The 57,671-nt window shown below is 52.3% G+C and carries 40 protein-coding genes (2 of these 40 running past the window's edge); 12 read left to right on the forward strand and 28 right to left on the reverse strand.

Annotated elements, in window-relative coordinates:
* Positions 1–353 carry the 3' end of a DNA repair exonuclease gene (locus P8N76_24175; GenBank protein ID MDG2384788.1) on the forward strand. It extends 985 nt beyond the left edge of the window, so the window shows 353 of its 1,338 coding nt (coding positions 986–1,338); its start codon lies beyond the left edge, outside the window; it ends in the stop codon at positions 351–353.
* Positions 350–3,889 (forward strand): AAA family ATPase, encoded by a 3,540-nt coding sequence (locus P8N76_24180; protein ID MDG2384789.1) that lies wholly within the window; start codon positions 350–352, stop codon positions 3,887–3,889. The genes P8N76_24175 and P8N76_24180 overlap by 4 nt, the downstream gene beginning before the upstream one ends.
* Before the next feature lie 138 nt (positions 3,890–4,027).
* On the opposite strand, the gene P8N76_24185 is transcribed toward P8N76_24180, so the two are convergent.
* Both P8N76_24185 and P8N76_24190 read right to left on the reverse strand, forming a co-directional pair.
* Positions 4,028–4,276, reverse strand: coding sequence for a hypothetical protein (locus tag P8N76_24185; protein MDG2384790.1), 249 nt, complete (start codon positions 4,274–4,276; stop codon positions 4,028–4,030).
* Positions 4,277–4,457: 181 nt separating this feature from the next.
* Positions 4,458–4,640, reverse strand: coding sequence for a hypothetical protein (locus P8N76_24190; protein MDG2384791.1), 183 nt, complete (start codon positions 4,638–4,640; stop codon positions 4,458–4,460).
* Between the two features lie 34 nt (positions 4,641–4,674).
* Between P8N76_24190 and P8N76_24195 the strand changes: the two genes are divergently transcribed.
* The gene (locus tag P8N76_24195) at positions 4,675–6,591 is read left to right on the forward strand and encodes a VCBS repeat-containing protein (GenBank protein ID MDG2384792.1); all 1,917 of its coding nucleotides are present in this window, start codon (positions 4,675–4,677) and stop codon (positions 6,589–6,591) included.
* A gap of 42 nt (positions 6,592–6,633) precedes the next feature.
* Positions 6,634–8,037, forward strand: a complete 1,404-nt coding sequence (locus P8N76_24200) for an ASPIC/UnbV domain-containing protein (GenBank protein MDG2384793.1) — start codon at positions 6,634–6,636, stop codon at positions 8,035–8,037.
* 124 nt (positions 8,038–8,161) lie between these two features.
* Here the strand turns inward: P8N76_24200 and P8N76_24205 are convergent, their stop codons facing one another.
* From P8N76_24205 to P8N76_24230, 6 genes are all read right to left on the reverse strand, one after another.
* Positions 8,162–8,836, reverse strand: a complete 675-nt coding sequence (locus tag P8N76_24205; GenBank protein ID MDG2384794.1) for a PEP-CTERM sorting domain-containing protein — start codon at positions 8,834–8,836, stop codon at positions 8,162–8,164.
* A gap of 553 nt (positions 8,837–9,389) precedes the next feature.
* A complete protein-coding gene (locus tag P8N76_24210) occupies positions 9,390–10,091 on the reverse strand; it encodes a hypothetical protein (protein MDG2384795.1) in 702 nt (233 codons plus the stop codon).
* 80 nt (positions 10,092–10,171) lie between these two features.
* Complete coding sequence (locus tag P8N76_24215) at positions 10,172–11,680, reverse strand: radical SAM protein (protein MDG2384796.1); 1,509 nt, start codon at positions 11,678–11,680, stop codon at positions 10,172–10,174.
* The gene (gene ispH / locus P8N76_24220) at positions 11,677–12,546 is read right to left on the reverse strand and encodes a 4-hydroxy-3-methylbut-2-enyl diphosphate reductase (GenBank protein ID MDG2384797.1); all 870 of its coding nucleotides are present in this window, start codon (positions 12,544–12,546) and stop codon (positions 11,677–11,679) included. The genes P8N76_24215 and ispH overlap by 4 nt, the downstream gene beginning before the upstream one ends.
* 65 nt (positions 12,547–12,611) lie before the next feature.
* On the reverse strand, positions 12,612–13,028 hold the full coding sequence (locus tag P8N76_24225; protein ID MDG2384798.1) for a transcriptional regulator: 417 nt from the start codon (positions 13,026–13,028) through the stop codon (positions 12,612–12,614).
* On the reverse strand, positions 13,015–13,629 hold the full coding sequence (locus P8N76_24230) for a hypothetical protein (GenBank protein MDG2384799.1): 615 nt from the start codon (positions 13,627–13,629) through the stop codon (positions 13,015–13,017). Before P8N76_24230 ends, P8N76_24225 begins: the two co-directional genes overlap by 14 nt.
* Positions 13,630–14,227: 598 nt before the next feature.
* On the opposite strand from P8N76_24230, the gene P8N76_24235 reads away from it, so the two are divergent.
* Positions 14,228–15,577 carry a PQQ-binding-like beta-propeller repeat protein gene (locus P8N76_24235; GenBank protein ID MDG2384800.1) on the forward strand — a complete coding sequence of 450 codons (1,350 nt, stop codon included), beginning with the start codon at positions 14,228–14,230 and terminating at the stop codon, positions 15,575–15,577.
* A 158-nt stretch (positions 15,578–15,735) separates the two neighbouring features.
* On the opposite strand, the gene P8N76_24240 is transcribed toward P8N76_24235, so the two are convergent.
* The 10 genes from P8N76_24240 to P8N76_24285 all read right to left on the reverse strand — a co-directional run bounded on the left by P8N76_24240 (position 15,736) and on the right by P8N76_24285 (position 33,323).
* On the reverse strand, positions 15,736–16,650 hold the full coding sequence (locus tag P8N76_24240; protein MDG2384801.1) for an aldo/keto reductase: 915 nt from the start codon (positions 16,648–16,650) through the stop codon (positions 15,736–15,738).
* Complete coding sequence (locus tag P8N76_24245) at positions 16,640–17,731, reverse strand: DSD1 family PLP-dependent enzyme (GenBank protein ID MDG2384802.1); 1,092 nt, start codon at positions 17,729–17,731, stop codon at positions 16,640–16,642. Before P8N76_24245 ends, P8N76_24240 begins: the two co-directional genes overlap by 11 nt.
* Positions 17,728–20,172 carry a sodium/solute symporter gene (locus tag P8N76_24250; protein MDG2384803.1) on the reverse strand — a complete coding sequence of 815 codons (2,445 nt, stop codon included), beginning with the start codon at positions 20,170–20,172 and terminating at the stop codon, positions 17,728–17,730. Before P8N76_24250 ends, P8N76_24245 begins: the two co-directional genes overlap by 4 nt.
* Positions 20,169–20,933, reverse strand: coding sequence for a phytanoyl-CoA dioxygenase family protein (locus tag P8N76_24255; protein ID MDG2384804.1), 765 nt, complete (start codon positions 20,931–20,933; stop codon positions 20,169–20,171). Before P8N76_24255 ends, P8N76_24250 begins: the two co-directional genes overlap by 4 nt.
* 45 nt (positions 20,934–20,978) lie before the next feature.
* On the reverse strand, positions 20,979–21,773 hold the full coding sequence (locus P8N76_24260; protein MDG2384805.1) for an aldolase/citrate lyase family protein: 795 nt from the start codon (positions 21,771–21,773) through the stop codon (positions 20,979–20,981).
* A gap of 188 nt (positions 21,774–21,961) precedes the next feature.
* Positions 21,962–24,382: an aminotransferase class III-fold pyridoxal phosphate-dependent enzyme gene (locus P8N76_24265; protein ID MDG2384806.1), complete on the reverse strand. Its 2,421-nt coding sequence runs from the start codon at positions 24,380–24,382 to the stop codon at positions 21,962–21,964.
* A gap of 184 nt (positions 24,383–24,566) precedes the next feature.
* Positions 24,567–26,999 carry a hypothetical protein gene (locus P8N76_24270; protein ID MDG2384807.1) on the reverse strand — a complete coding sequence of 811 codons (2,433 nt, stop codon included), beginning with the start codon at positions 26,997–26,999 and terminating at the stop codon, positions 24,567–24,569.
* Between the two features lie 43 nt (positions 27,000–27,042).
* Entirely contained in the window at positions 27,043–28,569 is a 1,527-nt protein-coding gene (locus P8N76_24275) for a hypothetical protein (GenBank protein ID MDG2384808.1), read from the reverse strand.
* 164 nt (positions 28,570–28,733) lie between these two features.
* Positions 28,734–32,636, reverse strand: coding sequence for an Ig-like domain-containing protein (locus P8N76_24280; GenBank protein ID MDG2384809.1), 3,903 nt, complete (start codon positions 32,634–32,636; stop codon positions 28,734–28,736).
* 492 nt (positions 32,637–33,128) lie between these two features.
* Positions 33,129–33,323, reverse strand: coding sequence for a hypothetical protein (locus P8N76_24285; protein MDG2384810.1), 195 nt, complete (start codon positions 33,321–33,323; stop codon positions 33,129–33,131).
* On the opposite strand from P8N76_24285, the gene P8N76_24290 reads away from it, so the two are divergent.
* On the forward strand, positions 33,322–33,609 hold the full coding sequence (locus P8N76_24290; GenBank protein MDG2384811.1) for a hypothetical protein: 288 nt from the start codon (positions 33,322–33,324) through the stop codon (positions 33,607–33,609). The genes P8N76_24285 and P8N76_24290 overlap by 2 nt on opposite strands.
* On the opposite strand, the gene P8N76_24295 is transcribed toward P8N76_24290, so the two are convergent.
* Positions 33,606–35,630, reverse strand: a complete 2,025-nt coding sequence (locus tag P8N76_24295) for an SUMF1/EgtB/PvdO family nonheme iron enzyme (protein ID MDG2384812.1) — start codon at positions 35,628–35,630, stop codon at positions 33,606–33,608. The two genes, P8N76_24290 and P8N76_24295, sit on opposite strands and share 4 nt — an antisense overlap.
* 666 nt (positions 35,631–36,296) lie before the next feature.
* On the opposite strand from P8N76_24295, the gene P8N76_24300 reads away from it, so the two are divergent.
* Positions 36,297–37,580, forward strand: a complete 1,284-nt coding sequence (locus tag P8N76_24300; GenBank protein MDG2384813.1) for a Gfo/Idh/MocA family oxidoreductase — start codon at positions 36,297–36,299, stop codon at positions 37,578–37,580.
* 49 nt (positions 37,581–37,629) lie between these two features.
* On the forward strand, positions 37,630–39,756 hold the full coding sequence (locus tag P8N76_24305) for a HEAT repeat domain-containing protein (protein ID MDG2384814.1): 2,127 nt from the start codon (positions 37,630–37,632) through the stop codon (positions 39,754–39,756).
* A gap of 119 nt (positions 39,757–39,875) precedes the next feature.
* Here P8N76_24305 and P8N76_24310 read toward each other — a convergent pair whose 3' ends face one another.
* The 3 genes from P8N76_24310 to P8N76_24320 all read right to left on the reverse strand — a co-directional run bounded on the left by P8N76_24310 (position 39,876) and on the right by P8N76_24320 (position 42,276).
* Positions 39,876–40,379: a GDYXXLXY domain-containing protein gene (locus tag P8N76_24310; protein MDG2384815.1), complete on the reverse strand. Its 504-nt coding sequence runs from the start codon at positions 40,377–40,379 to the stop codon at positions 39,876–39,878.
* A 196-nt stretch (positions 40,380–40,575) separates the two neighbouring features.
* Positions 40,576–41,307 carry a DUF4401 domain-containing protein gene (locus tag P8N76_24315; protein MDG2384816.1) on the reverse strand — a complete coding sequence of 244 codons (732 nt, stop codon included), beginning with the start codon at positions 41,305–41,307 and terminating at the stop codon, positions 40,576–40,578.
* A gap of 120 nt (positions 41,308–41,427) precedes the next feature.
* Positions 41,428–42,276, reverse strand: coding sequence for a DUF2157 domain-containing protein (locus P8N76_24320; GenBank protein ID MDG2384817.1), 849 nt, complete (start codon positions 42,274–42,276; stop codon positions 41,428–41,430).
* 501 nt (positions 42,277–42,777) lie between these two features.
* Here P8N76_24320 and P8N76_24325 point away from each other — a divergent pair.
* Both P8N76_24325 and P8N76_24330 read left to right on the forward strand, forming a co-directional pair.
* Positions 42,778–44,223 (forward strand): sulfatase, encoded by a 1,446-nt coding sequence (locus tag P8N76_24325; protein MDG2384818.1) that lies wholly within the window; start codon positions 42,778–42,780, stop codon positions 44,221–44,223.
* 544 nt (positions 44,224–44,767) lie between these two features.
* Positions 44,768–45,481, forward strand: a complete 714-nt coding sequence (locus P8N76_24330) for a cold shock domain-containing protein (GenBank protein MDG2384819.1) — start codon at positions 44,768–44,770, stop codon at positions 45,479–45,481.
* 42 nt (positions 45,482–45,523) lie between these two features.
* Here the strand turns inward: P8N76_24330 and glgX are convergent, their stop codons facing one another.
* Entirely contained in the window at positions 45,524–47,704 is a 2,181-nt protein-coding gene (glgX, locus tag P8N76_24335; protein ID MDG2384820.1) for a glycogen debranching protein GlgX, read from the reverse strand.
* A 578-nt stretch (positions 47,705–48,282) separates the two neighbouring features.
* On the opposite strand from glgX, the gene P8N76_24340 reads away from it, so the two are divergent.
* A complete protein-coding gene (locus P8N76_24340; protein ID MDG2384821.1) occupies positions 48,283–49,212 on the forward strand; it encodes a phytanoyl-CoA dioxygenase family protein in 930 nt (309 codons plus the stop codon).
* A 7-nt stretch (positions 49,213–49,219) separates the two neighbouring features.
* On the opposite strand, the gene P8N76_24345 is transcribed toward P8N76_24340, so the two are convergent.
* From P8N76_24345 to P8N76_24365, 5 genes are all read right to left on the reverse strand, one after another.
* Positions 49,220–50,704 carry a DUF1080 domain-containing protein gene (locus P8N76_24345; protein ID MDG2384822.1) on the reverse strand — a complete coding sequence of 495 codons (1,485 nt, stop codon included), beginning with the start codon at positions 50,702–50,704 and terminating at the stop codon, positions 49,220–49,222.
* A gap of 136 nt (positions 50,705–50,840) precedes the next feature.
* Positions 50,841–52,013 (reverse strand): lipid-A-disaccharide synthase, encoded by a 1,173-nt coding sequence (gene lpxB, locus P8N76_24350; GenBank protein MDG2384823.1) that lies wholly within the window; start codon positions 52,011–52,013, stop codon positions 50,841–50,843.
* 180 nt (positions 52,014–52,193) lie between these two features.
* Positions 52,194–52,685 carry a beta-hydroxyacyl-ACP dehydratase gene (locus P8N76_24355; GenBank protein MDG2384824.1) on the reverse strand — a complete coding sequence of 164 codons (492 nt, stop codon included), beginning with the start codon at positions 52,683–52,685 and terminating at the stop codon, positions 52,194–52,196.
* A gap of 316 nt (positions 52,686–53,001) precedes the next feature.
* A complete protein-coding gene (locus P8N76_24360; protein MDG2384825.1) occupies positions 53,002–54,897 on the reverse strand; it encodes a tetratricopeptide repeat protein in 1,896 nt (631 codons plus the stop codon).
* 540 nt (positions 54,898–55,437) lie between these two features.
* Entirely contained in the window at positions 55,438–56,730 is a 1,293-nt protein-coding gene (locus P8N76_24365) for a PQQ-like beta-propeller repeat protein (protein MDG2384826.1), read from the reverse strand.
* A gap of 822 nt (positions 56,731–57,552) precedes the next feature.
* On the opposite strand from P8N76_24365, the gene P8N76_24370 reads away from it, so the two are divergent.
* Positions 57,553–57,671, forward strand: partial view of a hypothetical protein gene (locus P8N76_24370; GenBank protein MDG2384827.1) — the beginning only. Its footprint extends 2,398 nt past the window's final position; 119 of the gene's 2,517 nt are visible here — the first part of the coding sequence; its start codon is at positions 57,553–57,555; the stop codon falls past the right edge of the window.

Consider the following 57,671-nt stretch of genomic DNA (forward strand, 5'->3'; position numbering starts at 1 on the left):
CTCGCAAGGATCACTGGACAAACGAAATCCGATCGTTGGCCATCGATGTTGGTAAGAGCGATGTGTGGATAGAGAAGATCAAGTTGCGCACCTCCGAACCCAACCGCAGGTCGGCGGAAACTGAAATCCCGGACGATGCGGTGGGAGAGCTCCGTGCCCTGTTCCAGCGGGCCCATTCCGAGCCCGACATTTTGGCGAAAATGCAATTTAATTTTTCGGATGTGATAAAAAAACTACCTGCCGAACTCAAAACGATTGCCCGCCCGGATGATCCCGGCTGGATCCAAGAAATCCTGCATGAGGCTGAACCGATGCTGTTTAGCCGTTTACTCGGAACGGGGAGTAAAGAATGAGATTCCTCACCGTTCAGCTGCAGGCTTTCGGTCCGTTCACGAACGCCCACCTGGATCTTTCTGGCGGAGATCATGGGCTGCATCTCGTCTACGGCTCGAATGAAGCGGGGAAAAGCTCTTCTCTCCGCGCTATCACCGACCTGCTCTATGGTATTCACTCACGAACCCCTGACAATTTCAAGCATCCTTATCCGCGTCTCCGAATCGCTGCCGAGCTACAACACAGCGACGGCACTGTCTTGAACCTTGTCCGGCGAAAAGCGAATAAGAACTCGCTTTTCCAAGGCGATGATTCGACACCGCTGCACGAAAACCAATTGGCTCGATTCCTAGGAAATGTCGATCGCGATCTATTCCACATGATGTTTGGCATTGACCACGAACGCCTGAGGCAGGGGGGCGAAGAGATTGTCAAGGGAGATGGACAGATCGGACAATTGCTGTTTGCCGCAGGAGCAGGCTTAGCCGATTTACAAGCGATCCAGAAATCCATTCATGACGAGATGGATTCCCTCTTAAAGAAAAGCGGCCGAAGCGGTGCGATCGCATCGAACATTAAAGAATTTAAAGCAGCGACAACACAAGTGAAGGAGGCGTTGGCTTCTGTCGACACCTGGAAACACCACGAAGAGAATCTTAGAGCGACCCAATCTCAAAGGGATTCTCTCGATCAAAGTATCGCGACGGACCAGGTAGAACAGAACCGTTTAACTCGGATTCGCGATTCGTTCCAGGCCATTGGACAGTTAAAAAAGGCGAAAGAAGATCTCGCCCAACTTGCCGAAGCACCTCTACTGCCCATCGACTTTGACCAAGCAAGCAATGGCCTTCTCATGCAATTGAGGACGGCAGAGCAACAGCAAACGGACGCAGAAACAACGCTTACGACACTCAATCACGAACTTTCGACATTAGTTGTCCCCACCCAATTACTCCAAGAATCCGATGTTGCCGAAGGCTTGCGAGATCGCCTGGGCGGATACCGGAAAGCGATGTCCGATCGCCCGTCGCTGAAGACCGCACGACAACTGGCTGAGAGCGAAGCCACCGAAATCTTACGCGAACTCGGCCGTGCTCCCGACCTGTCCACGATTGAAGACCTACGGATTCCGACCGACAAAACGGTGCGTATCCAAAATTTGGGCAATCAACAGGAAGGGCTTATCGCACATGTGGATTCAACTCGGCGCGAAGGCGAGACAATCCGTTGTGAAATGCAGCGAATCGAGAAACGACTCTCCCAGATTGAAATCCCGAATCATGTGACCGACTTGCAGACGATGGTCAGAGATTTCCAAAACGAGGGAGATCTGGAAGCACAATTCGATCGCGCAACCCTTGAGTTTCGTGAACTCCAAGATCAAGCGACTGTGGCACTGAAACAATTAGGACTGTGGTCGGGAAACCTTGAGGAACTCGAAAAACTCCCCGTACCGAGCCTGGCGACAATCGAACGCTCTTCCGAGCAACTCAAGGACCAAAACGGACAACTCGCCACATTGGGCCACGAACGCAACAAAAAAAACACAAGAAGAGACCAACTCTCAGCTCAATTAAAACAACTTGAAATGGGGCAACCCGTCCCCACTGAGAAAGAATTGCAAGACGCCAGACAACTGCGCGAACAAGGCTGGAAACTACTACTTGCGAAATGGGAGGCAAACAATCAGCCCAGCAGTGACATCGCGGCATTCATGGACCTCTTTAACCACCCGACAAATATTACGGACGCCTATCGACGCAGTGTTGAAGAGGCGGATCGAGTCGCAGACCAATTAAGATTGGACGCCGACCGAGTGGCCACAAAAGCCAAAATCCAAGCTGATATGGAGCAACTTCTCTCAGAGACCGAGCAACTCGAAAATCATCTCAGCCAGAAAGAACGGGAACTGGCGAAGTCAGAGGAAGATTGGCATGAACTCTGGCAACCAATCGGTATTGCGCCGCTCTCCCCACTCGAAATGCGAGACTGGCTCCGTAATCAACAACTTCTCGTCCACACAGCTACCGAGACACGTACCAAGCAGAGCCAGCTTACGGAGCTACGCAGCCAAATCGACTGCATGACTACCCAATTAGCCGCTGTGGTTTCAAAGGTCGATCCCAGTCGATCAAACAGCTACAGCTCGCTGCGAGAAGTCTTGAACCTAGCATCCGGTCGATGCGAGGAGATCCAACGGTCTAGGAACCTGCTCGAACAACTCACAACGGAACTCGAATCGCATCGAAAACTGCTCGCAGATGCCGAATCACGATTCCGCAATGCTGAACACCAGCTGACCGAATGGCAACTGCTCTGGTCATCGGAGATGAGCAGCCTCGGACTCGATAACGACGCAATGCCTTCTCAGGCAAATAGCGTGCTCTCAAATATCAATCGTCTTTTTCAAAAATATCAGGATGCGGATCAATACCGAGTCCGACTTGAAGGAATCGATCGTGATGCCAAGGATTTCGACACCGATGTGCTAACGTTGGTGGGACGCACCGCACCTGAACTCGTTAACAAGGAGGTCGAGGAAGCTGTGGGAATGCTTTCAATTCGACTTAAGGAAGCGCGCGCTAAAAGCGAACAATACAGCTCGCTCGAACAACAGCGAAACAAACAACAGGAAAAGCTACAGAACACGGCCAATCGAATCTCTGAATTCAAAGCATCCTTAGATGAAATGTGTCGACAAGCTGGCTGTAAATCATACGAACATCTGTCCAACGCAGCCATCCGATCCAGACAACGCCGAGATCTCGAACAAGCCGTCAACAAACTTGAAGATCTGATCAGTGGTCAAAGCGGCGGCGCAACCTTCGAACAATTCCTAGCAGAAGCGGAAGCATGTGATATCGATTCCCTCCAGCCGAAAATCATTGATCTCGACAAACGACTGGAACAAACCGGACTCAACCGCGACGCCGTTATTGCCGAAATTGAAGCCGAAAGGATTGCCTTAAAAAGCTTCGATGGAGGCTCGCGTGCCGCTATTAATGCGGCGACCAGAGAAAGCATTGCTGCGAGACTTGAGAGCCAAGTGGAAGAACTAGCCAAGCTGAGAATTTGTGCAGCAATTTTAAATTCAGCGATTGAGGAACATCGCAAGAAACATCAAGGGCCAGTCCTTAGTCGAGCCAGTGAGATTTTCCGGCATACAACATTAAAGGCATTTCGAGAGCTTCGCGCTGATTTCAGTGACACGGGCGAGCCTGTTCTGACCGGCGTTCGAGACGTCAATGACCAGGGAGTATCCGTTTCAGGCATGAGCGACGGGACCTGCGACCAACTCTATCTGGCCCTTCGAATAGCCAGTTTAGAAAGCTGGCTCGACCGACACGAACCTATCCCCTTTATCGTCGATGATGTATTGTTGAATTTCGACGATGAACGTGCAGCAGCGAGCCTGCAAGTCCTCGCCGAACTATCACAACGCACCCAGGTCGTCTTCTTCACACATCACCAGCATTTAGTCGATCTGTCAAAGCAGACTGTCCCTGCAGAACAACTGTTCATCACAACCATCAACAACGAACCTGCCGACGATTGAAATCTTCTCGCTGGCATACTCACGTCATGCCATACTCACGTCATGGCTCTTTCCCCACGCCGTGATGAGATGAAGTGGGATCCAACCAGTCGTTCGATTGGTTTGCGACAGCCTGCACAACATTCATCTCAACGAGGGTCAACCGGACACCATAATTTTCAACGCCACATAAGGGACCAAATTGAACACCAGAACCAACAGTTTGTACTGTGAGATCCACTGCAAATACAACGACAACATTTGATCTTCACTGACGTGTAACATTCGGGCGTGTAACTTCGACAAGGGCTGCGAAATCGTCATGATTGCCAACCCCCAAACAAGAATCACGAGTCCATTGACTACCGTACACCAGCCGAAAAAAGCCACTAACTGCTCGACGGTCATAATTTTTCTCCCTACGAATACGACCCTACAACTAAAAACTCACCAGTGGACAATCGCACAGCGACATCCTTTTTTTAGGTCGCTTGTACAACTCTTGCCATCACAGACTGAAGCGGTTCACCTGACATTTGGCCTCCTTTTGTTCTAGCGCATGGTTTCCAGGAATTCGCTGGACGCGGGCCTATTCCCCCCAGATCCAATCGCTTGTCAGGTTAAAAAGACCGTACCGACGAAAATAAATCGCGTAAAACAACATGTGATTGACATTTTTTGGTGATGAGACTCCCCCCCAATCAGTTCCAAGTACAATTAAAAATAGGCGATACTTGGCTTGTCCAACTTCATCTAATTGCACCTCTACCATTCCAAGCTCGCGGCAACTCCCAATTGCCAACCCTATGACGCAATCAACATCTGAATCAAACGAACGCAGACCCATTGGCACCAAGCTACTTGCCCTCCTTGGCATTTGTCTACTGGGCTATTGGGTGTACACCATTCTACCTCGTGATCCGGGCGCAGAGGACGCGGCAATTCGCAAGCGATTTGCCGCTGACAGTGAACAGCATGCTCCCGCGGGTCACTCGACGTATACCTTGCCAAAATCCAACACTTTGACCACGCTCGACCAACACATCAAGCTGCTGGATCCGAATGCAGCCGGTTGGACGAGTGAGGTCGTCACGAAGGAAATTGGCAAACGCCTAGCGATCGTCAAACAACATCTCCAAACCGGAGGACCGAACGACAGCTCGCTTGCCAATATCACGGCGGAGCCCTTTATCGGGACCGTGTTTTCCAGAAATGCTCTCCTTCGTGTTCCCATCGACGAACCGTTCAGCATTCATCGCCTGCCCGACAACTTCGATCAATTTACAACCACGGACACGCTCGCCAAACAATTCTCTCTCTTGCTGAATACAAGCGAAAGAGGAACGGTCGACCGCTGCAGCTTTAAGGTCACGCACATTCAGCTCCAAGACTCCGGCGCATCTGCCCGCATTCGATTTGAACTCGTGCGGAAGCTAGCAGACTCGATCGAACAACTCACGTTTCATTGCGATAGTTTTTGGGAACAAAATGCAAACGAGGTACAGCTACTCGCACTGCGTCTAACCGACTTCGAAATCGCCACACTGGCAACGGCCGACCAAACACTATTCGCAGATGTCACACCCTCAACCATGAGCCAAGGCTCAGCCGAGGTGCTCCAAGCTTTTGCGACCCAATCGCTCCGCAGCATGGACCATTGGTGCGATCGCTTGAGCGCGATCGATGATATGAGCCTCTATGGTCATCATGGCCTCGCAATTGGAGACGTTAATCAAGATGGTCTAGAAGATCTTTTCCTCTGCGACGGAGGTGGCTTGCCGAATCGGCTTTTCCTTCAGATGCCGGACGGAACCACGAAAGACATCTCCCGAAAGGCGGGCGTGGACTGGCTTGAGTCAACCCAATCTGCACTCCTGATCGATCTGGACAACGACAGTGACCCGGACTTAGTGACCGCCACTGTCGCGGGTCTGATCATCGCCGCTAATGACGGAGAAGGCGTCTTCACCATCCGATCGGCAATTCCCAATCTACCCGAGACGCAATCTTTGTCGAGCGCTGACTACGACAATGATGGTGACTTGGATCTGTATCTGACAACTTATGGCCCGGGCCAATCAAAACAAGGAGAGCGCGGCTTCGAGGCAGCAGCCCCGATTCCCTACCATGACGCTAATAATGGCGGGCGTAATCTGCTCTTGCAAAACCAGGGCGATTTTCAATTCACTGATGTGACACAAGCGATCGGATTGGACACCAACAACCAGCGATTCAGCTTCGCCGCCTCGTGGGAAGACTTCGACCAGGACGGCGACATGGACCTTTACGTCGCCAATGACTTTGGTCGTAACAACCTTTATCAGAATCAAGGAGGAAAGTTTCGCGACATTGCCGCTGAAGCAGGCGTAGAAGACATGGCAGGGGGCATGAGCGTCGACTGGGGCGATGCCAATCAAGATGGCCGTATGGACCTCTATATCGGCAACATGTTTTCCGCAGCTGGCAATCGAATCACCTACCAACGCCAGTTTGTTGACCGACACAGCGCTGACAGTTCGGCTGGAATTCAACGCATGGCTCGCGGAAACACGCTATTCACGGCCAACTCAGATGGCACCTTCCGCGACGTAAGTGTAATGGCGGGCGTCACCATGGGGCGATGGGCTTGGGGATCAAAATTTGCCGACTTAAACAATGACGGCCGACAGGATCTGGTGGTCGCCAATGGTTATATTTCAAATCAAAAAGCAGACGATTTGTGAAGTTTTTACTGGCGGCAGGTCGTGTCGCCTTCGCCCGCTAACATGCGAACTACCAATGCGGTCCGCAGTTACGCAGACTCCTGGAGAGCAACACTCAAACTCGTCCGCTCAGGTTTCTCTTGGAGCGGCAACGAACGCAACTGCGTTTTCCTGAATGGCACCGATTCATCCCTGATGGATGAAGCTCGTTTTTCTAATGCGTCTGCAATCTCCGGATTGGATTTCCCCGATGATGGTCGTGCCATTGCGGTCGTCGATTGGGACCAGGATGGGGATCTTGATCTGTGGTTACGAAATCGCACCGCTCCGCGCCTGCGTTTAATGCTTAATTCGACAGACAAACTTGCGCCCTCAGCCAACCACTTGTCGCTTCGATTGATTGGTACCAGCTCAAATCGCGACGCTGTTGGAGCGCGAGTGCAACTGACAATTCAGCAAGCCAATCGGACCTATTCCTTGCTGCGTTCCGTACGAGCAGGGGATGGATTCCTGTCTCAATCATCGAAACGAATTCATTTCGGCCTACCCAGAACGGCAACGATCGAACAACTCACAATCTTTTGGCCGGGAGCAGAGGCCGAAACAATTTCAGACGTAACGGCAGGTGGCTGCTACCAAATTACTCAGGGTGCAGGCAGTGCCCAAAAGCTGAATCCCCGCTCGACAATCGCTTTGTCTCCGCAAAAGCCGATTACACTAAAACCAACTGCAGCCGCCCGGATCGTGCTACCCGGTCGAATTCCCCTGCCACCCCTGCTGCTTGAAAGCATCTCGGAGACGAAACCGAGCAGGGATCAGCAAACCAAACAGCCCACACTTATCCTTTTCTGGACTCCCGAATGCAGCAATTGCCGTCAAGAGTTTAAAGAGCTTGCCCAACACGAGGCAGAGTTCCGAACAGCCGGGCTCGACATCCTAGCAGTCTGTCTCGATGGCCCCAAAACTGCCACCTACACGACAACCGTTCCCCACCAACGGAAAAGTAGTCGCTTCCTACAGGAAATCAATTTCCCATTTCCATCCGTTGAAGCATCCGCTGAATCCATTGACCTCCTGAACGATTTCCAAAACGCCTTATTTAGCCGCTTTCCAAATTTTGTCGTTCCGCTATGCCTCATGGTAGATAAAAACGGGCACCTTATCAGTATCTATCGAGGAGCGTTCCCAATTACAACCTTCTTGCAAGATGCAAAACTTGTCGATCTCTCCGACCACGAACTGAGGACATTGTCAGCCCCACTTCTGGGAACCTGGATTACCCAACCAGCCACACGAGCTCAATTCGCCGACTTCGTTGCCGCCAAATTACTGGCCCGACAGCCGCACACTGCCGCCTACTATTATCAGTTTGCCGCCGAGGTCGAAACAAATCCCGAATCCAAAAACCAGCGTCGCGAACGAGCCCAGCGACTTCGGCAACTGATAGACGGCAGCCAAGAACGCTAAGAAAAGGCGATTCATCGCAGTTTGGACCTAGCGACCATCCCCTTGGCTCGCGAATGGGATCACAAAAAAAACTACCCGCATTACTGCGGGTAGTTTTCGTATTTTCGCGTTGCACATCAGAGAACTAACGTCGTCGACGTCGAAGCGGCAAGAGGCACAGGCCCGACAAAACGATTAGCAAGACGGAAGATGGCTCTGGAACGATATTAATCGAAAAAGCGTACGAGCGAGGAAGATTGGTGTGTCCAAGACCATCAACCGTACCACCGACAACCGGGGGGCTCAAATTGCCATCGTTGTTGTTGTCGTGATCCATCAAGCCGCCACTGTTGAGATTGGTGTAAATCGGGTTTTGTTCGCCGATTCCCGTGGGGTTGACGATTCCGCCAAAGACTTCCTTGGCCGTGTCAAGGACGAACGAGTCGCCACCAAAAGGCAGGGTCACATTCAGGTCCAAACCTGCGTCGTCGATATCCACTTGGTCACCCACAGCAACGATTTCGTAAGAATGCTCGCCGTTGGAGATCGCAAGATACGGGATCACGCTTCCAGTCTGGCCGGCGCGGTAACTCCAAACACTTCCGGAATAGGTTCCGGGTTGGAGCAGTGTGTTGTAGGAAATGTCAACGTTTTGACGAGATTGATCGTTGTCGCCGTTTGTCGGCGTATCAACCTGGACGTTTGCGCCGGGCTCATCGACGACAAATGGTCCGGGCCCTACAACCTCGGCACTCACAGAAGTCGCCAACACGGCAACCATCGCACAGACCGCACCAAAACGCTTTAAATTCAACACCATCTTTCTTTCCTTTCGATATGACAACGGCGAAAACACCGTCTTTAGGATCTACGAAAAAAGGACGTAATCCTCACCCTCGCCCGTGCAAGAGTGGGGAACACGTCCTCTATCGTTTCTCACTAGCGTTCTCGCCGTTATCTCGAAAGGATTCTTATAGGAAACTTCTGTGCTCAGATCATAGGCGTAACTAGTCAGCGCATCAAGAAAGAAAAGGGGAAACCGAGAACTTTTTTGCTCGACATGTTTTATTTCATTAACCACGTCAGCAAATCGCGATGTTTCGCCACCCGATCACCGTGGAAACGTTCAAGAAGTTAAACACAGAAAAGCGAATGCTCAAAACGGACCGCCCCCGTTGCCCCCGTCCGTCGTTTCTCAGCGAACGTCAGCCTGATCATTCCGTTCCCTCACCCCAGATCTGTTCTTCAAGACCCAGACCAGTCTTCACCCAGAACGTCCGATCTTCGCAAGCTAGGATGATCGCTGGAGTGCGAAGGTAGAAGTTTTCATGCGGTGAGCAGTCAGTATTTGACTCAAGCCGGCGATTCTCTCACTACCGCGTCGTCAACCGTCCTTGGGCGCGAATTGACGTAGCCGGATTCACGGAAACCTGTGTTCTCGTCAATCCGATGGCCATCAACACAAAGCCCAGGCTGAACAGGCCCCAAGCGAAATCACCGGGAGTATAACGCGTCAATTCATCCAATCCTCCCTCGACCAGCACGCCGATTGCAGGCTGCAGAAAGGAAGCAAGACCAAGCCCCGCCCCCAACACAAACACCAGAACCCCCTTGGGCCTGAGACTTGGACTGCTCGGTGAACGAAGCGTCCAGAAGCCCCAAGCGGCAAAGAGTATCGCAATCAGCGCGGGACAGATCCAAGGTCCCAACCAGACGCTGGGAATAAGAAATAGCACGTCCCATTCGAGCCAGGATTGAGGCCAATCCATCAACACCTTCAACCAGAAGTAATAGAACAGATCCCAAACCCCGAATACAAAAACGAATGCGGCGAAGGTTCGTGTCTTCGTGGAGCGATCAGCCAGCAGGGCTACGGTCAGGATCATCACGACGGTAGCCGCTTCGCGACTCAACTCTAACACGGTGTCGTAGGAATTGAGGAATTGCAGAGGAAAGATTTCCAACGGATTTGCAGCGTAATATAACTGCCGCATGTAAACCACAACCGCAGCTTCCAGCAAGCCCATGGCCGCGGCAAACACCGTCAAAATCACAAGCGTTGATTTCTGATTCATTCGATTGAAGCCCCTTATAAACACTTGACATCTGCCCACCGGCAGCGGTTACGCGGATCTCTCTCCACCCAAGACGTCTGCTAGACACCCGCAGAAATGACTGCAGGTCCGCGACGCACCCTATCCGAATCCGTCAGAAGCCGTTTTCGAAACGCAACATGCCTTCGTCGTGTGACCTCGACGAGGGGTCTCCAGACAGTTGACGTCATTCGATTCTTGATCAAAAAATGCCAAAACAGATTCGAACGTTTATAGAGATAGGACATGGCAAGATACGGCGGCACACTGCTCCAGTCATCGGGGCGCCGTCGCCAGATGGAAGCATGCGAAAAAATGCGGTCGTAACATCGTTCATAACCGGACGCCAACTGTTCAACAGACATTCGTTTCGGTCGAAAGACAACATGCGCCGTATCGTACAAATCCCAACTTTTATGCAGCAAACGCTGCTCTGACTCCATCTGCTCAAAAAGGGGCGTGCCAGGGTAGGGCGTCATAATATGAAAGGTGGCACACTCAAGCCGATTGCCTTCAACCCAGTCCATCGTCCGATCAAAGACGTCGGGCCCGTCATGATCGAATCCCAATACGAAGCTGCCATTCACTTGAATCCCATTGTCATGCAACAAGCTAACACGGCGTGCATAGTCCTCGGTCGAAGGGCTTTTCTTGCGGGCATCGTGGATATTCGAATCATTCAGAGATTCAAAGCCGACAAACACCCCAGTGCAACCTGCCAGTGCCATTTCACGGACGAGACTTGGGTCATCGGTCACGTCGATCGAAACCGCGGCACTCCAAATTTTTTCAAGCCGCCTCAGGGCCTGACAAAGCTCTCTCAAATATTCCGGCTTTGACCCAAGATTATTATCGGTAAAGACAGCGTAGGGTTGGTTGTCCGCCTCGAATTCGGAAACAATCTGTCCGACATCCCGCATCAGGTAGGGCATGTGAAGCCCCTTTGTCGACAAATAACAAAAATCGCAGCGACTATGACAACCACGCGTCGCAATCAAACTGGTCGTCGTCAAAAAGCTGCGCCGTGGCAACAATTCGCGACGAGGCGCCGGATCATCACGATAAGGATGCGTAAAAGCGGCTCGATAAACAGGACGCAACTTTCTCTGTTCGACGTCCTGCAGGATCTGCGCCCACAATTGAACGCCATCGCCAATGGCCAAGGAATCCGCGTGTGGGGCACATTCGTGCGGAGACGAAATAACATGCAGCCCCCCCAAAATGACCTTGGAACCTTGTTCGCGATACCAGCGGGCTAACTCAAAAGCCCGGTCGGCAAACGTCAGGTGAACCGTAATCCCAACCACCTCCGGAAGCGGTTCCGAGGGAGGCGGCCCCTGCAATAGATTCTCATCCCAATACTCCACCTTCCAATTGGCTGGCGTCGCACCCGCCACACTCGTCAACGCAAGCGTCGGCGTCAACACGTGCTTACCAAAACTCGCATGCGGGTCTTTGGGATAAAACGGATTGATCAGCAAAGCCCGTCGCGGCGACACAATTTTCGGCACCCGGCTGACATCCAACTTCGGAGGGTTACGCATCGCGTCAGGCAACCATCGAATTTTCATGCCAAGGATCCTTGCTCTTTCTGACTAGCAGCAATTTTTTCGAGCACCTGCTGCACACCGTCAACCGTTTCATCGAGCGTTGACGTACCTGCTGTCAGGCCGACCACCGCGACGTCATCAAACCACGCGAACTCTAATTCACTCGCATCCTCAACGTGGACCACGGGCGTTAGCTTCTCATGACACAATTCCACTAGTCGCCGAGTATTATTCGAATTGTGGCCGCCGACAACAACCATCGCATCCACCTGCTGCAATAACTCAGCCATCGCTCGCTGCCTGCGTTTCGTGGGGTCACAAACCGTATCGATAAAGCGAATATTCGCAAGGGGATTGTGAAGTTGAATGTGCGTACAGACCTCGGTCACCGTATCCGACGGCATGGTTGTTTGACAAACAATCCCGAGACTCTCACTCGGATAGCTTCTAACCTGTTTGGCAGATTCAATTACGTCAAATGAATCCAGATCCTCCACGACCCCCTGAACTTCCACATGCCCGGCCTTTCCAATCAACAAAATATGACGCCCCTCCGCCTGCAACTCCAAGGCGGCTTTGTGTACTTGAACCACAAGAGGGCAGGTCGTATCGATCACCTCTTTACCAGCATCCGCTAATCGCTGTCGCTCTACCTGGCTAATCCCATGCGCGGTAATTAAAACGCGGGGAGTCTGAATTGTCTCATGCCGTTTATCTTCCGGTGTCTGGCGAAACCCAGCCTTCGATAGGCGTTCGTTGACTTTTCGATTGTGCACAAGCTCGCCGTGAATTGTGACTTGGCTCGGTTCCGAGACCCCGTTAGTAATTTGCAACGCATCCCTCACCCCAAAACACATCCCTAACGCCGCCGCTCGAATGATCTTCATGATTCCGTAGACTCTCAGCCAACAGCTTTACAACGCAAAGTGAAAAAACAAAAAAAGAGAAGGGCTCATGCAGGCGACCACCCACCGGAAAAACGCGGATCGTCAGTCGAAGATTGCTTTTCCGAATGAGCATCTGCAACCACTCTTTGAAGTACTTGCAAATAATCGCCAAAACGTTGGCGGCCCAACTTGGTCAGTCGATACAAAGTTTGCGGACGGGCCCCCGAAGTTCCCTTCCAAGTCTCGACCAACCCAGCTTCATTCAGCACGGCCAAATGCCTGCTCAGATTTCCATCGGTCAACGAACAAAGCTGCTTCAGATCGTTGAACAACAAACCTCCCGCGTGAGAGGCAAGCGATGCCAAAATGCCCAGCCGAGCCTTTTCATGCATGACCCGATCAAGACCCTCGTAGCAAAAAAGTCCTTCCCTGGAGGAAGCTTCATTTTGATTTGTGCGATTTGCTTTCCTAGCTGGCGACATAATATCGTTCCAACGTCCAATACAAAATGAAAGCGGCAATCAATTGGCCACCGCCAAAACTGACTGCCATCAGCCAAGGCGACAGAGCAAGCGTCTCTTGCCCCCAAATCAAACAGCCACAACCACAGGCCACATAGTACAATCCAACCCAAAATGCCTGCCCAGGCAGTAATCGATACGAGGCAAATACACCAAGACCAAAGATGAAGGCCCACAAGCCGGGTAACATCCAACCAACCTCGGGAGCCGACTGATAAACACAGCCTGTCAGTAACCCCCCCACAACGATCGCCGGCATGAATTGCCCCACCGCCAACCGAGTCATTTCTCTCGCTAATCCAGGGCCTGCACGGTAGGCTCGGAAACACATCTCCACGACCCCAACCGCCGCACTCACCAGGGCCACACTGAGCCAAAGGGCGAGATAACTCCCCAAATCCCGCTCTGGAAACGGTACCCAACGAGACTGAAACCAGGCTGCCAACATTCCCAAAACGCCGGACATGCCCACCGTTGCCGAACGATAGCCACGAAACACTTCCGCTCGAGCCATCTGCTGATGAATGTCGGAAATCTGACTTAATGCTTCACGAAGCTCCATCGTGACCGATCTTCTCCGGGTCCCGCGCTGCCTGACTTTACATCACAAAGTACCTGACTTTCCATGGTTTGTCAAACGCAATTGCGACCCACACCGGATTTAACCCAAGGCAATGGCGATCCATCGCTCAATGAGTACGACTGGACGCCGACCGTGATCGTTTGCGTGACAACGCCTCCCGATCACCCAAGCAACAGTGCGTGTCCACGGTCGATCCAACTTTGGAGCAACCATCGCGACCGCGCAGCTGTGGGTCGATCAAATTTGCAAGCATGACACTTAAGAGCGAGGAGCCGCCGGTAGACAACGAAGGGTCGGCCGACGAATAAACGATGCAATCGTCGACCAGGGAAAGGACTGCAACGATTTGCCGTCGCCTCACGGACCGTCTATCCAACCGTGCTTGAACAGCAGCACGATTCCCTCTCTGCACACCTGCATGGAAGTAACTTTCATGACTGAGTGGCTGGCTCACTGAATAGCTAACATGCTAAAATAGGCTCCGCTGCTTGACGCGCGCAAGCTGATTCTTGTCGTCTTGCCTTAAAAACGGTAGCCCCCCCCGAATGCTGGAAATCCGAACATGGGAAATGAATGAATGAGGAACATTGCTACTGCATTTAGCATCATGCTAAGCATCTCCGCGGCGCTCCAGGGCGCTGAATCGGGTGAACGTTCCCGCACCAATTGGCCGCAGTGGCGAGGCCCAATCCACAATGGAGTCGCACCGTTGGGCGATCCTCCGATTCGCTGGAGTAAGACCGAGAATCTGCAATGGAAGAGTCCGATTGCGGGGCGCGGCCACTCGACGCCTATCATCTGGGACGACCAAATTTTCCTGGTCACCGCGATTCCGATCAAGAAATCTTTGTCACCATCGTATAGAGTGCCCGCCGGCACACCGCGAATCTCTGAGCACGACGCAGTGATCACTAAGTGGACACCTCAGGCCCTGGTGCTCATCTGCCTTGATCGTCAGACGGGTCAAGAACGCTGGCAGCGCACTACGCAAGAAGTCATGCCACATCAAGGATATCACTGGAAAGGAAGTTTTGCTTCGGCATCTCCTGTTACCAATGGGCAACACGTCTACGTTTCCTTTGGTTCGTACGGTTTATTTTGTTTTGACATGAAAGGTCAGCTTGCCTGGAAGAGGCAGCTTGGACCACAGGCGATGGAAGACTCACTCGGCGAGGGAAGTTCACCTGCGTTATTTGGAAATACGCTAGTCATTGTCGTCGACCACGAACTGCAGTCATTCATTCTTGCCATCGATTCAAGGACGGGAAAAACGCTTTGGAAACAAAAACGCAATGAAGTGTCGAATTGGAGTACACCGCGAATCTTCGAACATGCGGGAATCGATCAAGTGATCGTCAATGGTGAATACGTACGCAGCTACGACCTGGCCAATGGCAACTTACTCTGGCAGTGCGGGGGGCAAAGTGAAGGTGCGATTCCGATCCCAGCCGTGGGCCACGGAATGGTTTTCGCCACCAGCGGTTATGCGAAAGACACCTTCCATGCGATTCGCTTAGGAAGGCAGGGAGATTTAACAGATAGCGAGCACGTGATTTGGTCACTTAACCGAGGAACACCTTATGTTCCTTCCCCAATGCTGTGGAAAAATGAAATTTATCTGCTTGAAGATCGAAGTTTTTTCTCCTGCCTCCATGCAACAGACGGAACACAACATTACCTGAAACACCGTCTCCCGGGGGTACTGAATTTCAGCGCATCGCCTGTCGGCGCGGCGGACCGCATTTATTTACTAAGCGAAGAAGGGACGACCGTCGTGCTCAAACGTGGCATCGATCCCGAGGTGCTAAGCATCAACCAGATCGATGAAACCTTCTATGCTTCGCCAGCGATTGTGGGAGACTCCATTTTCTTACGCGGAGACAAACATCTCTACCGATTTTCCAAATCGGCGTCCCAGCCACGCTAAAACCACTGGCTGTGCGTTCACCAACGGGTTGTCGATGGGCAAATCTTTCTTGCGATCTCGCCCGACCCGTGACCACTCCCAATGCTTGCATGCCCAACACCATTAACTTCTGACCGGTGAAAGCAGGCCGACCAGGGAGGTTACCACACCCAGAGCCATCACCATCTGCGGGGTTCCAGCAACTCCACCGGTAGATCGGCAAAAGCTCGGCTCAACTCCGCGCGCAGATCAGCGGGCATCGAGCGACTCGCTCGATCGAGATTATCATCCAGCTGCTCAAGACTCTCGACTCCAACCACTGCAAAATCAACTCCATCCACCCCGAGCACGAAGGGCAGGGCGACATCCATCGGCGTCGTGTCCCAATGGTCCAGCATCGTTTGCAATTGCTGCAACGGTACCGCCAACGGCCTAACTTTGTCGGGCACATCCATCGGGCGCATGGAGAGCACACCTTGCAAAAGTGTACTTCGCGCGAAAACCGTATCATTTCGGTCTGCACTTTCCTGGAGCAGACCGGCGTGTTGCGCACGCTGATCGAAAAGATTCAAGGGCAATTGGATGGCCAGCGGAGGCGGATGGCCTAATGCATGCTGAAATTCCTGCTCATCATAAACACTCACCCCAATGCGATGGGTCACCCCGCGTTCGACCTGTGCATTCATTGCATCCCACAATGCAGCACCGTATCGATTTACCATGCGGGCATCATGAATCAACCAACCGGCAAGTTTCTCAACACCTAAGCGACACAAGGTTTGATCAATCTCTTGGGTGACCCACTGCCGCAACCCTGTATCGGGCAAATCGGTCGGCGGATTCCCTAACTTGGAGACGATTTTGACTTGGTCCCGATGATGACAATTGGTCAAGAACTCGCCGATGCGTCCCTCTGCATCTCCGTAACTTCCGGCGGTATCCCAGCAGAGAACACCTCGTTCCAGGGCGCCACTCAACAAGCGATGGCACTGAGCATCATCCGGTCTTCCCAGCTGATTAGCAATCCCATAATCCATGCCTAACTGCGCAGTACCAAGGCAGAGGCGTGACAGCCCGTCTGAGTTATCGAACAATAGGTATCTCCAACTCCAAGCGTCCTTGTCGAAATCCGTAAAAGCACGAGTGCAACATATTCGTCAAGTCGGCGTAACCCGGAATCAGCTCAATCCGTTCACCAATCGCCAGGGGGTCGGCTGCCGTACTGACCGCCAAGACTCCGTGTTCTGCCGACAGACTTTCGACTTGGAGGCCATCACGTCCGACCACTTGGGGAGTACAGATTTCGATATTCATTGCTTTACGCCCCGCATCAATCACCGCCCGTTGTTCGGTGGGCACACTGTTCACGGTCGCAAGAATAGTGAGTGAGTTTTCCAGCTGTTGAATCTGACACTGATCACGATAAAAGGCGTCCATGAAAATCGCGCCGCCCGATTGCAGCTCCGTGATTCCCGGCTGCCGCAGCGTGATCGGATAGGATCCCGTTCCGCCACCAGAAACAATGGGACAGCTCAATCCCACCTGTTCGAGCTGGGCCCGAACCCGAGCAACACGTTCGAATACAGCCTGAATTGCTCGCTCTTTTTCCACCAGATCCTTAATTGTCAGCAGATGGCCTTCGTAGGCCATCAGCCCCACAAATTCGAGGCCAGGGAGATCAACGATGTGCTGCGATAGTCGCTTAACATCCTCGCTGTCTTCCACCCCCACACGCTGCATTCCAATTTCCAATTCAACCAAAACTCGCACACTTCGCTTCGCATCTGCCAACGCTCGTGAAATGGGAATCGCCTGGTCCATGTGATCGATGCAGATCATGACATCAGATTTTTCGGCCAGTTGAACCAGGCGTCTGATTTTCGGAGCACCGGCAATCAGATTGGCAATCAGCAGATCATCAATGTCGGCATCGGCCATAATCTCCGCTTCGCGCAACGTCGCACACGTCAAGCCACACGCGCCCGCCTCCACCAACCATTTGCCAATGATTGGAGACTTGTGACACTTTGCATGGGGTCGCCACTGGACTCCACGGCGCTCACATTCACCCACCAGACGTTGCACATTGGAGTCCAAGCGATCCAAGTCCAAACAGAGGGCCGGCGTCGCTAACTCTGCTTTTGTACAACCAATCAGATTGGGCTGACCACTCATGATTCTGTCACCTCCTGGGTTCCCACCCGACGCTTTCCACAAATTAGACTGGCCAAGGTTCCGACTATGACAGAGACCAAGAACGAGCTGGGAATAATCCAGAGAAAACTAATTCCCTGCACACCAAACAGATCCTTCCAGAAAGCGATCGAAATGGCCGTAACGATCCCAGCAACAGAACCAATCCAAGTGCCAACCGTATTGGCTTTTTTAACAAAGATGGCCATGAAGAACAGATAAAACAGGGGTGCGGTAAACAGATTCGCCACCTTGTAAACCACCTCAAACATATTGCCCTTCACATTACCAATCTGCGAACTGAGCAACACTACAATCACGCCGACCCCAACGGATGTCCAACGAACAAGCTTCACATGCTCGTCACCCCCAAACTCCCGCTTACGAAAACGACGAACAAAGTCTTCGCTGACAACGGCGGCCGATGAATTTACACCCGACGACAAACTGGACATCGCTGCCGCTAACAATCCTGCAATCACGAGCCCACTCATTCCGAGTGGCAATCCAACCACGACGAATCGGGGAAACAGCTTGTCGGCGTTGGCGTAGACCGTTTGGCCATCCGCCATTCGATCGGGATTGGCGGAAAAGAATGCCAACAGAGCGAGCCCCATCAACCCCAAAAAAACAATCACAAAAAAGTCAGCGGAGAGCGACACGGCCAACGTTCGTCGAGCCGCACGAACGTCCTTGGTCGCCAGGTAGCGTTGAATGGCCATTTGATCCGATCCGGCCGTGCAAACATACCAGGCAAAGGTACCCAGCATTGCATTCGCGAGAGTTGCCCGCGTTTCCGGATTGAAATCGAACCACAACTTGAGAGCCGGCCAGTGCGTTGGCCACTGACTTGGCAACCAGGCCGTTACCCCCCCCAAGGAATAGGTAATCAGAAACAGCGAGGCCAAAGCGCCGGTAAAAAGAATAAACGTTTGCATTACGTCCGTCATCACCACGGCTCGCAGGCCCCCCAGAGAGGTGTACACCACGGTGACCACACCCAGTACAACGGCGACGTAAGGCGTTGCCTGCTCGCTGAAGCCAGCGGCCGGAATCAAGACAATGGCCGTTGTCCAATAAATAATGGCTGCCATCCACAGAAAACGCAGTGACAAAAACAAGACGGAACCAAGCAAACGCACGCTTACCCCAAAACGCAACTCAAGAATTTCGTAAGCACTCGTGACCCGGAGTTTGACCAAGTAGGGAATCAAGAACCATCCAACCACAAAAAACACGAACGGATAGGAGGCATAGCCCAGCAGGATCACGGGCCCGTTCTTAATCATCTCACCGGGCCAAGCCAAATACGAGAGCGTGCTTAACATCGTGGCAAAAAGAGAAAGACCCACCATCCATGCACTCATGTTCCGCCCGCCAAGCAGATAGTCTCCAGCGGATGCCGTCCGTCTGGCATAATAAATCCCAATGGCCAACATTACGACGCCATAAAGTGCCACGACACACCAATCAAAGGTTGGCATCCGCGCAATCGTTCGGCGCTGTATTCTGCAGACTGCATGAGCCGCGCTCGACTTGACATCAGGGTGGACTTTGTCGTCGGCCAGCAAGCGAGCCAACGCCGGCTTCCAAGCATCTCCCAAATCGGCGGCGAGGCGAGTTACCTCGTATTGCTCGGCGACTTCCCCCCGCGCAAGCAAAGCGAGCAAATCCTGTTCGAGCGATGTTTGCCCTTTCGCCTTATCCGATGAATGCCGCCAAGCGGCCGTCATGAGATAGATACGAGCTGAAGAGTCGTCTGCTTCATTCTGCCAGGCACGTTCGAGTGCTGATCTGGCTTCGGGGGAGATTGTTGCCTGATGGCGAAACACATAAGCCGCTGTTTGCCTCGCAATCGATTCGTCGTGGGAGAGCAATTCAATTAAACGGGATTCAGCTTCCGTTGCGCCACTGTTGAGCAGCGCCCACCAGGCGTACGCTTGCCCGGAAATCGGCCCAGATTTTGCGAATCTTTCCAACTCGATTCGAACCGGGTCAGCCTCTGGATAAGCAACTCCTAGTTTTGCCAGCGACTCAACCGCATGGATCCGATCGACTCCCGTTTCATCCAGTAGGGCGGCTTCAATCGTTTGAAGATGCTCTCTAAAAACAGCCCGATCATGTTGGTCCAGTTGCGCCAAGACTCGCCAAATACCGATACGATATTCAGGTTCCTCCCCATGCAGCCGCAATTCTTCCGCGAATTCTTCGCGTACTCCATCACGATAGTCCAACGAGACGAGGAATTCTGCGGCATGAACTTTCACCCACCGCTGCTGCGTGCCGAGCGAATCTCGTAATTGCCTGGTGGCATCTATTCTCAGATGCTTGTCGTTATCGGAGATATCCGATTGACTTCCTGTGCACCCCGCAGCCCAACAGATGCTCCCAATTGCGAAGAAGAGCAGGCCTCGAGCACTCATATCTTACCCTTTGCTCGCCAATCCGATGCCAAGTTCTTCTGGTATTGATCACGTCTCGCTTGATCAATCTTCGCCTCTGCCGAAAAATAAACGAATCCGAGCGCCCGCCGGGTTCGCGCCGAGCGATTTGCATCCGCACGGTGAATTGCCATCGCATCATGAATAATCAGATCGCCAGGCATTACGCAAGCGGCGACCTCGCTTCGCAGATCCTCCTCTCGACCATAATCCACGATCCCTTGGCTAAAACCCAGCACCGCGGTCCGTCCATGGCTTCGCATCTCACCACGATGAGAACCGCGCACATAATAGAGACAACCGTTCTCTTGATCCACTGGATCGAGGGCCATCCAAATCGTCAGCGCTTTACATGGATCAAGATGAAAATAATAACCGTCTTGATGGGGCGGCGTCGCATCACCAACAATCGGCAGCTTATTGAAGTAAGCAGCATCATGCGGAATTACTTTTGTGCCACAAAGCCGTTGTGCAAGGTCGGACAGGCGTCCCTCTACCAAAAGTCGCCGAAAGTACCCATCATGCTTGTCCATGCGGGGCAGCATACGAATCAACTGCCGAGAATCTACATCCTCGAAAAATGCATCCATGGTGGGCAACCCAGGAACAACTTCGTCGATGTAACGCTGCAGATTATCCGACAGAAGTTGAATATCCACACCCCCAAAGAAACGCGGAATAACAACGAACCCGTCAGCCAGATACTGGGATTCAATTCGGCGGATATCGTCGGGCCAGGGCATAATATTTTCAATTGATAAACTCGGTACGGACACGGAGCTCGCAGATCAAGCCAGTTTGTTATCGAATGTAAAACCGAGGCGACCATAGGCGGCCTGCATCGCTTCATGAGCCAGCTTAACCGATACAATATCAGCTCCTGAAGTAATAAACCGTGCTCCCATCTCAAGAAACGTCTGTGCCTCTTCGGGGGATCCAGCCGGTCGGCCCCAATCTTTTCCGAATTGGCCTGCGGCTTCGGCAATTCGCTTCATCGCATCCATTAGCTTGGGGTGTGAAAAGTCATCCGGCACTCCAAGCTGAAGACTCAGGTCAGCCGGCCCCATCATCAAAATATCAATTCCGTCAACCTGCGCGATTTCCTCAACGTTTTCAAGCGCGTCGGCCGTCTCGATCTGCATGATCACCACCGTCTGTTCATTCGCCGCCTGCGTATATTCGGTCATCGTTTTGGAAAGAAAGGGTACATCGGCGTTAGCCCCATCGAAGCCGCGACGTCCCATCGGTGGAAATTTACACCAGCGAACAACCTCAGCCGCTTCCGTAGCCGTATCGCACTGCGGATACATGATTGCATTCGCACCGACTTCCAACATGCGCGCCATACGTACAAACTCACCCTTCGCCGGGCGTGCCACGATATCAGATGCTCCCACACGGGTGGCTGCCATCAACTGCGTGGCTCTCTCAAGACTCACACCGTGATGTTCCATATCGAGCCAGATTCCGTCGAACCCCATCAAACTCGTCATTTCGAAGAGTGCCGGATCGGCAAAATGAAGGCAGGTAATCAAGATGGGCTCCTTACGAGCCAGCTTGGTTCTAATTCGACTTGGTCGCATCGTTTGAATTCCGTTACTAAGTTTTTTGAAAGGGAGCCCCATCGTAACAAAACCCAGCAGCCGACTCGACCATCGAACTCACTTTTCATCATCGAGTGTCTGAATTCTGATTCTGGCCGCCCTCGCATCACAACGCCGAGAGGCTTTGCCGTCAAACAATCCGCAGCGATCGTTGTCCAGCTGATCGATTAATCCACAAGTCTCTGAAAGCCCGAATGCTTTACGGGTCCGTCTAATCGCTCCAGAACATCACCGCTCGCTACGGCCATTGCTAATTCAGCAAACACGTCATCTAGCGAATTTAGGTAGAGATCAACGATGTGTTCATTGTGCGCGAGGGTGACGGAACAGACGCCCGCCACCAAAAATCCTCGCTCTAACATGCGGGTCGTCATCAGCGTCAGGAGCTCAGCATTTTCAGAACAATCGAACGCCAGCGTACACGAGGCGGGTCGCCCTTCGATCTTGATCGCTAGCCGATGTTTTTTCGCCAGCTTTTCCCAGCCTTGTATCACCTGAGAACCGATCCTGGCCAAGTGTGCGGGCACATCGATTCGCTGCATCTTGCGAATACAGGCCAGCGCGGCTGCCGGCCCAATCCCCTCCGTCCAATACGTACTAGAAATGAACGAGTCCTGACAGCCTTGCATCTTACTGGCACGTCCCAGGATGGCGCCCATCGCAAACCCATTACTCATGCCCTTGGCAAAGACGGCCAGGTCGGGTTCCACGCCAAACTTTAAATGAGCTCCTCCCAAACACAATCGCCAACCAGATGAAATTTCATCAAAGACAAGCACACTATCTTGCTCATCAACTCGCTCTCGAATTTCTTCCAGAAAACCAGCAGCCGGATCGATTCCACGTGTAGGCTCCATCACAACGGCGGCTAAATCATCACCGCATTGGTTAATTGCCTGATGAAATTGATCGAGGTTATTGTACTCAAACACAACAACCGTGCCGGCCAATTCACGTGGCACCCCAATGGGGGCGAGTCCAGGCAACAGGTGCTTGTCAAGTTGGTAGTCCGCCGCTCCGGCGACACCATCTCCTAGGTTCGCTGCCAGATACCAATCATGCCAACCATGGTATCCGCAGACTGCAACCTTACTCCGTCCGGTGGCAGCCCTTGCGATTCGCACTGCGACCGCCACTGCATCGCCCCCCGACCGAGTAAACCTCGCTTGATCCGCCCAGGGATGAATCTCGGTTAACAGCCTAGCTAATGCTACTTCATCCGCTGTTTGCTGAGTCGCCATGCTGCCAAGATGAACCCGACGTATGACTGCCGCATTTACGTCGGGATCGGAAAACCCCAGGATGGTTGAAAGGATTCCGCAATGTGACATATCGATGAATCGTCGCCCGTCTGCGTCAATCACTTCGCAACCAATCGCTTGCTCGTAATAGGGAGGCCATTTCCCAGGCGCAAACATTTCCGGCCGCTTGGATAACAACTGTGTGCCACCGGGCATCAAGCTCTTTGCCTGAGCATAAAGTGCTTGACCACTATCGCCATTATTTTTTTTATTCGGCTCCCCAAGCCCGGCTTCCGGCCGGCAATCAAGACTCAACAGCTGACGAGCATTTCCCGCAAAAATGGCTTCGATATCTTTTTCGCACAGCTTCATGGTTCGACACGCTTGCTTCAATGCGAGCAACGATTCAATCCCAACCAGTTGTGGTGTGGACGTTGGACTGTTTCCCCACTGAGCGTTGTAATCGTGGAGCCAAAAAAATCCATCACCAATTGAAACACACCGACCACGCAACTCAGACACGGGAAAGTCACTGCCATACATCAAACGAGTTGTTCCAAAGGTCGACAGAATTGCTTCCAACGCAGCAGATTCGCACACCGCTGAAGTATCAAACCAAACGTTCGGCAGGCCCCTTAAGCTATCCACGGCAGCCACCGTATGGTTGGCATTAAACCCTCGCGCTGCATGAGCGAGGACTAATTGTGCGCGAGGATATTTGACACAGTGATCACGGATGTATTCCTGGTTTCGCCGATCACTCAATGCACTCGGCAACACCATGTGCATCATGATCGTAAGCGAATGTTTCTGGGCTAACCGCCAGGCCCATTCCGGCAGAAATTCGCCTTGCTCTGCATGAAATGTATCGCTCCGTTTCGCAAACACATGATACACCTTGAATCCGACCCAGCCATGCTTCAGAAGTTCAGCTTCCACGTGAGCCGGATCATCATTGGGTCGTATGAGCATCAACCCGCGACTACCCGTTTCGCCCTGCAATGTTTCAGACAAGAACTGATTCGCCGCACCGCAGTCGACACCAGGAACCGGGAACGGAAAATAAAGTCCGTCAACAATCACTCGATCACCCATCCATTGACGCATGCATGAGACGAGCGTCTGATGTCTGATCAGGGGCGAACCATGAAATTCGGTGTCAGAAGCAACTGGGACTAAATGGCGAAGATCGTAAAGATGAGCATGCACATCAAACGCAGCCGCCGGCACAAATCCGCTCAACTGCCGATCAAACAGCTCACGATCCGACGCGAAATACTCAACCCGATTGACGTCGGCTGCCTGCAGAACACCGGATTGTTTTGAGGGTTGGGAATCGTCGTTCATGGGCTCGTCAAGGGTTCTTGGCCTGTGGCTCCGCAGTCAACAAGGCCCGTTACCCCAGTAACCGTGCCTTAATTCGAATTCAATTGACTGTTCGACAACGAGCCGATCATGCTGTGCAGTTCCCTCCGTGAGTCAGAAACAACGACATTGTTTCATCCACCGAGTGCTGCGCGAGACAGGCAGGTCATTTCGCTTTGTACGAAGCGAATTGCATGGCGAAAAGGTCGGCATCTTTCAAGACAAAACGTACGCGGATGGGCTTCCCAGCTAAATCTCCCAGTTCCTTGCCAGATTTCCAAGAAATCGGAGCACTAATCCGATCTCCAATTCTTGGTTGGCAATCTTCGAGCGTAAAACCGGGAATCGGATTTCCTTCCTCGTCCTGCAATTCCACGATCACCGATCCAGCCGCACTGGTCGCATAATTAAGCAACAAACGTACGTTCTCTTGCTGACCAAAAATAAGTGGACGGGTCAGCATCTCGCCCTCATTGTAGCCCGTATGCACCGATGCGAAGCCGTCAGTACGCAACGTGAACCGCTGCAAATGGGAAGTAGGTTGCCCATAATTTTTCTGGAGATAAATCGATATTTCGTCCTCGCTGGTCGGCACAATCCCCAAGGCTGGATAATTGGTACGCGAGACCCAGTTCTGCAATCCTAAGCCAGGACGAATGAAGGACTCCATAAACGTGCGATCATATTGACTGCCACCCCTTGAACTGAGCAGCACCGCATCCGAGCAATCTCCGAAATAATTTTTATTGACGTTTATCTGCTCGGCTTCTGAGGCCGAAATCACCTGGCGTCCCGGCATAAAGCGGGCTGCGACTCCCAAATAGAGATGAGGCGCACGAAAATAAGGTGTCGTCTGATTCGTGTAGAGATGCTCCAAGGGAGTATCTCCGAACGACATCCGTACAGGATCTGTCCAGTGAATGAAATCCTTGGAAGTCGTGCGACTGACCGTTCGAAAACCACCGTATCCCGTCCCCGTCCACGTCCGAAAATAGCAAACATATTGGTGTTCGGATTGTGAATAAAACGAGACGTTCTGTGAATCGAACAGACCTTGAGTGAAAACCGGATCGGATTGAATCCTTTTCCACCGCAGGCCATCAGAGGAAACAAACCCAATCAAACCGGCAGACGTTCCCCCCAAAGCCTTATAACGTTGATCGGCGGGCGCATCAGGGTTTTGATCCAGAAACGGTGAAAAATTATGTGAAGCTGGAGTCTGGCCGGCCAGAACCACATTATTTTGGCGACTCCCTTCAATTTCGTAGAGCCCTAAGTTCGGCTTGTGCCAATCAATACCATCTTCACTTTCGGCATAACAAGTGACCTCACGATTCGTTCCATCGCGTCCAGCTGACGGTAAACCTCGATAATACATGCGAAACCGATCGGCATCCTTGATGACCGTGGTGTAACCACAAAAAGCACCCTCCCAGGGCCGATCAAACGATAAGACTGACTCTGCAGCGCGGGGTGCGTGGAGTCGGAGTTCGGCATTCTCCAAGGCGTGGATCAAATGACGATCGACGAATGGCTCCAATCGATTTCCAATTTCAATAGGTGCAGATTCATCGAAGCGAATTTTTGCAAGATAAATGTTGGTTTTGCCCTCATGACTGGCATAGTAGCTGACCCAAAGCTGATCGTCGTGCCAAACCAAGCCGGGATAACTGGTATCACCTCCGGATGGTAATTTGATCAAGGGATTCATCGTTCCTTTAGCGGGATCAATTATCACCAATTCCGTGCGGGCTCCGCCGTCATACAATCTGCCAGCGCCAATCCAGTGGCCGGAGGGAATCTGCAGAAAATTCGGACCGCCAAATCGTACTTTCAAGTCAACCCACGACCATTTGTCGTAGGGAGCTGGCGCAACGCCCAGATAAGCCGAATTCTGCTCACCGTCACGTCGATGCAAACAGTACGCTGTTCCATATTTTGTAAATCGTATCCGTGCTTCCGTTGGCCAACCGCCTTCCGCGAGCAATGAATCAGTGACTACCTCATAGTTCAATCCATCCTTGGTTTTGAGCAGTGCACTCTCCGCACGATTATCCGGTGTTCCATACGAAACGCCGTAAGCCGTGTCTCCGTGCCAGGTCACTCGCCAGAGCCAACGACCGAGGGGCAAAACAATTTCAGGCTCGGTAAAGGCCTCGCCGTCTTCCGAGAAACTAACGAATGTACCGGTACGTCGCTGACCATCGGCGACTTTCTGCGCGCCTCCAAGCACCATTAACCGATTGTCCGGCGTAACAGACAATGCCGCGTCACGTAAATCGTAATCTTTCAGAGCGAGCAAGCCGGCGGAGCCCCATTGATCCCCATCGGCCGAGGTGATGATCCGCAACTTGCCGATGTCGCCAGCATGACCTTGCCCTTCACGAAACGCACAGTAGAACCGGTCGTTCCACCGCACGAGGTCGGTAAACGCATTATGGGGCGCACGATCCCAAATCTTTTTCGTTTCGACCACATCCAATTGAACGTCGGCCGCCGCGACGCAGGCGACGCAGGCGACGCAGAACACAAGCAAGATCAACGAAAACGTCGAGCCCAATCGGCACAACCGCTTGGGCGATAAAGGTCCATGCAACATGTTATTTTTTCCTATGGATCGCCTTTTGTTAAAGGTGAATTCATCAATCATCCTGAATGGTAATTGCAAATATCTTTGCATTCGTCAGATGAATTCGTATCTGATAACCTTCGCTTGGTAGATCAGCCAAGCGGCTTTTTCTCCAGCGAACCGGATGTTTAAGGTTGTCATCTGCCAGAGGCATTGACTGATCTTTGGTATAACCCGACACCCGATAGCCACTTGAATCCAACAGTTCGATTTGAATTTCCCCACCGCGCGCATCCGCATTCACACTAATTCGCATCTCGGGGGACAACCGGATTGGCTTGAGCGTAATCTGGCCTTGCTTTCCTCTCGGCTGAATGGCAACAAAACGATCACGTGGAAGTGTAAACAGTCCGATGCCACTCTTACTCCGCTCAACATCCGCTGTCCAACTCGGATACGCGCCGTAATAGAAGCGAATCTCGTCTGGAAGAATCACCGGCGTGCTGTTGGTCCACAGACAGCCCGCATCGAATGTTTCCCCATCACCCGTAACAGGCAAAAAAGACCGGCTACTATACGAACGGCGCCATTCGATCCCATCGCGGCTTGTCGCCAATTCCGCTGGCATATTTCCGGTACCACCACGATCAAACCCACCAAAATCCAAACGCTGAAGCAAACCGAAATAAACGCCAGCATGCAGAAAAACCGGAGCCCCATGCAACTGACCACTATCATCATCCGAGGCAGTTAGCACCAAGGTAGGCGGCGTCCAATCAACAAAATTTTCTGATTCGGTTCTCACAACCGCTCGCTTCCAGAATCGATCGCCACTGGGCGCATCAATCCAGGTTTTCGAATAAATGACGTAGCGGTCTCGTTTTGAGTCAAACATCACGTCGATTACATCACTAATCGCCGGCCGAGGTTGGGGTAACCCTTCGGATTCACGGACCAACGGCGGGGGCCCAGGTTCGCCGTAGGCGCCCTGCAGCAACGGTGGAGCGATATATTTTTCCCAATGAATTCCATCGGCTGAAAAAGCGACGCATAGCCCCGGAACATCCCGTCCCTTCACATTCACAAAATCCCAATAGGCCAACTTATAGCGTCGTAAGGCGTTGGGCTCGTTCGCATCGTACAAAACCGATGCGCCGTAATTCACGCTCCGCAGGCCATTCCCCACAAGCACAATATTCGTTGCCTCGTCACCATTAAAATCAAACAACCCCAAGGCTGGTTTTTGCCAATTGACACCATCAGCAGACGTAGCATAGCAAAGGACTACTCGCCGCGAAGCCTGCTTGGCTCGTCCCCCGGCGTAAGCCTGATACCAAGCTTGATACCGGCCCGTCACGGGATTGTGATGAACGCTGCAATACCCGATAGCAAGTTCCCACGGTTTGGTCTCCGTCAGAATTGCTGATTTTGCGTGACGTGTTGGCTGTTGCAAAATACGTTGCGTACCAGAGCGGTAGAGCACGTCATGATCGTCAACAAAAAGAATCGTGTGATCGGTTGCCTGTGCCACGGCAACAAGCGAGTACAACAAGACCAACGAATTCACAATAGGGCAGCCGATAGCACGAATGTTTAACATCGCAATTCACCATTCCACACAGACCCGCTACATACCGATCTACGGGACTTGTATTCATGCAACCAATCCAAGCACGCCGCAGACTTCCTTTGCAAATGAGCCTCGCGCTCCAAGTGCAAACTCTTGTGAAAAGCATTCTAGCGACTCAGGAGGGGGGTTCGCCATCAGTCATCATCGAAAATAGCGTCGATCGCAGCAGCCAGCTGAGCCTGCATCCGGGCGACAGCCAAGTAGCTGCCTTGTTGAAAAGCAAATACTAAGTCGCTCGAATCGAATTCACCGTCTCCATTCCAGTCACCCGTTTCATAGCTGGAATTGAGCGTCATCCCATCTTGATATTCTCCTGCCTGAAAAACGACGACTAAATCGGCCGAGTTAAACAGGCCATCATGATTTGAGTCACCCGCGATCGGGCGGATCATGATTTCACCAGGACTTCCTCCCGAAACGGTACTTTCTCGCCAGCCAGACGGCTGATTCCAAAGGTCGAGATCATGAATCGACGGGCTCACGAATTCCAGTGTTTTACCTCCCCCATCGGTCGCATCAAACCATTGGTCGGAATAGGTAACCTGCTGCAGTAGGTCGCCGCCCGCATGCAAGCTAATCGTTTCACCACCATTACTAAGCTTCCCTTCCCACTGTCCGGCGACAGGAAGGCGATCTCCATAACGAACTCGAAAAGCATCCAGATCTTCGACGATCAAGATCGTCTGCTGAGGTGCCAACATAGCAATTTCACTCTGCGCAAAATCGAATTGAACACCTTCCAAACTCCCTTCACGGTTCGCAAGTTCAAGTGTCACATCGCTTAAATCGATCGTCGCCTCACCAATATTCACCAATTCGAGAAACTCGAATTCTTGGGCATTTGCGATCCCGGCAACTTTTTCGGCGTTGGTCACCGGTGCGGGATTGAAATTAATCTCGGAAACCCGCAGATTGGCAGTGGTCGCGGCCACCCCCACGGTGAAGCGAACCTCATTCAAAGCAGACCATTGACCCTCTAAAAGGATCCGCGACTTGACCGTCACGTGGCCTGCAAGCGGAATTGGCGACGCATAGAGGTTACCGTCCAACCGTGGGTCCGTTCCATCTAACGTATAAAAAAGCTGGCCAGCTTCATTCGGATTCTTGATTACTAGCTCAAAGCCATCACTGATCGTACCGCCATGTTGACTAAAAACAGGAGCTGCATGTTCCGGATAGAGTCCGAGCGATTTAAATTGATCGAGCACAAGATCTGATCGGACGGGAAACCATTTTCCCAACAAACGATCACGAACTTTTTGAAATTGCTCGTGGGGCGTGTATTGAATTCGTCGCAAATCGCCCCAGCGGGTCGCTTCCGCGATCAAAGCTTGTTCGATTTCACCTGTCAGCTCCATCCAACGAGCGGCTGGAACATTCCGCTCTGGATGATCTGGATTCCAATCGGTGTTTTGCGGATCAACGTACAGAACTCCTCCCTCGAAGAAAGCTCGCTGAAGGTGGTCGGCAAACAGCAACCGAAAATCGTCATTCGTACGCAAAGCGTGATAGAACTTCGTTGGAGAATCGCTGTCACGTCGGTGAGGCCTGGTGCGATTGCTGCGCACGTGCGGTTTCATCCCGTGCTCGTTGTCCCACATAAAAAACTTAAAGCCCGTGCTATCAGCCGTCCGATCTCGCCCCATGTAAAAGTTGCCGGGCCAATCATTTGCCGCCGCATAGGCTCCAACAATCACATAGTCAATCAGACTTGGAACATCGATCAACACGGGGTAATCAGGATTCCTCGTGCCGTCCGGGTTGTTCCCCTGGATGCGTTGGTAGTCAGCCGTGTCAGAGAAATCAAGGTAACCGGCCGAAAAATCACGTGGGTCTTTCTGAATCGCAGTCAATAAATCATGGTAGGCATCGGGAGTTCCATCGATGATTTCCTCATGGTTCTTGACGATATCATAGTCGTCACTGCTGCCACCAAGATACGACTGGGCAAACGAACCATCCGGACGTTCCGTCGGATTATACAATCCCCAATAAAGTCCATTGATGTACAGATGAACCCAGTTGCCGTGCGGCTGGACTTGCCCCATCGCCAGCAAGGTCTCTCTTGCCCATTGGTCTCGAACGAACTGGCCCAGCCGATTGTCACCCGTATCGTACACCCAAGCGTCTTGCGAGTTCGATCGTAGTACGAGCGTATTAAACGACTCGGCCGCCCTATTTCCAAAGAGAGGATAATCTAACTGAGATGCTCCATAGTCGTCACGAAAGACAAGCCTCAAGGAATGCTTTGGATTACGGCTTGGATTACGAGAGGTATAGCCCTGAATTCTAATTCCCGCATCGATCTGAAATCCCGTTTCCTGCTGACTCGGATCGATATATTCCACCGAGACAGGTCGTTCCCAACGCTCACCGCGTCCCTCGGTGTTTGCGTAAATCCCATCCTGTTTTCCGAACATGCCATCGATCGATGTGACAAGAGACATGGAGGGCAAAGCGAGTAGCGAATTCTTGATAACATCTCGAGCCTGATCGACCGTGAAGCTTTCGTTGCCGGCGATCGCCGCAAGATCTTCGGGATCTTGATCCATTCCCCAGTCCGTGAACGTGTTGCCCCAGGTCGCGGGAAATCCATCGGGAGGTGTACTGTTTTGTGCCAACACGTCATCAAGAAAAAAATAGGTGTGCGTCACCACTTGAGAAGGAACCAAATCATGCCGAAAGGCGGCGACCCGCAGTGTTGTCGTCTGGGCAAGATTTAATGGTGAATCATAATCGAGCCCGTTCGTCTCCGACGGATCCGTGCCGTCAAGCGTGTAGCGAATTCGAGCCTCAGGTGTTGCGGTAGTAAGTTCGAGGAAGAAGGGTTGCTCAAAGAAACCACGCTCGACACTCAAGCGAGCTTCTTCGGTAAACCCGTCGCGAGGGTCGACATTCGCCCGACCAGGGCTGGGCTCCACAAAGTAAGCGCCTGCGGTATCAGTCATCGCAGAAAGGCCATAACTGACATCCGTCTGCTGGCGCGGATAACCCTCCGCAAATTCGAAGAGTGGAATTCCATCTGCGCGGTTCAGCGATAAATACTCTCCCTTGCTGGAGAGCTGAAAATTCACATGCAGATATCCCAGCTCATCCAATGCCGAATCCCGTACATCCTCACCGGATGCGAAAATAAGCAAATACCCATTGGGCTCAATCACGACATTAGCTGGCATCGCCCACTTGGTCGGGTTTTGTTCATCATCGGTCAGGTGAAGTCCGGATAAATCAACAGGTTGAGAGTGCCGATTGTGTAACTCGATCCAATCGGGTGTCGACTCATCACCTTCAAATTTCGCGTTGTCAGCAGGACGCACGCGGGTGCTTAGCGTGGTCGCATTTGATGCCATTATTTCGCTAATCACAATCGGCTGAGATGCAGTCTGAATCGCAACGAGCGTCGTCTCCCCCCGCCCAGATCCGTCAGTTGCATAGTAGGAAAACGAATCTTCCCCCTCGAATCCATCCGCCGGGACGTAAATGAAAGAACCATCCGGATTCAGATGGACTGTCCCGTGATTGCTGGCGGCAACCAACTCGGCAGTAATTCCGTCTCCGTCCGCATCGTGATCATTCGCCAGCACACCGGCTTCGTTGGAAATACGAAGCGTTTCCCCCGTTAACGTCAGGTAACTCTCCGGAAGGGATACGGGTAAGTCATTCGCCGGTTCCACATTGAAAAAAACGAGTGCCTGAAAAGACCGCTCGGAAGCATCGATCGCCGTATAACTTGCAAAATCAAGACCACTGAAATCAGCCGGCGGGATGTAGCGGAAAGCCCCATCAGACTCCAACTGCCAGTTTCCACGAGGAGAATTCCCGATCTCGGCAAACAATTGATCGCCATCCTCATCGGTGTCATTTGCCAAGACCCCTTGAGACGTCTCGACAACAAGCGCAACATCTTCCATCACTTGATAGGTATCAGGCACTGCATGAGGTCGCGTCAATAACCTGCGGGACTCAAGCGGTTCGATGTGCAAAGCAATCTTTCGTCGAGAACGTCGACGTCTTCGATCACGTTTTTCATAAAACACTTGCAGGCCTCGCAAACTAGATTTCGCGTCATTGCAAATCAACCGATGAGACTGGAATCACGTCGAGGCATCAGAAGTATCTGCTCCTGAAACTAGCGCCTTCGGATCAATCGGACGGGCACGTAAACACACCCAACACGTTCCCTTGCGAAACAACCGATTGTTAATCAATCTCCAAAATGGAGCGATTGATTATCATCTGGCCACCGCGAAAACGCAACGTAAAACCATCACGACACTGCGATTTGAACGGCTATTCCTCCAACCGAAACCGCATCACAAATTCACCGAATAGAAGAACGCTCACTCCATTCCAGCGAAGGCCAAGGGCTTCAAACAGATGAGTCTCGAAAGACTTTCAAAATACTACTCAGACGGTAGCAGTGACGATTGCCCCAGTGATACAAAAATCGTCTTGATCTCGGCACTCAATTCTCTATCAACGCGATAAAGTCCACTCTCTGACCCGATAGGCCATTCATCTTCCGAGGATTATTCTTCCCATAGATAAAGTTGCTTGGGCGGTTGGGCAAAAGCCATTTGTTGCTCAAGATCTGACAGAAAGGGATAGGCATCATTGATCAATGATTTCGAAGAATGCAAATCAAACAAGGTCTTTTGACCGGGCATCCCCACAGGCTGCCGAGGCACATCGCTCCATCCGACTAAATCTGGCGTCTCTTCCATGAACCGTCTACCCTTCAAAACTCTGGAACGCAGTTGGATGAGTCGTTTCGATCTCAACTGCGCAACAATCAACAAATTAAGAGATCAGCCATCACCAAATCGTCCGTCTCCGCATTCTTTTAATCACACACCGTTTTCCGATGCCAATGGATACTTCTCCTTTACAGGATCGTCGCTCCACAAGCAACGTGACAGCGGGAATGGTAAAAACACCGCCAAGCAGCTGCCAGCAAAGCAACTGCCAGCAACCCTGTCATCCGATCAGCCATTTGCGGAGGCAAATTAATTCGGCACAAGCCGAACCACGCGAAACCCAATCCTCGCATCTTCGATATGAGGATGACTGTAAAAGTGGCCCGCCGATTGCTTGTTATTCCCCAAATACCACGCCGCTGATCGGAGTGCACGATGAAGCTGGCCGACTGGAGATTCCGTCCACTCCCACACCCGATTGGCAAACCCAGTCATCCCCCAGGGACTCAGTAAATCAGGTTGGGGCCGATCAATGCGGGGTCGATTTGATGGGTTCCGTGCAAAATGCAGATAGGAACCCGCTCCATCAGGCTGCAACGCATAGTAGGCCGCTTTGTACCATTCATTTTCCGTCGGCAAGGTGTATTTGGCTCCGATCTGACGATTCCCAACGCGCTTCACTCCTGCCAATTGGTAAGCACCATCCTCAGTTGTGCCGACTCCCTGTTCGCCGGTTGGCCTACCATGATGGAGCCAATTGCAATATCGAACGGCATCCAACCAGGAGACATAGCTCACCGGGATCGGCAATTGCCCCAGCATGACCTGATATTGATAGCTGGATTGATTCTTCACTCTGCGAATTGCTCCAGCAGCGGTTTCCATGCGGGGATGGTACAAACCAGCCGGATCCTCGCGAGCCACCGCATTGAGAAAGCGGGCGTAGTCAACATGCGAAACCTCATGGATTGATATCTGAAAGGGCTGATCCACCGCACCAAACCGGCCCTGGCCGTGCAAATCGCGATCTGGCTCATTGCCGGGCGCCCCCACGGTTACCATTTGGTGAGGCTGTTTGGTGGGCGCGGGAACAATCCAGTTTCCGTGTTTCGGCTCCGTCGGTTGGGGCAACAGGGGACGCTGCTCGTTCATCGCAGCAAAGCCATCAGGCAAAGGAAAGGTTGCAGTCCAGTAACTGGCCTGATCCGCCGGCACTTTTCCAAAGAATTTCCATTCGGCAAATTCAAGAATTCGTGCCCAATCAGTCCGCTCCGTCGAGTGTCGGCCGCGGCGAAAATGGATCGCGTTATTTCCTGACGCTCCAAGAAGTTCGAAGGCAGGCTGCGCAGCAACCGTCGTGACCAGACTGCCAAGCGGATTGGCAAACTCATCATCAATCGATTCGGTACACAGAAGACAACGTGGCGCCACAAGTGCTTTGAGAAAATGCTGATCAAATGGCAAACGTTCTTCCTGCTTCCCAAACCACCGGATCCGCTCGTGATACCAGTGAGGCTTGTCATTTTGAGCGAGGGCCTCGGCGCCTGGGCCGAGCAGGCGGTAGCAACCGGCACCTCCAGATCCGGACTGGTGGGGGACGACAAGTCGGATGCGCTCATCCAACGCCCCAGTCAGCAATGCCATCTTTCCACCCCGTGAATGTCCGGTAATAGCAATCCGGCCCATGTCGATATCATCTCGAGTTTCAAGATAATCAATCAGTCGCATACCACACCAAGCCCAAACGGCGAGCGTGGCCCAGTCATGATTCGGATAGGCAGCCTGTGCCACTCCCACCAGCCGATCTCGATCAGGATCGAGGTCATGACGCGCGTATTCAACAAAGATGTAGCCTTTTTCCAAGAACATTGGCACATCTTTCCGCTGGCCGATTCTGTCCTCCTCGCGAATGATTACCGGTCTGCGGCCATTTTGTTTTGGCAAATAGAATACGGCACGAAAGCGCAATGGCTTGACCTTGTCAATTTCGAGCGTCACGAACTCAACATCTCCTAACCCACTTTCGTGGGGACGCCGTCTTGATTCGACCACCGAAACTTTTTCCGGACGCGCCGGCATGTTGCCATATTGATAATACAGCAGCATGGACTTCAACTCTTCGCGTCGTCGCTTCCAGTCGGCAGGCGACTCAACCGGTCGACCGTCCGCGAAGGTCAACAAGTCAGGCAAGGTGGTCACGCTGGGTAACGCATGCAACGAGTTCGGAGGTGTCCAATCGATCGGCAAAGCCGACTGGCCCAGCGACCGCTGGGAAGTCAGCAGAAGAGCCATGATGACCAACAACGCAGCGAAACTACACCGATGTAAAACCATTTTTTTTCACCTGTTCTGGCACCCTTCACAGTACCACCCCTTGACGGAGTGGCTCCTCAGGCTGTCAGCGTTCAAGTCAGGTTAGTTGCCGCCGCACGCGTTGATTGATAAAGAAAATCCAATACCATGCGCTGAGCTCTTTCATTCGATCGAAAGGCGTCAAAACATCCTCTGCCGTTGTAACACAGCCAGTTCGTTTGAGCCAAACGAAGCTCGGCTCGCAGCCGTTTTTTCGTCGACAATCGCCACTGTTCGGTTGACGTTTTAAAAAGTGGATAGGAAAGCAACACAAATCTCGGCGTTTCCTGGCAAATTAAGACTCTCCAGGCATCTACTCATCACGTCCGGCTGTTTCATCTTTCGGGCATCGTCGGCCAGCGAGCCCGGCCACCCATTCCCCCATGATGGCGTGTTCCTAGCCGCAAAAATATGTCATTGACGATTTACCAGGCCGTGGGCGTCGCGAATACCAACGCATATTTTCGTCGAACTTTTACCCTAAAGCCGACCAGGGTGAATCGAAAGAAATAATAAAATGCCGGATTTGGTGACCCGACTACAAATGAAACAACGTCCAGATTCCTATATAATTCCAATCGTATTCGCCGGACGCAAAGCAAGAATTACACGGCCATCGTTTTGGAAAAACTCGAAAGGAACCATCCCGTGTCCAAACGCTTTCAACTATCTCGTCGTCGTTTTATGAAGACAGCAGCAAGTGCAAGTACAGCTTTTGCTCTACCCAACATCGTGCCCGGATCCGCCTTGGGCATGAACGGTATCGTGGCCCCGAGTGAACGGATCGTGATGGGGGGAATTGGAATCGGCAATCGTGGGACGTACGACCTGGGTTGCTTTCTACAACAGCCGGACGTTCAATTCGTAGCGATCTGCGATGTGAAGGAATCAGCTCGCAATGCAGCCAAAGGGCGCGTCGACACACGCAACGGCAACAACGATTGTGAAACTTATCGAGACCTCCGAGTTTTGCTAGACCGAGCGGACATCGACGGCGTTCTGATTGCGACAGGTCCCAATTGGCACGCGACGGCAGCCACGATGGCCGCAAAAGCAGGCAAGGATGTCTACTGCGAAAAACCGTCAACGAAAAACATTCAACAGAGTCTTGATTTAGCAAAAATCTTTAAACGAACAGGTCGTGTCTTTCAAGCTGGAACGCAACGGCGAAATCTACCGCACTTTGAGTTCGCCTGCGAGTTGGCAAGAACCGGGAGGCTAGGCACACTTCGAAAGGTCTACGCACATCCGGCTGGCATGACCACAAAAACCAGTGGATGGGCGACTCCTCAACCCGAACCTAACAAAGAGGACGTGGATTGGGATATGTATCTTGGTCCCGCCGCATGGCGTCCCTTCAACAAGGCACATTTGGACGGCTTCAACTTCGAGAAGGGCGGCGGCATGGTCGGTGGCGGCGTGTTGGAATGGGGTTCGCATTGCGTCGATTTATGCCAATGGGCGAACAACGCTGATCGAACAGCACCGGTTGAATATTTTCCACCGAGCGATGGCCAAGTCGTGGCCAATTACGAGAATGGCGTCCAACTCATCATTCGCGAGAAAGATTGGATTCCCCTCGGGTCCTGTCCGGTGCGATTCGAGGGCGACGATGGCTGGATCGAAACGGGTGACAGTGGCAAATTTGTCTTGAGTTCACCGGAGCTTTTGGCGGGACGGAAAGTGGCTGAGATCGGTGGCTATCCGGCAACCTTCCACGTCCGCGATTTCTTGAATTGCGTTAAGTCGCGGGGCGAGCCAAGAGCCACAGCCGAAACGGCCTGTTACGCCCACATTGCCTGCCACGCAGCCAATATCGCCGTCTATTTGGACCGCGAGCTGAAATACGATCCGGTCAAGAATGAATTCATCGATGATCCGCAAGCCAATCGGCTCAGATCCGAAGCATTGCGTGAACCTTGGCGCATCTAAAGTGGCCAAACCTGTTGACTCATCAGCTCCTTTCCAGACGGAAATAAAAATGAATATGACCTCGTTTCAAAATACAGCGTTTGCTTTTTTACTCACCTTCATCACGGGCTCGTTTGCTCAACAAACGTGCCTTGCCCAGACCGACCGAGAGGCAGAATTAATTGCGATTTTGCAGTCCGACGCTCCGGGGGCTGAAAAGGCAATTACCTGCAAACACCTTGCTGTCCATGGAACCGCCCATGCAGTTCCAGAACTCGCGAAATTACTGCCAGACCCGAAGCTCACCTCTTGGGCCCGAACTGCGTTAGAAGTCATTCCTGACGACTCGGCCGATGAAGCACTTCGATCCGCCCTAACCCATCTGGACACCGGCCGTCCGCTGATAGGAGTTATTAACTCCATCGCAACGCGTGGCGACACGGCCGCCGTTCCCGCACTAGTCGAACGGCTTCAGTCGGATCACCCAGAAGTCCGAATCGCCGCCGCCGTTGCGTTGGGAAAGATTGGCGATGCGCCGGCCCAACAGGCTCTTGAAAACGGCCTGGCAAAGCTGGCCACGCAAGCGAATCCGGGTGTTGCGGAAGGATGCATCTTGGTTGCAGAACAACAATACGATCGCGGAGACCTTGCTGCAGCCGCGACGCTTTACGCAAAGGTACGTGAGGCTCAGGTCGCGAAGCAACGAATGCTCGAGGCGACACGAGGGCTCATTTTAGCCCAAAACTCAGCCGAACTTCTCAGCGAGCTATTGCAATCGGAAGACAAAGATCATTTTGGACTCGGCCTGCGTACCGCACGTGAACTTCCGGGCCAGGAAATCACGGACGCGTTGGTTCAAGCTTTAGACAATGCGGAAACCAAACGTCAAAGTATGATTGTCCTCTCACTTGCCGAACGCGATCGCGACTCGGTACTTCCGGCGATCCTACGTCTTGCTGGCTCAGGAAATTCGAACGCTCGAAAAAATGCGTTCCTTGTGCTCGGCAATGTGGGCAATGCATCCACCGTCGATACTCTCCTCGATGGCGCCTCCGATGCGGATGGCGAAGTGGCCGAATCGGCCAAGGACGCTCTTGCGGCCCTCACCGACCCGGCCGTCGACGCCGCCATCAAACGTCGCCTATCGGAGGCTGAGGGATCCACTCGTACGGCGATCATTGAAACCATTGGCGCTCGCCGTATCGACGCCATCTCTGACCTGCTGATCGCGGCGGATGACAGCGATCCCAAAGTTAGAACAGCCGCTCTGACCGCCTTAGGTGCCACGGTGGGACCCGATAATTTGACGGAACTGGTCCAACGCTTCACGAATCCGAAACATGCAACCGACCAGGGGACAGCGCTTAAGGCATTGACAACTGCCAGCACTCGAATGCCCGACCGTGATGCGTGTGCGACTCATTTGACAACGGCCATGAAAAATCAACCTCTCGAAACCCAAGCTGCACTCATCGCCATTCTTGGCAATGTGGGTGGCTCGAAGGCACTCCAAACCGTTGCCGCATCCGCCAATCACGAGCAGGATGCACTCAAAGATGCCGCCAGTAAAACTCTTGGCAAATGGATGACACCCGACGCAGCGCCGGTATTACTGGAACTCGCCCAGCCAAAAGCAAACGGCAAATACCAAATCCGCGCCTTGCGTGGCTACTTGCGAATCGCGCGTCAGATGCAACTCACCCCCGCCGAACGAGCAGAGATGTGCGAACAAGCACTCCGATCCGCCGGAAGAGATCAAGAGCGCGCTTTGGCTCTGCGTGTTTTGGAGATTCATCCCAGCCTGGATTCGCTCGCTGTCGCCATCAAAGCCAAACAAACCCCGGTGATCCAGGATGCGGCTCACCAAACCTCGCTGCGAGTTGCAAAAAGTCTTCCCGGACAGGCAGCCGAAGTGGCAGCAATCCTGGAGAAAGGAGGGTTAAAACCAGCAAAAATCGAAATCCTCCGGGCAACCTACGGAACCGGCGACCAATCGAAAGATGTCACCGAACATCTGCAACGAAACGTTGGTCAACTGCCGATCATCAGCCTGCCATCGGCTAGTTACAATACGGCCTTTGACGGCGATCCGGCACCTGGAGTCGTGAAACAATTGACCGTGGAATACAAGATCGATGGCAGTCAAGGCGAAGCGTCCTTCCCAGAAAATGCCGCCATCATCTTGCCCACGCCATAAGCCGGACGAAGCCGCATCTCGAACAACGCAGGGCTACGACCGCAGGCCCTGCGTTACCCTGAATGTGTCAGCCGACCCATCCACGAACCGGCGACCTCTCAACAAGGTATCATCCTACTTCAGTCGGCTTCTTCGACTTTCGAGCCTGCCTTCGTCGCCGGATCCGCATCGGTCAAATCAGCATTTCGCAGGCCGACCAACGCGCTTCCCCCACGAAGCGCGACTTTCAACTCGCCGTACTTTGCATTGGCGTAATCTTTCGCGTGGCCTTCTTGAAAGAAAAACGAATCCGTTGCGATACGTATCCCCTGGGCGCCTTTCGAGAATCTCAATCGATATTCGCCCTGCTTTAACGGACCGCCGTCATCCACCCGCACCACTTTGGCGACACGCGTTGGACTCAGTTGAACCACAAATTGACCACGTCGTTGATTTGGTGCCACCCCGTTGAGATCGTACCGCAAGGACATGTAATCTCCCTGCATCAGCGACCGCGGATCTCGCGTTTCGAGTGGAAGATAGATCGTAACTCCATTTCGGATGGTCGCCTCCTTCTTCGCGATCATGCCGTTCACCACGCCAAACACGACAAGTGTCGTCAACCAAAAGACGAGAGTTTTCATCACGAGGCCTCCTTTGCCCATTGCCGATGTTCGAGTAACAACCGGGTAACCAACAACACGGCATCACTGCCCATCAGGATCCAGCTCTTGGTGAACAAACTAATTTGCCACTCATGGTAGACGACGACAATAAATACGGAAAAAACAAGATTCCGATGCTCAACAGATAACGATCATTCCGCGCATAGCCCAGGACTCACAACCCCAGAGCAGCTAAAACTTCCGGTGTAGTGACCGCCGCCAAACAAACCGCCGCCAACACAGCGATTACCATTGGTTCTGACCTAAATGCTTTCCACCCTCCGGCAAGCCATTGATAAAGCCAGATCAGACATAACGTCAAAACGACCTTGGCAGGCCACCCAACTGCGGAAAATTGATCGGCGGGCAAGAGGGTTAACATTAATGTGCCGGGCACTGCGATCGCCATCGCACAGCCCAATGGTCGCAACACCCATAAATTCGGTCGATACATAAAGACGACGCTAAGAAGGATGAGTTCGACCAATAATTCCAGATGTATCAACGGCCAGAAATCATTGATCAACATCCAGACCGAGAGACAGACAACTGCCAATAAACAAGACAGAAATCGATGTGAATCATCGTCGTAAAGTGGATAGAGCACTAGGCAAAGTAAGATCGAAGCGATGGCCACGCTGCCTCCTGCCATCTCGCCTCCCCAAAGATTGGCCGCATCGATAAGTATCAACCCATGTGCGAGAGTACTGATCGCCAATGCAAGCTTAACCCAGAATAAATGTGACTGAGTTCGACGTAATAGCGTTGCAGCGCCAAACAGTAACAAACCCGGCAACAGCGCCATGATAGGGTTATCGCTGATGAGTCCGCCCCCCCCCCTAAACAAATGCCAAAACAAAGAGTCGCTATCCAAGCACCAAAAGCCATCAAAACTTTGACAAACCACGGATCCCTTATCGCGATCTTTTCACCACAAAGATGATTTTCAATATCTGCACAGCCAGCTGCATCGACCAGACCTTGCTTTGACAATTCAGTCAACATCTTCCCGACAGTTAATGAGCTTTCAGACATCATGATGTTCAAGACTCCCAGCAATTCTCCGCAACACAAATGCTGCGGAAGTGGAGACACCAAGTACGAGCAAGCCTGTCAGTAAAAAGTCGGCCGCTTCCTCAAAATCGGTTCCCAGGTTCGTCACAAGGAACGCCAAGAGGAGGATGGATACTGACGAGACATTCAGCCCTAGACAGAACAGATCCGGGCGGCGATAGCGAAAATAGTATTGGCCAACCACGAGGCCAATCGCCAAACCAATCGCTCCCAAAAACAAACCGCCACCAATACTCGGGGCAATAATCAGTAGGAGAGATGGAATCGTGAGTGGAACCACCACTACCAGCCAGAGCACCTGCTGCCCCCAACGGTGCCTAAGCCACTCCACTCCTCTTTGCAATCCAACCTCTCGCGCTAGGAGCCCCATCGCATTCAGCATCGCCAGCAGCAAACAGATTCCCCAGCCGAACTCTGAGTGGTCGGAAATGTCTGCCTGAAACCAAAACAAAATCAACGCCACGTTACTGACAGCCAGCCAGAAAACCCAAAGTGCAAAAAATCTCGAAATAGAAACCCAGGGAAAAATAAGCGCTGCCCAAATCGCATAGATGGGCCAAGCATCGGCGCCCGTTTGGTAGATCTGACCATAAACGGCAAGTAGAACTCCTACGAGAACACATGCGGACAACAACAACACCTTCCCGGTGATTTTTTCCAATCCATTGGCGAAGGCACCTACCGCGCAACCCCAGAGTAAACTCTCGATGATTCCGAACTTGACCACAGGATGCATTCGCTTCCAATTGAAGGCAAAGCAGAAGATCACCCCCGCCAATAGAAGCGCCGATCCAACAAACAACAAACATCGGCTCGCCAAACGCTACCATGGGTGGCCCTGAGAACTCCACTCAAGCGCAGCGTCCCGAGCTCAATCATCAATCAGACCTGCCACGTAAAGTTCTTCGATCGTTTTCTGATGAACAGGAAGACGGAGAACTTCTTGCCTTAAACCAATCAAGTCGATGGATTTTGACATCTAGGTTGATTCTCAACTTTCATCCATCACGAGACGTTCTTAACTAATCAGCAACAGACTATGGGCAAGCACGACTCCAACTCGGCTTAGCTGTCGAGAGAATCGCCATCGCTGCCTTTCTGAATCGCAAGGAATTTCGCGATTAGTTTACCACACATCTCTTTTCGACCTGACTTGTCTCGACCTAAAGAGGGCAAAACAAGATTCCAACCAAATTCGGCCTCAAGAAATGGGCCCCACGTGGCTCCGACCTTCGCATAATCAGTTAGGCTGTAACGGGCAGCAGGCTTGCATCACCGTCTATCATCGTCAGAGACCAAGAACATGAAAATACATCTTTTTCTCGTTGCCTTCCTGGCCGCATCCTTCCTTTCATCACGGTGCCCGGCGGATGACGCGAAACCGAATATATTGCTACTGTGCGTTGATGATCTCCGCCCGGAGTTGGCTTGCTACGGTGCTTCCTACATCAATTCACCTCACATTGATCTTTTAGCGAAGCAGGGGCGACGATTCGCCAAGCACTATGTACAAGCTCCTACCTGCGGTGCCTCGCGATATACCTTGCTAACCGGTCAATACGGTGGGAACAATAACGGTGCTCTATTTCAACGGGCGGCAAAGATCAATACCGATCCCGCTTCCGTTGCCCCCAGTATGCCAAACTGGTTTCGTCAACAGGGGTACACCACGGTTTCGATCGGTAAGGTTTCTCATCACCCCGGTGGGCGTGGCGGAAAAGACTGGAATGACGCCGACCAACCTGAAATGCCCGAATCCTGGGATCGACATCTTTTACCCGCCGGGGCTTGGCTGCACCCCCGAGGCTGGATGCACGGCCTCGCGAAGGGTGAAATTCGCCTAAAGGCGGGCGAGATGGACGTTTTTCAGTCCACGATTGGCGACGACAACATTTATCCTGACGGAGTTGCAATTGACAGCGCCCTCGAACAGCTTGACCTACTTAGCTCCGATCGACAAAAGCCGTTTTTCCTAGCAATTGGAATCTTGCGACCCCACTTGCCATTGGGTGCTCCCGCGAAATATCTGGAACCTTATCGTGATGCACAACTTCCACCGACTCCCCATCCCAACAAGCCTTCCGGAAAAACGACGTGGCACGGCTCAGGCGAGTTCATGAAGTACAACCGATGGCAAAGAAACCCTAATTTGGATGCTGAATTCGCGCTGCAAGTGCGTAAGCACTACGCGGCCTGTGTTAGCTATGCCGATGCTCAAGTTGGTCGCATCCTCAATCGACTCAAGAAGACATCAGCCGCCGACAACACAATCATCATTCTCTGGGGAGACCATGGCTGGCACCTCGGAGAACATGGAGTCTGGGGGAAACACACGCTATTTGAAGAGTCTTTGCATTCGCCGCTGATTATTTACTACCCTGGAATCACGCAACCAGGCAGAGCGAGCGAAGCAGTCGTTGAATCGTTGGATCTTTTCCCAACGCTTTGTGATTTGGCCGATCTACCGGAGCCTAACTTTGTTGACGGCGTATCATTACGTCCACAACTGGAAAAACCGGAAATGGTCGGACACCCGGCCATTTCGTACAATCGCGGCGCCCAAACAATTCGCACGGCGACACATCGACTAATCGTTCACAAGGGTGGACATCTCGAACTTTACGATCATCGTTCCAACACAAAAGAAACCAAGAATATTGCCAACGCCAATCCATCCCTGGTGACAAAGTTGTCGACCATGCTCCAGAAACGGCTGCGACCAGAATCCGAATTCGGTCGCCGACCATAAAACCTAAGCCCCCCGCACCTTGGTGGGCGCAACAATCCACCGGAAAGGTACATGGTCAGTTATCGTTAACGGCTGAGTGTCTGGTGGGTGAGTAAGCGGTATCGATCATGCGTTTCCGTTGCTGAATCTCGATAATTGTCCTCATTGCGGCCCGAAGTTGACGATACATCCTCCGCTCCTCATCTGCTTGCAATTCTTTTTGTTGGTTTTGATCCATTCTGCTGAAGACCCCTTCTAGGTGTGTCAATCAAGTTGCATGTTCTACCGTTCGTATTCGAGATGAACGATTAGGCAGTTCCTCGTAGCGGTATGCCCTAAGAGTAGAAAACCCGATTTAAGGAATTCTGTCCAGCATTTCCCACAGCAGGGATCTTCTCGCCCCACCTTTCGGACTGTTTCGCAGGTCATTGAACTCCCCCCAATGGTTCCAGCAGCCCAAAACGGACAGAAAGCATATCGGATCGCGTCACCCTTCTTACAAAAGCGCACCCAGCTGTCAGTTGTCGATTGCCAGAATTGGCTGGGCCACTTACACTCAGTTCTTATGACGGCCTGGGTTCGCCAACGACGCAAATTTCCATTGGCAGTCGAATCTTCTATTTATCTGAGGGAATCCGAAAGCGTGATTGAAGGTGAAATTCAACATTTGGTGATTGAAAAAGGATTTGGATTTATCAAATCGGCGGACAGCGGTGACGATGTATTCTTTCACCAGTCGGCGGTTAACGCACCATTGGATACATTAGCACCCGGTCAGCCGGTGCGTTTCGAGTTGGATCCCAAGTCGGAAAAACCCCGAGCCGGAAGGGTACAAATAATTGCCGGTGCAAGCCCGAACAACTCTTGCACCACCTCGGACCGAAACAGCGTCAAACGTTTCACATCGAAGTCTCGTGACCCACGTTCCTCCACGTCACAGCATCGATCGCCGCGCCCACGATTCGGTCGCGCGCCTACCGATTGGAAACAGGGATTCGTGACCAAATTACATCGAAAAACTTATTCCGGATTCATCTCTTCGATAGAACATGGCCCTGAATACTTGTTTGCGGCCGAATCGGTTTCCGGCGAGAAGCAGTACTCGCGACTTTCCATCGGTGATTACGTTCAGTTCATCGTCGGCAAGCCGGACCCCGAGACCCCCAAACAGCCGATTGCAAGCGAAGTACAGGTGATCGAGAAAGACGTCAAGCATGACGGCAACAAACAACTCGCTCGCCACCCAAAAGCTCGCAAGAGAAAGCCAAGCTGGCGTTAGCCGCTCAGCCGACTGTTGAGATCATCGTTTCGCGTTCGCGAATCACTCTACACGAACCTCACTCGGAATACTTGAGCGGGAACGTTTTCCAAGAAAGTTCGTCAGGCCTTTTCGCTGCTCGAATACGGCAATCGTATGAGCCGTCAAGCGATACGACCCCATCCCGCTCAGGCGTTGGCCGTTTACTTTCGGCTGTGCAGTATCCAGCAGCAGACGCCAGTAACAGTGTTTCGGCACCTTCGGCAACTGAAAGTACCTCGTATCGCGCGAAGCATTGAACAACAGCAGCAGATTATTCCCCGCGATAACGTTACCCCGATCATCCACCTCATCCTGCATGACCCCGTTGAATTCAACTCCTAAAATCCCACTGCCGGAATTATTCCAATCCGACTCTTGCATTTCATGCCCTAATTCATTGAACCAAGCCACGTCCACCTTGTCGGAGCCAAGAATCTTTTTGCCTTGAAAGAACCGTCGTCGCCGCAAGACGGGCAACCGTTTCCGCAACCGGGTCAGCTTGCAAATGAAGTCAAAGAATTCCTGTTGGTCTGGTGTTCGCTCCCACTTCATCCAACTCAATGAATTATCTTGGCAGTAAACATTGTTGTTACCACTTTGCGTGTGACAGATTTCATCTCCACCTCGCAACATCGGCACACCCTGCGAGAACAGCAGTGTGACAGCGAAGTTGCGCATTTGTCGACGCCGAAGCTCAAGTATGTGGGTGTCATTTGTGTCGCCTTCTACTCCGCAATTCCAACTGAAATTGTGATCATCGCCATTATTATCGGAGCCATTTTGGCCATTATGTTTTTCGTTGTAGCTAACGAGATCATGCAATGAAAATCCATCGTGCGAGGTGATAAAATTAATGCTGGCGTAGGGTTTGCGCCCGCTGTTTTCGTACAAATCGCTGCTTCCGCACAACCTTGTGGCAAATTGAGCCACCGTACCGCCGCCATCTCCTCGCCAAAACTGCCTGACGGTATCTCGGTATTTGCCGTTCCATTCAGTCCAAAGGATCGGAAAATTGCCGACCTGATATCCGCCTTCTCCTAAATCCCACGGCTCGGCAATCAATTTCACCTGCGACAGAACTGGATCTTGGTGGATAATATCGAAGAATGCGCCGAGCCGATCGACGGCGTGTAACTCCCTTGCAAGCGCACTGGCGAGGTCGAATCGAAAACCATCGACATGCATTTCCTGGACCCAATACCTCAAGCTATCCATAATCAACTGCAAAACATGCGGACACTGCATATTGAGTGTGTTTCCACATCCCGTGTAGTCCATGTAGTAGCGAGGGTTCTCAGCAAGCAATCTGTAATAAGAGGCGTTGTCGATCCCGCGGAGTGAGATCGTCGGGCCGAGATGATTTCCTTCGCCCGTGTGATTGTAGACCACATCCAGTATCACCTCTAAACCCGCTCGGTGGAGTCTTCGAACCATGGTTTTAAACTCGGTGACAGACCCCATCACCGTCGAGGCGGTGTATCTGGGATCCGGAGCGAAGAAGGCCAGCGTGTTGTAGCCCCAATAGTTGGTGAGACCGCTTTCGATTAGATGCCGATCATTTACGAAGTGATGAACGGGCATTAGCTCAATGGCTGTCGCGCCAAGTCGACGAAAATGGCGTATGGCGGCGGGTGTGGCCAAACCGGCGAAAGTGCCGCGAAGGGCAGGGCGGATGTCCGGGTTTGCCAGCGTAAAGCCACGGACGTGAGTTTCATAAATGACCGTCTGATGCCATGGTGTTTTGGGGGGCCGATCACGTTTCCAGCTAAATCCAGGCTTTGAAACCACACCCAACGGCGCGCATTCCGCGTTGTTCCGACCGTCAAATGAAAGGTCCTCTCGAGCATCGCCAATCCGGTAACCAAACATCGAATCCGCCCAGCGATTCGTGCGCACCACCGCCTTGGCATACGGATCTAACAGAACCTTGTTTGCGTTGAAGCGGTGACCTGATTCAGGATCGAAGGGACCATGTACGCGGTAACCGTAAAGCTGCCCTGGACGAATACCGGGTAGATAACAGTGCCAGACCAGATCAGTCTGTTCTCGAAGCGGCACACAATAAGTCTCTTCGACGGATTGTTCCGAATCAAACAGGCAGACCTCGACACGTGTTGCGTGCGCGGAAAAGATCGCAAAATTCACGCCACGACCGTCCCACGTTGCTCCCAGCGGATAGGGCTTTCCTGGCCAAACCTTCACCTTTGTCGTCCTGCGCCGTGTCTTCAATTGGGTCCCATCTCCCGTTGATTACAAGGACTAAGCCGCCCACCCATATGCTGGATTGTGCCCATTGGTGCTGGAAACGCAACCCAATTGGGGCTTTCGCAAGTAATGAGTGGCCTTCCGTCCGTTTGCCTCCGACCGTTACCCGAACCGCCGCCCCCCCCATTTCCCGCAAACTAGAGAGAGAACGGCGCAAATCAATGCTGATCGTAAAACCCAATGCCGCGAATGGTTCCCGACGTGCAAGCGGCCTACCCTAAGATTGGACCGCGCCCTGATGGACCGCGCCCTGATGGATCGCGCCCTGATGGATCGCGCGTGGAACGACTTACCGAAACGAAGCCTCCTTGCCGATCTCATCCACTGTCAACTACCAATTTAACCGAATGCCCGCTCAATCGTCCAACTTCTGCCAAGGAGACCTTTGTGCCAAAGTTTCTTTGTGCGAGAATTCGCAACGAATCGGAAAGGAAACGCATCTCCATGAAATCCGATCGCCAGAATCAGTTGAAAGAACGGTTACCTTCACTCATCCATCAAACAATTTCATTTCCATGGCGCGCCACCATCCCAATCCAATAAGCGAGGCAATGGCTCAGGGGACTCCCGTACCAACTGATTTATTGGGTGACCTGACCGATTGCACTTCACAAGTTGATCAAGCGAACATTTTGCGCCAACGTCTTGCCGAAGACGGTTACCTGTTTCTGCGTGGTGTGGTACCACGGGATCAGGCAATGGCAGCTCGACAAGAAGTTTTCCAACGACTGTCAGAAGTCGGAGAAATCCAAGAGCCAGCTTTGTCAGGAATCGCGACAGGAACCAGTCATCGAAAGACCCGCTGCAAGGATCTGGGGAGTTTCTGGCAGAGCGTCTGCACAGGCGCTGCGCTTCGAGAGGCGACTCACGGTGCACAGATGGAAGCCACCATGTCGATGCTTCTCGACGAGCCAGCAACAGCTCACGATTTCCTCTTTCTTCGTCCCGGTCGTCCCGGTGTTAGCACGCGATTGCATTACGATTTTCCGTTTTTCGCCCGAGGTTCCCAACGGATCTACACCGCTTGGCTTGCGCTGGGTGACATCACGATCCGGGAAGGTCCGCTGATGATCGCTGAAGGATCGAATGCTTTCGAAGATCTAATTGAACCGATTCGAAAAATCGACTACGAATCATCATCATCGCCCAACGTGCAGATTATGGAAGACACGGTCAAATTCATTCGCAATCGCCATTCTCGATTTCTAACAGGCGACTTTCGCGCGGGGGATTTGATCGTTTTTGATATGTTCACGCTGCATGGCACGTTTGACAATTGCTCACCGGATAATCGCGTCCGGCTATCCTGCGACGTTCGTTGGCAACCGACCAGCGACCCGGTCGATCCCCGCTATCGCGGCGATCACCCGGCGGGAACCACCGGTGCGGGCTACGGCGAACTGAACGGGGCCAAACCGCTCACCGAAGATTGGCATGCACGCTAATCCGAGCCTAATCTTTGATGGTAATCAAACGCTCTTCTGGGTTTTCGGACAATCGTAAACCTCGCCAACGCACTTCCTGAGAAATTTTATTGGAATGCAACTGCAGGCCAATCGGACCCGGCTGACACATGGCGGGTTGCGGGTCAGTCCAATCCGCGACTTCCTGGCCGTTCACAGCCAAGCGAATCCGCGGCCCAATCGCTAAGATCTCCATTTGATTCCAGCCTTGATTATCAGCTGCCTTTGCCCTTCCATCATCCTGATAGATGGAGTTTCTTCGGTAGAGATCCCAAAAACCCCATCCTGAGGGAAACATTACCAGATGACCTTGGTACGAATACGGATCCGACTGCTTCTCGATCGGCTTTCCCCACAATGCGATCCCGCTGTGCATTTTGGAGGTCACTAAACGCCCCTCAAACACAAGTCGGAAATTGGAGAAATTCTTCTTCGACATCAAATAGGTACTGGCGGCCGGCGGATTATCTTTTCCATTCCGTGCAACGATCTCCCCATCTTCCACAGAAAAATATTCCGCTTGGCCATTCCATCCGGCCAAATTCTTGCCGTTAAAAAGCTCAATCGGTCGCTCCGCAGCAGGAAACGGTACGGTGTCCGCCCAGCTGGCGGGAGTTGGTTGCCCAAGCGCAACCGCCCCAACTAACTGGGGCACGACACCCGGCAGTTTAATCGGAGCTTCGCCAGACCCTTCATAACCGGGCTGGGGAGTGCCATCGTCCTGCAGTTTGCCACACACCCACAAGGTGCCGCGCGCGACCACGTCCAACCATTCGTCGGACATCATTGTTTCGTTGTGATGACCGAGCGTGGTCCCAAACAGTTTTGCTTTCCCGTATTCGTTGGTCCAAATCACGGGCTGATCCTGTTGCGTATCTTGCCCGTACGCCGTTGCCAAGGGCTGGCAATTAGCCCACGTCTTTTCAATCACATAGAGTTCGCCATTCGGCGTCCGCCAACTGCCGGGAAAGTGTTTCATGATCGGATGCTGGGGAGCTCGGTTAACAACATCCAATTGTCGTCCACCTCGCTCATGTCTTTTCGAGGTCACGCCTAACAACTTTCGCCATTCGTCCGTTCGAGCGTTTCGATAACTGTGCATCGAACAATGAATCACAACCAGAGGAACCCCCCGTTCGGAATGCCCCTTCACGATCCGCTCGACTAATTCAACGTCCTGCACACCTCCATAGCATTCGTTATGAACAACGACGTCATAGCCCGTCGTCCAATGATCGGTTTGGTAGATGGCCAGTTTTCGATCTCTCGGTTTTAGACCGTGAAAGACCTCCCATTCAATATTTGCCCGTTGGCTGAGCCCTTGTGTGATGATCTCATTCTGATTGGGATAGTCATGACAACAGCCTCCCGCAATCAAAAGTCCTCGAAGTGGTTTTGCTGTCTTTTTCTCTTCGGCGTTGGCAGTCAACGCGAACGCAAGCAGCGCGGCGCAAATCATCATTCGTCTCAGCATCAGAAGGCACCTTTAGACAGGTGGGCGGGGGTGAAAACAGTCCCTAATTCTAGTAAAAATCTGAGTCGATTAACAACAAGTTGTTTCACAGACTTCCAACGATTTGAGTTTGTTCCCCATTATCGCCGAAACGAAATCACGCTGCTCGACGGACCGATGGATGGTCCATATGTCGAACGATCGCATCCGCAGCTCGAGAAGTGGCACCGGCTTTGGCAACCTGATCGCGAAGATCGACCAAATTCGATCGTACAGCGTTTAGTTCGTTTTCATCATTCAGCCACGATGAAACTTTGTTGCTCACCTGCTCAATTACAGCCGCCCCATCGCCTTGGGGATAGAATTCGGGCAACAGCATTCCATCAGCCATCAGGTTAGGTAGGGAACAGTACTTACAGGTCACCAGCAACCTTACCATCAGGCCGGACATCCAGCCGAAATAGTAAATCACGACCGCAGGCGTCACGCGAGCCAATATCTCAAGACTGACCGAACCGGACACCATAAGACAACAGTCGGCCACCTGAATCACTTCCGGTGCCTTGCGCACAAAAAAGTGCACAGGCAATTCCTGCTTGGATGACGTCTCTTCTCCCAAAACCGTTTCACACTTTTGAAGATGTGACTCGCTGTAACAAGCCACGAGGAATCGAACGTCGGGGTGTTGCCGAGCCAAATTACGAATACAGGCGACCATGATCGGCCAGTTCTGCCCCACCTCATGAGTTCGAGAACCGGGCAACACAGCCACATTTCGTTTGCCATCAGTCTTCCATTGGTCCAAGAAAGATTGATCAAGAGAATGTTCTTGTATCTCATCAAAGAAAGGGTGACCGACGAATTCTGCGGAAACTCCCCGCTCCGCATACCAACGCTGTTCAAACGACAAACCGCAAAGAACATGATCCACAAACTTGCGAACCCGTTTAATTCTCCATGGAGCCCAGGCCCAGAGTTGAGGAGGAAGATAATAGAATACTCGAATGCCGTGTTTCTTCGCTTTACGGGCGATCCACCAATTGAAACCAGGGAAATCCACCAGGACAACCGCGTCCGGTCGCTCCTGTTCCATAATACGATCGGCTTGACGAATTAACTTATAAAACTGAGAGATCAACGGAAGCACGCGCAGAATCCCCATCACCGCCAAATCAGTGAGCGGGTAATGACACTGAAAGCCCTTCGCTTCCATCTGCGGCCCACCATAGCCCAACGTCTCAAGATTTGGAATTCTTTGATTCAGCTCCCCAATCAAATGTGCCGCATGCTGATCACCGCTCGGCTCACCCACCGAAAAGAAAATGCGCATCGGATCCCTCCATGGACACCTAACTCAAGTCACGACGACCGGCAATTCGATCATTTGCCGGGAAATACCCATCCGACCCCAATTTTAAAATCAAGCGAGCCGAGCTCAAATAGCGATTAAGCCGAGTTTGCTCGGTTTTTTCTCCCAATTCCCAAATCTTGCAAGCGGTTGGCCCGCCCTTCATTTCCCTTGTAACACGCTCGATTTGATGTTCGTTAACTGAAAACTGTTGCGCATGATCGTTTGATCCGCCAGCGTCACCTGCGCTGAAAAATCAAAAATGCCGCTGACCTGCTCCTGCAGGCATACCGTGGCCACCAACGTGTCGCCAGGTCTTGCAAACCCCTTGTAACGCGCTTGATTCACCTTAACCAAGACGCCGAGTGCATACTCATTAAAAAATGGGTCGCTCGTGTCAAACTCTGGCATTGGGTTGTAGCGGGCGGCAATTAACACACCGGCTGTTTGAGTCGTCAATTCCTGCATCATGGCCCCGGGGACAATCGGTGCCCCAGGGAAATGCCCGCTGATGAAAAACTCATCTCCGCGGATCGTTTTTTCGGTCACGACCTTGCTAGTGTCGATCGACAAAATTCGGTCAACCAGTAGATAGGGCGGACGATGATGAAGATATTTTTCAACGTGATTAAAACTGTGCTCGTAGATTTCCATTCTTCCTCTTTGCCTGTAGGAAACAGCCGGCTCATCGGACTGAAGTCCAACAAACGCAGGCTGAGTGTGTTTGCGTTCGGACTGTTCTGATGTCCTTGGTTTTATCGTTCGAGTTGCCGATGTTCCAGAGGCGGAAGGGCGGCGAGTGCCGAGTTCGCCCAGATCACTTATGCTGTCCGCTCGTCAAGAATTTTTCCAAAGTGCAGCCCCGTCTGCGTTTTCCACCGGAATGTGAGCAGCATGCGTCATGAGAATTCGTTGCTCAAGCTTGCGACAAACTTTTCCAGAAGTTTTATTCCATCCCGCTCAAGCACCACTATGGCTGCTTAACCTTTTGGATTGCCGCTTCCGTCGCTTGTTTGTCACCTAAAGCTGCGTAGGTGGTCGCCAAATCGCGCCAAATCGCCACGTCCTTCGTCGTAGTCGCTTGGGCTGCCAGGTCGGCAAGTCGCCGCGATTCGATCGGGTCGCGCAAATCCACGTCTTGAACCGACGCCAGCGCCATCGCGAGATTCACCATGCCCCGCACCGATTCCGGGTTTGCCTTTACCACTCGTCGAAAGCAGTCGATTGCATCGGCGGGACGTTGTTGCGCCATCCGAATCGAGCCTAACACTCCCAAAACATCAACGTTTTTGGGATCCAAGGTCAACGCATTCGCGTAGGCGTTCGCGGCCAAATCAAGCTGCTGCAAACGGGCGTACGTGTTGCCCAACTCTACCTGAGTCGCCGCATCATTCGGATCCAATTCAATCGCTTTTTCAAAATGCAAAGCGGCGCCCGGAAACTGCCCACGCATGGACAACGCGATTCCAAGATTTCGACGGAGATTGGCCACCTCAAGTCGCGTCGGAAGAGCGGTCTTGTAGGCTACAATCACTTCGTCCAAGGTGTCGACATCCACCACTCCTTGGGCCATCAACAGATCACCGTAGAGCATTTCGTACAGATCATACCCGGGTCTAAGATTTCGAGCTATCTGAATATGATCGAGCGCTTCATCAATCTTTTTCTCATCCGACAGGACGCTCGCCAGTAGATAGTGTGCCTTGTGGCTGTTCGGTCGAGCCGCCAAAACTGCCCGACACGCATCGACATCCGTGCGTGCCCCTCCAGCCCGTTCCCAAGTGAACAACAAGGCAACCGGTACAAGCAGGATTGCCCAGAGCAAGCCATGACGCAGGGACGGTGAAAGCCGCCATCGGCTGACGGCGGATCCAGTCGAATCCACCCCCAAGTTTTTTCGAGTTTCAGGCTCACGAATCCGCCAGATAAAACCGTCGAAATAAAAGTGAATCAAGGCAAAACCAGTGATGATCCCTAGCGCAAACTGGCCAAGCAAAACGTCGTCAATTGAACGGGCGAAAAAATCGTAGCTACCAAATCCCAGACAAAGAAAGACGTAGAGCACGGCAAGTGGCCAACGTTGCCGAAACAAATAACGCGTAAAACTGCCAGCGTCGGATTGAGCCGCTCGACCCCGATTAAACACCCACACAATCGCCAGATACTGGATGTCGTGATATCCTTCGAAAAGTCCGAAAGCAACCAGCTTGCTCGAGGAATAACCGAACGCGTAGAGGTAAAAGAAAAAAGAGACCAGCAACAACGAAATCTTCAAAATGCTGGGGGGCTGCCCCCTCCGAAACTTTCGCCCCAGATGCCACAAATAGACAACCGAAATCGTCAACGTGCCTACCAACCAGAGCTTGGTGAAAATGCCAACCATTTCGGGTGGCAGCACTCCGCCGGCGCGGTAAAACCGCATAAAAACACCGGCAGCTCCGTCCGTTTGCCAGTAGAGAACACCGAACCAGGAAATGCAAAGCGCGTAATCCAATTGGGCTGAGAGGGAATCGAAATGCTTCGCCTTGGCATCGTAAATTCGGACCAGACCGTAGGTCTGCATGAGCCAGTGCCAAGCCCCCCAACAAACGACTACCAGCAAAAACGCCTGTGATTCGTTCGCAGCCATGTAAAGCGAAAGAGGCAGAAAGAAAAGAGGTGCCAAGATAAATCTCAGCCGATATCGTCGAAACAGCTGCGGATCCCCGTACGCTCGCATCAAGCCCGGCAGGTAGTGTCCCATCGCCAGCACTGTTGCGAAGACGCTCAGTCCGGCGATGCTCCAAAATGACTGAGCAAAGCCGAATAACGGTATGAGGATCAGCGGTGTACCCAGGAAAAGCACGAAGTCTTCCCGAGGTCCCATAATCCAAGCGTTTGAAGGAACGAACTTAGCTCGCCCTTGGGAAACGGTTGCGTTTGCTACAGATGTCGCGTTTGCCATAATCAAAGTCACACGATGTGATGAAAATCACTCTTAGCCGCTTCTCCTCAACGTACTCCCCCTTAGCATTCGACTATTCCTATCCTACCGCGAAAACGGCAAAAAATCACCGGTGGAATGGAGTTAACGTCACAACTTGTACGCTGCCCCGATCCGTCTCGGCTGCGTCCCTTTGCTGATCACCAACAAATTATTCCAGCTCAGGCCGTTTTCTATCGAACACGACGTTCGCTCACAACAACATTTTGTGACTCCGATCCCGACCGCTGCCTCAGACTCCCTCGAGAAAAGAGCGGTCCCACTCGCCGCAAGCCACCAATCAAGCAAAGATCGGACCCTTTCTCACCAAAGGGCCCGCTGTCCCCGCCAGTCTCGAGAGGGGCGACGGAACTCCGACTTCGCAACCGCCTCGCTCCCTGGCGAGAACTCGACATAATCTCGCGATTGCCCCGAACTGCAGAATCAGCGGGCACGCTCCGCGTCATCCGACTTCGCCACGCTCACGCAGATGCATTCTTCGTCATTGCGAAGAAAAACACATCCATTGGAAAAAGCGGGAGCGCTCCAGACCACATCACGACCGAACGCGACGTTGGTTGGTTTTATCACATGAGCTCGACTGATTTCCTTAAATCCATCGCGTGTCAAATTGGCAATGATCAGATCTCCCTGCTCTGTAAAGAGCCAATACCGATCAGCCTGCCGCACGATAAAGGCCGTCCCCGTACGAACCGGACGTTCACCAAGTGGTTTTGCCGTTTCCCAAAGTCGCCTCCCACTTGGCAATTCCACGGCCACGAAGGTTCCATCCTGGTCAAACCCATACAGCACCCTGCCGGCTAAGATCGGTTGAACGTTCACGGGAGAAATCGCCTGTTGATGAAGATCCCGCCACACGACCTCGGCCGCCGCCTTTTGTGGATCGAGTTTAAGCAATAGATTTTTGTTCGAATAACCCCCGACATAGAGGTGATCACCGGCCACAATGGGTGACATGATGATAGATCCGTTCGTCGCTTCATAATCCACCGACCAGAATTTTCGTCCCGTATCGGGGTCGACGGACGCCACCGCATCAGGTGTCAACAAAATCAACTGCCGTTGTCCACCTGCTTGAATTATTGTTGGTGGTGAATATCCCTGTTCCAATGCCGACAAAGCACGCCACACTTCTTTTCCGGTGCGTTTATCAAAAGCAACTGCGTGGCTTCCTTCACCACCGACAATGCAAATCAATTTATCGCCGTCAATCAGCGGATGATTGGCGTAGCCCCACAGAGCGGTCTTTGTATCGTAGTCGCCAACAAGATTTCTCGACCAGAGCACCTCTCCACTTTCAGCGCGGAAACAGACAAGATCCCCCTCGCCGCCGAGTGTGTAAACCCGATCTTCATCCCAGACGGGCGTGCAGCGTGGTCCGGCCGGATAGGACATCGTGTACTTCACCGGATATTCGTGTCGCCAAATAAGTTCCCCGGTGTCTCGGTTGAGACACGATACCCGTTCGACCCCCGTGAATTCGGCTCGTTCGAAATTTGCGACCTTGACGTTTTCAGCCGTTACATAATCGGTCAGAAAAACGCGACTGTCTGCGACACTCGCTCCAGAATAGCCACCCGCGACCGGGACACGCCAAACAATGGCAGGACCTTGCTCAGGAAAAGACTCGATGATTCCATCTTCCGACCAGACATTATTCCGATCGGGCCCCATCCACTGAGGCCAATCTGCTGCCTTCACCGGGTTGCAACCCATCAGTATTCCAACCCGAGCGAACACCATCAAAGCTAAGAGGTTCCGTCGTCCAAAGAGATCTCGCATGGTCGTCAGCTACCTTTTCCATTTTTCATTTAAAAAATTTCCGCAAGTCGACGCGACCGATAATGCCGACAGTCACTGCTAAACTTCCAAAACCGTTATCCAAGCTTGTCAGCTCGGTGTCAAACATTGTTTTAGCCATCCTGAAGATTCGAGCTGGACCTTCGATCAGCTTGGCAAGGGATGCATTCCAAGAATGCCAATCGACTTATACCTGTTTCTGCCGTTTGCCTCCAATCACTGGCAATTTATCTTAAAAGTTGCTTGAACTTTTCCAGCGATAATACGACGATGACAATTCGCGGGACGAATTAAGTCCGCGCACAACCAAAGCGATTCGGTCGTGTAATCGTTACTGGAAAACAGCAGACAGGCCGAAAGCTCCGGTGAACATTCGAAGATGCTCGTCCCCATGTCAAACACATCGCATGCGTCGAGGGGTCGTTGCCGGGCCGACTGTTCGCCTGGGACGCCCATTCTTCAGTCGTTATCGCTCGCAGGCGAGCTTATTGACTCCAGCTTCCGTTTAATAGAATTCTTAGAGGGCATTGAAGCCCACCCAATCGTGTTCGCATTGAGTGTGCTGCCGAACTTCCCGTTCAACCTACCTGTCACTACCCCACGTCTAATTGCCATCCCACCCGTCAGAAAGCCGATCTTATATCGATCCAACTCACGTGCACCGGACGGGAATCAGGTAAAACATGGAATCAACATCATCCCAGCCGTTTGAGGCATCCGCAACCAAGGAGACCTGCGATGATTCTTCAGAACAAATCGAACGACCGAACCCTGCATTGCGATTCAATCAAAAGTTTAGGACGCATGATCGCGTTCGGCTGGTACGGCTTTTCCCTGAGCATTCTGTTGTTGCAGCA

The sequence above is a fragment of the Pirellulaceae bacterium genome (assembly GCA_029243025.1).
Taxonomy (GTDB): Bacteria; Planctomycetota; Planctomycetia; order Pirellulales; family Pirellulaceae.

Excerpts from the sequence above, each read along its gene's own strand:
- P8N76_24290 (MDG2384811.1), top strand. The coding sequence starts at position 33,322 with ATGAACCGTCTACCCTTCAAAACTCTGGAACGCAGTTGGATGAGTCGT.
- P8N76_24250 (MDG2384803.1), bottom strand. The coding sequence starts at position 20,172 with ATGAGTGCTCGAGGCCTGCTCTTCTTCGCAATTGGGAGCATCTGTTGG.
- P8N76_24200 (MDG2384793.1), top strand. The coding sequence starts at position 6,634 with ATGCGAACTACCAATGCGGTCCGCAGTTACGCAGACTCCTGGAGAGCA.
- P8N76_24310 (MDG2384815.1), bottom strand. The coding sequence starts at position 40,379 with ATGAAAACTCTCGTCTTTTGGTTGACGACACTTGTCGTGTTTGGCGTG.
- P8N76_24215 (MDG2384796.1), bottom strand. The coding sequence starts at position 11,680 with ATGAAAATTCGATGGTTGCCTGACGCGATGCGTAACCCTCCGAAGTTG.
- P8N76_24225 (MDG2384798.1), bottom strand. The coding sequence starts at position 13,028 with ATGTCGCCAGCTAGGAAAGCAAATCGCACAAATCAAAATGAAGCTTCC.
- P8N76_24325 (MDG2384818.1), top strand. The coding sequence starts at position 42,778 with ATGAAAATACATCTTTTTCTCGTTGCCTTCCTGGCCGCATCCTTCCTT.
- ispH (MDG2384797.1), bottom strand. The coding sequence starts at position 12,546 with ATGAAGATCATTCGAGCGGCGGCGTTAGGGATGTGTTTTGGGGTGAGG.
- P8N76_24275 (MDG2384808.1), bottom strand. The coding sequence starts at position 28,569 with ATGTTAAACATTCGTGCTATCGGCTGCCCTATTGTGAATTCGTTGGTC.
- P8N76_24210 (MDG2384795.1), bottom strand. The coding sequence starts at position 10,091 with ATGAATCAGAAATCAACGCTTGTGATTTTGACGGTGTTTGCCGCGGCC.
- P8N76_24230 (MDG2384799.1), bottom strand. The coding sequence starts at position 13,629 with ATGGAGCTTCGTGAAGCATTAAGTCAGATTTCCGACATTCATCAGCAG.
- P8N76_24355 (MDG2384824.1), bottom strand. The coding sequence starts at position 52,685 with ATGGAAATCTACGAGCACAGTTTTAATCACGTTGAAAAATATCTTCAT.
- P8N76_24330 (MDG2384819.1), top strand. The coding sequence starts at position 44,768 with ATGACGGCCTGGGTTCGCCAACGACGCAAATTTCCATTGGCAGTCGAA.
- P8N76_24235 (MDG2384800.1), top strand. The coding sequence starts at position 14,228 with ATGAGGAACATTGCTACTGCATTTAGCATCATGCTAAGCATCTCCGCG.
- P8N76_24205 (MDG2384794.1), bottom strand. The coding sequence starts at position 8,836 with ATGGTGTTGAATTTAAAGCGTTTTGGTGCGGTCTGTGCGATGGTTGCC.
- P8N76_24305 (MDG2384814.1), top strand. The coding sequence starts at position 37,630 with ATGAATATGACCTCGTTTCAAAATACAGCGTTTGCTTTTTTACTCACC.
- P8N76_24285 (MDG2384810.1), bottom strand. The coding sequence starts at position 33,323 with ATGGAAGAGACGCCAGATTTAGTCGGATGGAGCGATGTGCCTCGGCAG.
- P8N76_24265 (MDG2384806.1), bottom strand. The coding sequence starts at position 24,382 with ATGAACGACGATTCCCAACCCTCAAAACAATCCGGTGTTCTGCAGGCA.
- P8N76_24185 (MDG2384790.1), bottom strand. The coding sequence starts at position 4,276 with ATGACCGTCGAGCAGTTAGTGGCTTTTTTCGGCTGGTGTACGGTAGTC.
- P8N76_24180 (MDG2384789.1), top strand. The coding sequence starts at position 350 with ATGAGATTCCTCACCGTTCAGCTGCAGGCTTTCGGTCCGTTCACGAAC.
- P8N76_24360 (MDG2384825.1), bottom strand. The coding sequence starts at position 54,897 with ATGGGACCTCGGGAAGACTTCGTGCTTTTCCTGGGTACACCGCTGATC.
- P8N76_24340 (MDG2384821.1), top strand. The coding sequence starts at position 48,283 with ATGGCGCGCCACCATCCCAATCCAATAAGCGAGGCAATGGCTCAGGGG.
- P8N76_24365 (MDG2384826.1), bottom strand. The coding sequence starts at position 56,730 with ATGGGTTGCAACCCGGTGAAGGCAGCAGATTGGCCTCAGTGGATGGGG.
- P8N76_24295 (MDG2384812.1), bottom strand. The coding sequence starts at position 35,630 with ATGGTTTTACATCGGTGTAGTTTCGCTGCGTTGTTGGTCATCATGGCT.
- lpxB (MDG2384823.1), bottom strand. The coding sequence starts at position 52,013 with ATGCGCATTTTCTTTTCGGTGGGTGAGCCGAGCGGTGATCAGCATGCG.
- P8N76_24255 (MDG2384804.1), bottom strand. The coding sequence starts at position 20,933 with ATGCCCTGGCCCGACGATATCCGCCGAATTGAATCCCAGTATCTGGCT.
- P8N76_24195 (MDG2384792.1), top strand. The coding sequence starts at position 4,675 with ATGACGCAATCAACATCTGAATCAAACGAACGCAGACCCATTGGCACC.
- P8N76_24260 (MDG2384805.1), bottom strand. The coding sequence starts at position 21,773 with ATGCGACCAAGTCGAATTAGAACCAAGCTGGCTCGTAAGGAGCCCATC.
- P8N76_24190 (MDG2384791.1), bottom strand. The coding sequence starts at position 4,640 with ATGGTAGAGGTGCAATTAGATGAAGTTGGACAAGCCAAGTATCGCCTA.
- P8N76_24245 (MDG2384802.1), bottom strand. The coding sequence starts at position 17,731 with ATGAGTGGTCAGCCCAATCTGATTGGTTGTACAAAAGCAGAGTTAGCG.
- P8N76_24270 (MDG2384807.1), bottom strand. The coding sequence starts at position 26,999 with ATGTTGCATGGACCTTTATCGCCCAAGCGGTTGTGCCGATTGGGCTCG.
- P8N76_24345 (MDG2384822.1), bottom strand. The coding sequence starts at position 50,704 with ATGCTGAGACGAATGATGATTTGCGCCGCGCTGCTTGCGTTCGCGTTG.